Below are 57090 nucleotides of genomic sequence, written 5' to 3' on the forward strand. Positions count from 1 at the left end.
GTCTGCTCACCGCGGCACCGGAGATCGGCGCCGACCTCACCGACCTGTTCAACTCCCTCACCGGCTATTCGCGGAAAGCGCAGTACCGCAACCTCCTCGTCGCGCCCTACGGCATCCGGCGGGGCATCATCGAACGGATCAACGGCGAAGTGGCGCGCGCACTTCGCGGCGAGGACGCGGGTATCCGATTGAAGGCCAACGCCTTGGTCGACGAGGACGTGATCGACGCGCTCTATCGCGCATCGCAGGCCGGTGTGCCCGTGCAGATCGTCGTCCGCGGAATCTGCACATTGAAACCGGGGGTGCCAGGACTGAGCGAGAACATCGACGTCCGGTCGATTCTCGGGCGCTTTCTCGAACATTCGCGAATCCTGCACTTCCGTGGAGCGGGCGAGTTCTGGATCGCCAGCGCAGACATGATGCACCGCAACCTCGACCGTAGGGTGGAGGCCGGGGTTCAGGTGAAAGATCCCCGGCTCACCGCGCAATTGGGCGACCTCTTCGATTCGGCGCTGGATCCGAAGACCCGGTGCTGGGTGCTGCACCCCGACGGCAGCTGGGTGGCGTCCCCCGCGCACGGCGAGGACGTCCGCGAACATCAGGAAGCCCTCATGCGAACTCGAGCCGGCAGCGGGTCCTGATCACGGGACGGCACCGGTGGCCGGTCCGCCCGCCGCCGCGCGATCGCCAGCAGCTTTTCACCGGCACTGAGGGAGATGCGCTGGTCCGCCGCGGGCGCCCGGCTGACACAAGACCGCCGCTGTCGTTGCTCCGCGACGTGCCACAGGTAGGCGAACTGTCGCCGTGGTTCCGTTACCGAAGCGTGTGTTCACCATGGTGAACGCTCCAGATTTCGATCCGACCTCGCGCCCTGCCCTTCGCCGCCTGCCGACTACCCCTCAGTGCTCTCGGCGCCGGTGGGTCCCATCCCGGTGGGGGCTGGGATCGACGGTCACCTCGTCGGTGTCGGCGAAGACCAGGCGTCCGTCGTCGAGGGCGATCGCCCACCGATGCGCCGGCGCCCACTCGTGCCCGGTGCCGCCAGGCTCGGTCAGGGCCGCATAGTCCTCGACGATCTGACCGGTGACGTCGGCCTCGGATTTTCTGCGGACAAGTACCCGGGTGCCGACCGTCAATTCGGGGTCGGGCCCCGGCCCGTCGTCGGCTGTGTCGCCCATCGTGCACCTCTTCGTTCAGCGAACCTCGTCAGAGCATATGCACGTAAACGCCTCCGGGCGACCCGGTCTGCGAAGTGCGCACGCAGCTGTAACTCACGCGTACCCTCACCTTGACTCTTCCGGCCGGTTGCCACGGGCGGGGTGCTGATTCACGATCGGTGCCGTGGGAGCCGGACCTTGTGTTTGCCCCCTCGACTGTCTCCCACCTCATGACTCAACCCACGCCGTCATCGGCGGCAGTGCCGCGGAGAAGCAGCGCGTGCGCCGGGAAGGTCGTGTCGACAGATCTGAGTACACACCCAGGCCCGTTCAGCGCAGCAACTCCGAAGCCAACAGCCCCGTCCGAAGCGCTTCATACTCGCCGTCGTCGAGAGCAAGTAGCGGGGACCTCACGGTTCTGTTCTGCAGGACAGCGAGCAACTGCAGCGCCCCTTTGACCGTCGTCGCACCGTAATTGGGGACACCCATTACCGCACGCAGAGCCGGCTGCAGGCGGGCATTGATCTCCCGCGCGGTTTCGACGTCCCCCGAGAAGAAGGCCTCGATCATGGCGCGGATCTCGTCGCCCGCCACGTGACCGAGAACGGAGACGACCCCGCATGCCCCGTACGCGAGGAAACCCAGGGTGAGGCTGTCGTCTCCCGAGTACACCGCGTAGCCCAATTCGCGCAGCATGATCGCTTGTGTGGGATCTCCAGCTGCATCTTTCACCGCGACCACGGACGGCCAGTCCGCCATCGCCTCGAATGTCGAGGGTGCCAGTTTGGTGCCGGCCCGGCTGGGGATGTCGTAGAGCATGACAGGGGCATCGACGGCATCCACTACGTAGCGAAAGTGTTGCAGTATCCCGCCTTGACTCGGCTTGTTGTAGTACGGCGTTACCAGCAGCAGCCCGTCGGCACCCTGCTTGACAGCCTGGCGCGCCAATTCCAGCGTGTGGCGGGTGTCGTTGGTGCCCACCCCGGCAACGATCTTGGCGCGGTCACCTACCGCGTCCTTGACCGCTCGCAGTATCCGACCATCTTCGACAGTGGTCGTCGTGGCGGCCTCACCGGTTGTCCCAGAGACGACGAGTCCGTCGTGTCCGTGGTCGACCAGGTGAAGGGCGATCCGAGCAGTCGCGTCCTCATCGATCTCGCCCTCCACGGTGAACGCTGTAGCCATGGCGGTGAGTACGCGCCCGAACGGGGCGACAGGCGCTGACGGGAGTGTCATTGCCCCAGTGTATGCGCCATCAACCGGCGACAGCGTTGACGGAACCGGTTATTCACCGACTGGCAACCCACCAGGGTCGCGCGGCCGACGACGGCTGCCCCGCACGCACGATCGGATCGAAACGACGAAGCCCCGCGCGACACTGCCGCGCCGTCATACCTCGATCCGGGAACCTACCGTCACGGTCCGGTCACCCGGGAGACCGAAGTACTCGGCGGCGTCGGCCGTGATGTACGAAGTCGCGATGAACAGATGCTTGCGCCACGGCGCCATCGTCGGTGCCGAACCCTTCTTCAGTTCGATCTTCGACAGGAAGTAGGACGCGTCCTCGATCGCGATCGGCCCCTCGGTTTGCGTGGGGTCGAGCAGGCGCAGTGCGGCCGGGACGTTCGGTGTTTCCATGTACCCGAAGTTCGCGGTCATGTGGAGGATCCCGTCTTCGGCATAGCCGAGAGTGTCGACCTCCGTCCGCTCGGTCTCTGGTACGCGGGGCACCGGCAGCGTGCCGATCGACATGATCACCACGTGTTGGTGCAGCACGTGATTGTGTTCGACATTCGCTCGCATCGCCAGTGGCGCAGTCTGTTTGCCACGGTTGAGGAACACCGCAGTGCCGGGGACCCGCTGCAACGGCGGCCGGTGGTCGTGCAACTCGTCGATGAACTCGCGCAGCGGCCCCTCCGCGTGCTCCCTCGCACGGGTGACGATCACCCGACCACGCTGCCACGTGGTCATCACGGTGAACGCCGTGATGCCGATCAGCAGCGGAAGCCACGCCCCGTGCACCAGTTTGGTCAGATTGGCCGCCAGGAACAGCACATCGACCAGCAGCAACAGCCCAGCACCGGGCACGACCAGCCACAGCGGAGTGCGCCATCTGGTGCGCGCGATGTAGAAGAACAGCAGCGTGGTGATCGTGATGGTCCCGGTCACCGCCATGCCGAACGCGTACGCCAGCGCTGCCGAGCTGCGGAAGGCGAATACCAGCGTCAGCACCGACACCATCAGCACCCAGTTGATCCACGGCACATAGATCTGGCCGATCGTCGCCTCCGAGGTGTGCGCCACGCGCAATCTCGGCAGATAGCCGAGCTGGGCGGCCTGCGCGGCGACCGAGTAGGCGCCGGTGATCACCGCTTGGGAGGCGATCACCGTGGCCGCGGTAGCCAGCAGCACCATCGGCACCCGCGCCCATTCGGGAGGGAGCAGGAAAAAGGGGCTGTGCACCGCGGTCTCGTCACCGAGAACCAGCGCACCCTGCCCGAAGTAGCTCAGGACGCACGCCGGCAGCACGAGCAGCAACCAGCCGCGGGTAATCGCCCGCCGTCCGAAGTGACCCATGTCCGCGTACAGCGCCTCCGCGCCGGTGACCGCCAGCACCACCGCGGCCAACGCGAAGAAGGCGATCTCGAAGTGGCCGATCATGAAGCCCAACGCATAGGTCGGTGACAACGCTTTGAGGATTTCCGGGTGCTGGGCGATCCCTCCCACGCCGCAGGCGCCGATGGAGGCGAACCAGAGGATCATCACCGGCCCGAAATACCGGCCGACCGTGGCCGTGCCTCGGCGCTGGACCGAGAAGAGCAGCACGATGATGACCGCAGTGATCGGCACGATCAACTCTTCCAATGTCGGCTCGACGACCTTGACCCCTTCCACCGCAGACAGCACCGAGATCGCGGGGGTGATCATGCTGTCGCCGAAGAACAGAGCGGCACCGAAGATCCCGAGGCCGGCCAGCAGAGCGGCAACCCGGCGCCCCTGCGTTCCACCCCAGCGCAGCAGCAGCGTGATCAGCGCCATGACTCCGCCCTCGCCGTCGTTGTCGGCGCGCATCACCAGCGTGACGTAGGTCAGCGTGACGACGATCATTACCGACCAGAAGATCAGCGACACGACGCCGTAGACGTTGTTCGTGCTGATCGGCACGGGATGCGGGTCGTCCGGGTTGAACACCGTCTGGATGGTGTAGATCGGGCTGGTGCCGATGTCTCCGAAGACGACGCCGAGTGCGCCGACGACAACGGCCGCTCGAACGGTGTCGCGGCCGCCGACTGCGCGAATCGGCGGCGGAGCTTCGGACTCTGTGGGCACGGCGGGCTCCTTGGTTCGGTCCGCACCCCATGGTCCTCCGTCCCGGCCCGTTTGTGGCTGTAACAGCGTCGCGGGCCCGACAAACGGTTCACGGCGTGTGCACAGCCCCGCCGTCCCGATGTCAGGGCAGCGTTGGTGGTTCTCACCGGGCAGTCGGCATACGCTGCGACTGCGTGCCGACTGTCGGCGACGGCGGCTCATCCGATCTCGGCGACGCCGTCGCCGATGCCGTCGAGGACGCGTGCATCCGGAACCGCTTTCCGCGGCCACGTCTTTCGGTGGATTCCGGACGATCGGTCACTGCGCGAGCTGCGGTGAATGTGTGCCGGGTGCACCACGTGGAGCGCACGCCCGGCGGCCCGGTTGTCGTCTGGACAGTGCTGTCGGCTCGGTCGTAGCCGTGACGACCGGTGAGCTGGTCGCGGCGGCCGTCGCGAATCGCCACCCTGTCGGACCGGCGGAAGAGTTCTCGATCATGCGGTGCGGCAGCATGATCGGGGCACCGGGCTGTTCCGGAGTGGTTCTGGCACAGGATGTCAGGCCTGGAGACGTGGTGGCAGTGGTCAGTCGCGACGGCAGCGATCTGGTCGGCTCGGCCGCTGCCGTCTCCGTCGCCCACGGCCGCATGCACGAGCTCGCAACCGGATAGTCCCGGTGATGTCGAGGGCAGGCGGCCGGATCTCGTCGGGAAGTTCAGGCTTTCGACCGGGCACCGCCGAGACCCGTGATCGAGTACTGGCCGTGACTACCAACCGCAGCACCTCATCACGCGCAATACTGAGGTATCCGACCCTTCCGAGGAGACGCGACATGAGCCTGTACGCAGTAGTGGACCCGGCCACCGGGAAGACGGTGCGCGAATACCCGACCGCCACCGACGAGGAGATGCAGGCGGCGCTGTCCGCTGCGCAGAAGGCGCACCGTGAGTGGTCGCGGCGCTCGACGATTCTCGAGCGCGCCGGACTGCTCACGAGAGTCGCCGAGTTACACACCGAACGCCGCGACGAACTGGCCAAGATCATCCAGCGGGAGATGGGCAAGCCACTCGATCAGTCGCTGGGGGAGGTGGACTTCAGCGCCGCGATCTACCAGTACTACGCCGACAACGCCGAGAAGTTCCTCGCCGACGAGCCCATCGACCTGGTCGAGGGCTCGGGTACCGCGCTGATCCGTCGACGCTCGATCGGTGTGCTGATCGGCATCATGCCGTGGAACTACCCCTACTACCAGGTGGCCCGGTTCGCGGGTCCGAATCTGGCACTGGGCAACACGATCGTGCTCAAACACGCACCGCAGTGTCCGGAATCGGCGGCGGCGCTGCACCAGATCTTCAGCGACGCCGGATACCCGGAGGGCGCCTACGTCAACGTCTACGCCACCAACGAGCAGATCGCCGACGCGATCGCCGACCCGCGGGTCCAGGGCGTGTCGCTGACCGGGTCCGAGCGTGCGGGTGCGGCGGTCGCCGAGATCGCGGGACGCAACCTCAAGAAGGTGGTGCTGGAACTCGGCGGTTCCGATCCGTTCATCGTGCTCAGTTCCGATGACCTCGACGCCACCGTGAAGGCAGCGGTGGAAGGTCGCTTCGAAAACACCGGGCAGGCCTGCAACGCAGCGAAGCGATTCATCATCGCCGAGGACCTGTACGACGACTTCGTCGGCAGATTCACTTCAGAGGTTCTCGCCACTGCCGACGGGCTCGCGCCACTGTCGTCGGTGGCCGCCGCCGACCGACTGGCCGAGCAGGTGCAGCAGGCGATCGCCGAGGGAGCCACCATTGTGTCCGAGGGTGAACGGCAGGGAGCCTTCTTCCCACCCGCCGTGCTGACGAACGTGTCACCGGATTCACGAACCTACCGGGAGGAACTCTTCGGGCCGGTTGCAACCGTGTACAAGGCGGGCTCCGAGGCCGAGGCCGTCGAACTGGCCAACGACACCCCGTTCGGTCTCGGCTCGTATGTCTTCACCACCGACCCCGATCAGGCGTCCCGCGTCGCCGACTCGCTGGACGCGGGCATGGTGTTCGTCAATGCCGTTGGCGCCGAGGGAGTCGAGCTGCCGTTCGGCGGCGTCAAACGCTCCGGTTTCGGTCGTGAACTCGGCAAATACGGGATCGACGAATTCGTGAACAAGAAACTCATCCGCGTCAGCTGAACCACGATTCCCGACTTTCGACACCTCAGGTCGGTGTGGGTATCGGCGGGTTCTCGCGGTGTGCGGGAACCCGCCCGACATCCGGACGAGTGCTCAGTCTGCGGCATCGCTGCGCGCCGTGCCCTGCGGTGCGACCGCGAAGCCGATGCGGATTGTTGCAGCATCCCACGGAACGGCGGGATCGAGGCCCGTCTTCAGCGACGGGCCGCGACAACGTCTTCGTCGAGAAATTCCTTCAGCCCGCCACTGAAGACATCGTTGTCGTCGCCGGCGACCATGTGACCCGCACCGGTGACGTCGATCAGTTTCGCGGTCGGGATCAGCTCGAGCAGCTCTTTCGCGCCCTCCTCACTGACCACATTCGATTGCTTGCCACGAACGAGCATCGTGGGAACGGTGATCGCGGCCGCGGCGTCCCGGGCGCGTTCGTATCGCACGATCGAGTCGGACTGGCGAGTGGGTTCGTCGCCGACGCGCAGGAACTCCGGATCCCAATGCCAGTACCAGCGGCCATCACGCAGCCGAAGGTTCTTACGCAGACCCTGCGGGTTGGGCTTGCGGACACGGTTCGGGGTATACGCCGCGATCGCCGCTGCCGCGTCGTCGAGGCTCGCGAAACCCTCGAGGCCACTGCGCATGAAGGCCATGATCTCCGCGGTACCGCTCGTTTCGACCTTCGGTGCGATATCGACCAAGACCAGGCCGCGAGCGAGATCGGGATTCTCACCCTGCCCGATCAACGACGTCATACCGCCCATCGAGGCACCGACGAGAACTGGCTTCTCCCCCAGCTCATTGATGACCGAGGTCAAGTCGGCGACCAACGCATCGATGCCGTAGTCCCCGTCCGGCGCCCACTGGCTGTCTCCATGCCCACGCGCATCCAGCGCAATGGCGGACCAGCCGTCCGCCGCGAGGCTGCGACCGGTGTTTCGCCAGGAATGCCGGGTCTGCCCGCCGCCGTGCAGCAACAGGACCAAGCCCTTTCTGTCGGCGCCTGATCCGTCACCCGGGGTCGGCGGGTCCCACCGGTCGGCGACAAGCGTGACGCCATCACCGGCGAATTCGGATTGTGGGACTACGGGATCCATGGGGTTCCTCACCAACATCGTCGAGTCGAGCATTCTCCTCCATGGTGCACCACGCGGTGAACACTAATTCACCCGGTGCGAGCGTTGCCTGCCGCCATAGCTGTATTGCGGTGGCCACGGCGGGCGAGCCGCAGGGCCTCAGGGCCGAGGGGGGTACTGCGGTTACCTGGAAAAGCAGGCACTCCCGCGAGCGCGCTCGCCCACCTTTACTGGTTGAGACGAGAACCTGCCGGGCGCATCCGGTCAGATCACCGCGCACGCCGAGGCCTCCCGCGAGCTCGGCGTCGATATCCACACCCGAGGAGTACCTCATGGAGTTCAGCGTCCCCGTCGCCACGGGCAAGGGACCGGCCCGACAATTCACCGGCGACGTCTGGTACGACGTCATCTACGCAGGCAGGGAACCCTCGCGGGCGCGGACCAACTTGGTCCGCTTCTCCCCCGGCGCCCGCACGTTCTGGCATCACCATGTCCTCGGGCAAACCCTGCACGTCGTCTCCGGTGTCGCGCTGGTCGGCACCCGCGACGGTGTCGTCTTCGCGGCCCACCCGGGCGAGACCGTGACCTGCCCTGCCGGTGAGGAGCACTGGCACGGCGCCGCCGAAGACCGGTTCATGGAACACCTCGCGATCTGGGAGGGCGACGGATCCGGCGCGCCGGAGACGACCTGGCTCGAGGAAGTCACCGACGAGCAGTACCGCGCACCGCGCACCGCGCACCCGCCGCTCCTGAACAATTCGACCGACACGACCAACGCGGCAGTCATGCCGCCAGTGACGAGTTCGGCTACGCCGCGCCTGGATCCGGCGACGGCTCCGATGCGACATGATCGGATCGTGGCGACATTCAACGACTACGACAAGTACGCGTCGGCGTACGACGCCGACATCGAGGACAACGTGTACAACGCGTTGTACGAGCGACCCACGACGCTGGCGCTGGTCGGCAACGTCGCTGGACGGAGGGTGCTGGATGCGGGCTGCGGCAGCGGTGTGCTGTCGCAGGCGCTCGTCTCCGCGGGCGCTGCGGTCACCGGCGTCGATGTCAGCACGAACCTGCTCGCGATCGCCCGAAGCCGCCTGGGACCCGACGTCCCGTTGATCCGGGCAGATCTCGAGCAGCAGTTGCCCATCCGGTCATCGACCTTCGACGTCGTCGTGGCGTCGCTGGTGATGCACTACCTCCACGACTGGTCGGGACCGTTGTCCGAGTTTCGACGGGTTCTCGCGCCGGGCGGACGCGTCGTCATCTCGACGCATCACCCGTTCGTGGACTTCAGGCCGTCCGGGCAGGGCGACTACCTCGACACGTTCGAGTTCACCGAGGAATGGGTAAAGTCCGGCGAAACCTTCCTCATGAGGTTCTGGCACCGGCCGTTGCACGCAATGTTCGACGCCTTCATCGCGGCAGGATTCACCGTCGAACGCGTCTCGGAGCCGCGCCCCGATACCGCTGTGCGCGATCGCTCCCCCGAACTCTTCGAGCAGCTCAGCGGTGAAGCGCCGTTCATCTTCTTCGCCCTGCGCGGCGGCAACCACCAGCCCGCGCCGGCCAGAGAGACGCTGTCAGGGAAGATGCATCAGCTTTCCGGCGAGGGTGAACAGGCGGCGGGCGAGCCGCATGACGGGCAGGCCAAGGGGAATCAGGAGGATCGTCACGCACAGTATCCCGCCGACGAGCCACACGACGGCCGCGACGATCCCCAGCACCGTGCCGACTACGGCCGTGACGATTCCCAGCACCACATCGAGCAGGCCCTTTAACAGACGCATGATGACCTCCTTGGTCCAGTCTGCGCGCATGCGGACCGGACCGCACCCGTCGAAAGTGGCCCGCATCAGAGATTCTCGGTTGCGTCAGACCACCCGCTCGAGTGCACGCACATCTGCATCAAGCTTCCTGTACAACCAGTACACGGCGACGAACGCGAGCCCGGAGGCCGCGCACAACCCCAGGACCGAATCGCGCACCAGAGGCAGCTCCGCGGGTTCGAGGGTGCTGAATCCGGCCAATACACCGACGAGCGGCACAGACGCCGTCACCGCCAGATAGACCGTCGTTCTCCGACGCAGCCCGTCGAGAACGTCGGCGTCGTGCGCCGTCGTGAGGCCGTGTCGCAGATAGATGGGATAGACGCAGCGGACGACATAGAACGTCGACAGAAAGAATGTGTAGGCAACGGAGATGGTGCCTGCCACCAGGACAGTCGTCGCCGCATGAACCAGCAGCCGCGACGGAAGCTCGGTGAACCAGCGAAGAAACATCACCCCCGCCACGGAGGCGCAGACGGCGAACACGAAGGTGTTCAGCGCACACAGATCGCCCCAGAACAGAGTTCGCGACCGCACCCGTGCGAGAACGGCCTCGCCGTACCGTCTGCCCCTACGCAGGCCGCGGGGAACCGCGAGCAGATCGCGGGACATGTAGGCATAGATGAGGACGGCCAGCGGCCAGGCGATGAGGTTGAAGACGACGGTGCTCGTGTAGAGCTTCGAGTACGTGGCATCGGACAGCCGCTCGTTGAGCAGTTCCTGCAGATGCACCGCCAGGTAGATCGTCGCCAGGCCGATCCCGACCAGCGAAGACGACCACAAGATGGGGGTGGGCCATCGCGACAGTCGTGCGCGCCAACTGTTCGGGGGCGGATAGACCAGGTCCCGGGACCTCTTCTCGAGGCACAAGTCGAACTGCTGGGCCAATTCCGAACCGCTCGGGTAGCGGTCGTCGCGGTCGGGCGACAGGCATTTCAGGAGTACCCGGCGCAGGGCCATGGGGCAATCAGGCGGAAGTTCCGACAGAAACTGCGCGTCCACGGGCCTGCGCCGCAGTTCGAGCATGCGAGCCAGCGACGTCTCCGACTCACCGGCTGTCGTTTCGTCCGCGAACGGTCGGCGTCCGGTGAGCAACTCCCACAGCATGACGGCGAGCGCGAACAGGTCGCTTCGGGTGTCGAGGTCGGCGGCGGTGGTGGGTGAGCCCGGGTGGCAGGCTTCGAGCTGTTCGGGCGACATGTAGGCCAGTGAGCCGCCGAAGTACGCCAGCGGGCTGGTGCCCTTGATGCGTTGGCTGGAGCTGACGTTGAAGTCGGCCAGCTTCGGAATCCCCTCGGCACTCAGCAACACGTTCGCCGGTTTGATGTCCCGATGCAGCACCCCTCGCTCGGACGCGTGCTGAAGCGCGTCCGCGAGGCGGCAGCCCAGCCAGGCGACGGTCTCCGGCCACGTCAAGGAGGCGATCCGTGTTCGAACAGCGGATTCGGTGGGCCGCACCTCACCCTTGGCGGCAAGGACGCCGTCGACGGCATCGAGCAGCAGTTGACCACTCCGGTGTTCCGCGGGTGTCGAGCGCAGTAGATGCACCACGTCGAGCAGTGTTCCCCCCGGTAGATACTGCATGTAGAGTAACTTCAGCTCGCCGTCGGCGATCAGTCGCTGGTCGTAGATGCGCACGATGTAGTCGTGATCCAACTGCGCGAGGGTCTGCGGCTCGATGCCGTGGTTGTGGGAAATCTTGACCGCGACGAGCCGCTGCATCGATTGTTGCCGCGCAAGATACACCTGGGCGAAGGCGCCGGACCCGATCCTCATCAGCAGGTCGAAGTCGTCGACACGGTCGCCGACGTCGATGTTGCCGAGAACAACCTGTGCCCGCGGTCGAGCGATCATCGTGCTGCAGTAGTCATCCGTGAACTCCTCGGCCCCGCGGCCGCCGGCCATGGTGGCAGCCTCGACGGCCATCGTCTCCGCATCGGCTTCGGGCGTACTGCGGCGACGGGCGTGAAATTCCTCGTAGACCAACTCGGCGGGAAACGGTCCGTCCTGCAGTTCCGGGAACTCCGCTCGGTACTCGGTCAGTCGTTTGGGGAAGTCGTAGCGAAGCCAGCGGTATTCGAGGTCGATCTTGATCAGTTCGATCAGTGTCGAACGTCGTTCTGCCGGTTCGCGGGGGAGAAATCCGGACAGGTCAGGCGGGGACCCGGACCCCCACGCGTCCGAGAACCGTGCCACGACGGTGGCAAGCGCTGTGCGGGTTCGTTCTGCGGATTCGACCAGGTCGGTCGGCTCGTACATCGGTAACTCGGAGTGCAGCCCCGGGCGATCACACGGCGGCTACGCGCGGTGCGGCGACGGGTCGTTGTTGCCCCACATTGTGTCCTTCCGCCGACTCTCCCCGCTCAAGGGTATCGCTCCGAGGCGAGCGCACGGGCGGCAAAGCGGCAGTGACCGCACAGTCGTGGCGGAGCCTGGCCGACAATTTGTCGGCACCTGCGCCGATGCGGCACCAACCCCACGCGGCGCGAGGCAGGATGGACCGGGAGGTTGGCGCATGCCGACGCGGTCTCGGCGGCTACCACCGACCGCGATCATGAGGGTGGTCGAATGAACGACACGGCATCTGTCGTGGGCCGACGGATACTGGGGCTGGCGTTCTTCCTCGTCCTCGCACTGTTCCTGGCAGCCTCCTTCGCACTGTTCGACAAGACGTTCACCACGGTCGTCGAGATCAACCTCGTCACCGACAGCGCCGGAAGCGCATTGGCACCCGACGCGGACGTGAAGGTCCGCGGCCTCATCGTCGGCGAGGTGCGCTCGGCGACCTCTGCGGAGGGCGAGGTCACGCTCGCTCTCGCGATCCAGCCGGACAAGGCACCGCTGATCCCGTCCAACGCGACGGCGCGGCTGCTGCCCAAGACACTGTTCGGTGAACGCTATGTGTCGCTGATCGTTCCGGAGGGCGACACGGCTCCGCCGATCCAGGCCGGTGACACGCTGCGTCAGGACAAGAGCGGCAACGCCGTCGAGGTCGGCGAGGTTCTGGACGGCCTGCTGCCGCTCCTGCAGGCGATTCCGCCGCAGGACCTGGCGAACACGCTCGGCGCGCTGTCCCAGGGACTCAGCGGCCGCGGCGCCGAACTCGGCCTGACGCTCGACCGACTCGAGGAGATCTTCGGCGGGCTGAACACCGAGCTTCCCGCCATCCAGGAGGATCTGCGCGGTCTGGCGGACTTCTCGCAGACGTATTCTGAGGCGGCGCCCGATCTGGTCAACGCCCTCGACAGCCTGCGGACCACCGGAAACACCGTGGTGGAGAAGCAAGGTGAGATCTCCACCCTGCTCGTGACACTCACCGGAACGAGTGCGTCCACCACGGACCTCGTGCACGCGAACGCCCGGAGCGTTGTGACGATCGCCGCGGATTCGAGGGAAGCGCTGCAGCTCCTCGGCCGCTACTCACCGAGCTTCGGCTGCACCCTGGCGGCCTTCGTGAGGGCGGCGCCGATCGCCCTCGAGTTGCTCGCGCTCGACGATCCGTATCCCGGCGGCCGAGGCACTGTGCAGTTCGTCAACCCGAAGGGCCGCTACGTGCCCAACCAGGACGAGCCGCGCCTGCTCGACAACCGCGGACCGGCTTGCTACGACAACGTCACCGCGCCGGGTGCGAAGTTCCCGCAATACCCGGGCGGGTCGTTCAACGACGGCTCCTACCAGGTGCCGTCGCGGAACCCGGGACCGTCGACCATCGACTTCGTCCCGGCGCCCGCCGGCGTCCCCGATCAGGTCCCCGGGTACGGAGCCCAGGTCACGCCCGCGAGCTACGCGGGTTCGAAGATGGAACAGGACACCCTGGACGTCGTCTACGGCGAGGCCGGGGGAATGGCACCGGACGACGTGCCGAGCTGGACGACACTCGTCGGCGCGCCGACCATGAGGGGAACCGAGGTGACCTTCGAATGACGACGTACCGGGGCCGCTGACGCTGCATCCCTGCAGGACGATCTCAGATCGCCATCGCCAGTGTGCCGACTCCCGGTCCGTCGAGGTCGTCCAGCGCCACCCTCCTGCCGGAGACGGCCAGGAGGAGGGACAGGGCGGTGCCGCTCACCTCCGGACCGTCGCCGATCGATACGTCGGCGTCCGCGGCCGTCAGCCGGACACGGGCAACCAGTTCCTTGGCGCCGCCGAACGACGCCGGGGTGCGCGTCTGCAGGCGGAGCGATCTGACGACGGCGTCCGCCGGGTAGGAGCGGGTGAGGCCCAGCGGTCGACGGATGTCCTCACCGTGGACGACCTCCTCGACGAGCCGGCTGTCGAGGGGCGCCGGGGGCGTCGACGTGCGCGACGCCACCCGGCGAAGCCGCTCCAACGTCTCCTGCGGCGAGGCCCCGCGTTCGCGTTCCACGCCGCGAGCGTTCTGGCGGTCGAAGTCGAACCGCGCCCGTGCGAGCCCGATCACGAAACCGAGGCGCGTCGTCCGAGCGGTGTCGACCAGGTGAGCGACCACGTCGTGGACGGTCCACTCCCCGCAGAGCGACGGCTCGTCCCACCGCTCGTCGTCGAGGTTCTCGAGGTCGTCGATCAGCGCGGCACGCTCCGCGTGCACCATCGACCAGACATCGTCCACGTTTTTCTCCTTCGGTCGGCCACATCGTCTGACGAGTAGGACTCCCGGATCCGGAGAAAATCATCGGTCCAGTCGCAAAGATCGCGACGGGACCGCCCATAGTCGAATTCTCCGAACAGACGCGCTATCCACCTGCCGATCGACGTACGAGAAATCGGTTGGCCGACCGACGTTCACGTGTCCGGTCAGGACCGGAAATCGTCACAGACTTCGGTACGGCCGTCGAACGTACGCGCGCACAAAGGGTTCGGTTCCGCTCCCCCGAACAGTGCGACTGCCAAACCCAAGAAACCGATGCCGCCGGACAGCACGGCACCGAGTAGCAATACGTCAGTCATCAAGCGCCCTCCCCCTTGTCTCTTGTCCCCCATTACAACAGGTCTGCCCGCGGACAGTAGCCCCGGCCCACCGGAGAGATTCACCGCGGCGAGTTCGTCTTCGGGAGAACGGCGAGTACGAGGGCCAGCATCGTCAGGACGAGGACCAGCACCGCCACGCCGGCCCAGTGTCCGCTCGCCCACGCGATACCTCCGACCCAGCCGAACAGGCTGGAGCCGGCGTAGTAGGAGACGTTGTACAGTGCCGTCGCCTGTGCACGGCCCGTCGTCGCGTGCGCGCCGACCATGCCGGACGCGACGGCGTGGCCGACGAACAGTCCGGCGGTCACCGCGGCCAGACCGAGGAGGATCAGAATCAGCGACCCGTCGAGACTGAGCACCGTCCCACCTGCCATGAACGTGCAGGCGAGCACGAGCACGGTTCGGTGGCCGAGCCTGCCGACAAGCCAGCCCGCGGCGCGGGAGCCCGCAGTACCTGCCAGATATGCGAGAAAGATGAGCGACACCACCGTCGGCGCCAGATGGTAGGGGGCCGCCTCGAGGCGGAACGGAAGGTAGTTGAAGACCGCCACCATGCCGCCGACGAGCAGCGCACCGATGCCGAACAGTGCCAGCAGCCGGACATCCCGCAGGTGAACGGCGAGACTGCCACTGGACGGGACGGTGGAGCGCTGCATCTGCCCGGCTGGTAACAGCACGATCAGGACGGCCATCAGAATGGCCAGGCCCACTCCGAGAAGCGCGAGCGCGGGACGCCACCCGAGGTGATCCGCCACCGGGACGACCAGAAGCCGGCCACCCAGCCCACCCAAAGATGTTGCGGCAACGTAGGAACCCGCCAACACTGCCGTCCGCGCCGGGGCCGCGACCTCGTGCAGCAGCGTCATCGCCAGTGCGGGTAGTCCTCCGAGTGCCACGCCCTGGACGAATCGTCCCGCCACCAGGGCCTCGAACGTGGGTAGCCAGGGAACGGCCACGGCGAGCAGCCCGGCGATTGCCGCCGCATACCGCATCGCGGTGGGGCGTCCCACTCGATCCGAGAATCGGGCCCACGGCAGCACCGACAACGCCAGCCCGAGGGTGGCCGCAGAGACCAGGAGCGACGCCTGCGCGGCACTGACGGCCGCGTCGTGCCCGATGTGCGTCAGAAGCCCTTGCGGCGCATACAGCAACGCGAAGGTCGCCAGGCCAGCACACCACAGGGCCGCCGAGAGTCGCCGGTCCCGACTCGACTCCGTCGGTACAACTCGAGAGGCGACCGGCTCGTCGGTGTCGTTCTCGGTGAAATGCGTGGCGGACATGCAGTCGACGGTAGGACGACACAACCGATGAATCCAATGCACTCTGGGCACACAACTCATACAGTTGAGTCATGAATAGTGAGGCGGTCAAGGCGCTGCTGCCGCACCTTCCCGTCCTCGTCGCCCTCGGCGAGGTCGAACACGTGACCGTTGCCGCCGCGATGCTCGGAATGCCCCAGCCCACGGTCAGCCGGATAGTCCGCCGACTGGAGAAGCAACTGGGCACACCGCTCCTGGAACCGGACGGGCGTGGCGTCCGGTTGACGGATGCAGGCCGGACACTGGTGCCGTACGCGCAACGCGCACTCGAGGCGGTGGTGGACGGCCTCGACGCCGTCCGGTCCCAGGACCGAAGGACGCGAGCAACCGTGCGCATCGCCTTTCAGACTTCGCTCGGCGAGCACCTCGTGCCCGAGTTGATTCGGATCGTCCGCGCGGAGGATCCGGCGATCCGGTTCGTCCTCAGCCAGGGCGCGCGGCGCACGTGCCTGAACACCCTCGTCAACGGGGAAGCCGATATCGCCCTCGTCTCTCGTCTCAACCCTCCGCCGGACGGACTGACGGTCACGCCGCTGTTCGAACAGCCACTCGTCGTCCTGGTGCCCGCCGAGCACCCACAGGCCGCCTCGACATCGACGACGATCCGCGACCTCGCATCCGAACCGATCATCACGCTCAAGCCGGGCTACGGCCTCCGCGGATCCGTCGACGACTTGTTCGCGCGAGCCGGCGCCCTCCCCACGATCGCGTTCGAAGGCGAGGACCTGCGGACCGTGTCCGGCCTGGTGGCCTCCGGCTTGGGCGTCGGCATCATGCCTGCCGCCGAGACTCCCCCACCGGGCTGCGCGCAGATACGCCTCGACGATCCCCGGGCGACCCGAGACATCGGCGCCGCGCTGCAGCCCGGCGCCCCGCGAGCCGCGGTCACCACGGTGCTCACCGCCCTCGTCGCGCTCACTTCGACGGGGAACGGTCACGACGAGCAACCGAATCCGAGGGAGTCGCCGTGAATCGCGAACATCTCCAACTGGAGTACGGACTGCGGTTCGACTGGGGTCTGCCGGGGGCGAAAGCCGTCGGGGCCGCCGCCGACGTCGCGATCGTGGTGGACGTCCTCTCGTTCACCACCACCCTGACCGTGGCGGTCGATGCCGGCATCGACGTGCTGCCGTACCGATGGAACGACGAGTCCGCCGAACGCTACGCCAGTGAGTCGGACGCGGTTCTCGCCGTCAGGCGCAGCCGCGTGGCGCACGGTCAGATCAGTTTGTCGCCGAACACGATTCGACGCACCACCGCGCCGCGTCGCCTGGTCCTCCCCTCACCGAACGGATCGAGCATCTGCTTCGAACTCGGCGCCGGATCCGGGGTGTGCGTCGGAGCCTCGCTACGGAACGCGACCGCGGTCGCCGGCTGGATCGCCCGGCACTACACGCCGAGGTCGGTGGTGTCGGTGATCGCCGCCGGTGAGAAGTGGCCGGGCGGCGAACTCCGGCCGGCGATCGAAGACCTGTGGGGTGCCGGCGCCGTGATGTGCGCACTGACCGCGACCGGCTGGGACGCCGAGGTGTCGCCGGAAGCCCTGATGGCCATCGCCGCCGAAGTCGACCGGAGCACCGCCGTCCCCGTCCTCGAGAGCCGGGTCTTCCGAGGACGCGCAGTCGGTTGACCGCCGGAGCGACTGCCTCGTCTCGGCGGGGATCGAATCCGTCTCGGTAAACAGCGGTCGTACCGGTGATGATCAGGCGGGAATGGGCAACATTCCGCGTTCCGCGAAGAGAGTGACGAAGCGGTGCCGCCTCGATCTGGAGGCCGACGGCCGAGGTCGACCACTGGGGTACGACGAGACACTCGTCCTGACCGGACACGTCAACCGTTGACGGTGACCGTCACGTTGCCGACCTTGTGGCCCAGGTCGACGTATCGGTGCGCGTCGACGATCCGATCCAGCGGGAAGTTGCGGTCGACGACTATGCGGAATCCGTCGGATTCGATCAGTTCCTTCACATAGGCAAGTGCTCCCCGCTTCTCAACGGACATTCCCGGACGAACGGTGCGCCCGCCGCGCAGCGCAGTCCACGCACCGAGCGGCCAATTGATCAGGCCGGTCGTGGGGACGTAACAGCCGCGCGGGGTGAGCGCCCGTCGGCATCGCGCGAAGGAGGTCGCGGTGACGGTGTCGAATATGACGTCGTAGGTCTCGTGGTGGGCGGTGAAGTCTTCCGTGTGGTAGTCGACGACGTGGTCGGCGCCCAGGTCGGTGACCAGATCGGCGTTACGGGAGCTGCACACCGCGGTGACCTCGGCGCCGAGGTGTTTGGCAAGTTGCACCGCGGCGGTACCGATGCTCCCGGAGGCGCCGTTGACCAAAACGTGCCTGCCGCTGCGGACGTGTGCCTTGTCGCGAAGGAAGTACAGCGCCGTCGAGGGTCCGTCGACTGCGGCGGCCGCCTCCTCGAAGCCGATACCGGCGGGCTTCCGTTCGAGCGACGCGGACTCGGGCAGGCAGACGTATTCGGCGCACGCACCCAGATGGAATCCGGCGAATCCGAAAACCTGGTCGCCGGCGGAGAATCGGCGCACGTCCGCGCCCGCCGCTTCGATCTCTCCGGCAAACTCGAGCCCGGGAATCCGCCGATTCTTCCGCGGCCGAGTGACGCCGAGGACGAGACGTCCCCAGCGGGGCGACCCCCTGCGCATGAGGGTCTCGGCCCTCGTCACCGTCGTCGCGTGCACTCGCACCAGCACCTCGTCCGGCTTCGGCGTGGGTCGCGCAACCTCACGGACGCTGAGGACTTCCGGCGGCCCGAACTCGGAGTACGTGACTGCCTTCACCGGTAGCTCCTCCTCCCGCGTACTCTCCGAGATCGTCGCCGCGATTGATCCCATCATCGCTCAATCCGACGCCGAACGGACGGGATGTGGAAGTAGGGTGACATTGTGAAGGCGCCCATTGCCGACCTTGCGGACTTCGCCGCGCTCGAACCGTTCTTTCGGATCATCGAGCAAGGTGTGGACGGACTGGTCGAGCCCGGTCACTTCTTCGACCTCCTCGCAGAAGACATCACCGTCGACTACGTGATCACCGTTCCCGGGTACCCCCGGCATGTCGAGGGCCGTTCCGCGGTCGCCGAGCTTTACCGCCCCTACGGCACCACCATCGTTCTCGACCGCTGCTTCGACCTGGCCGTCCACCACGACCCGACCACAGGAATCGTGGTGCTCGAGTACGCGTCCGAGGGCCACGTGGTGGGAACGGGACAGCGATACTCCAACCGGTACATCTCCGTGCTCACACTCCGTGACGGCGAGATCACGCACTGGCGGGACTACCTCGACCCGATCGCTGTGTTCGACGCCGTGGGTTGGCCACCACGTTGACCGTCCACCCGCGAGCGGGGCAACCGATCGTCATCGCGACTGACATCCATCTGCCGAACGCAATGTGTACCAAGCCGAATGCCACGGCGCTCGCAGCGGCCATCCGAGCACCCTCGCCGAAAACCGTTGCATACCTGCGGAACACGAACCCTCGGAAAATCAGCTCCTGGGGATACACACTGAGCAAGGGGTACAACACCATCACGAGCGCCCAGATCAGCGGGTCCTCGCGAGGAAATGCGAACAGTAGCCTGAGACCGAAGAACAGCAGCGCGTACTCGCCTGCGAGACATGCCTTCCGAAACCGCCGGTACGTCACCGGGCCATGAGTTCGGTCTGCACCTCACCGCTCGGCGTCGTCGATGGAGCGACGGTGCGACAGCGCCGGCAGAATCCAGAATCCGAAGAACATCAACAGCGCCACCGCGGCAGCGATGATCCCGGCGGCCATGTCGACCACGAAGCTGAAGATCAGCAGAACCACGCCGACGAGGGCGACACCCAGGACGGCGATGCCGCCGATCGCAAGTCGTTGTCCGGTCGCCACGAGGGTGGGCAAGGCATGCTGACGGAACAGCAGTCGGTGAACGCCGACCGGCGCGACCAACATCATCGTCGCGGTGACCGAGAGTGCGACGGTCACGAGGTAGATCACCTCCTGCGCATCCGACAGTTCCTCGAACCGCTGTTGGAACGGCAGGGTCAGCAAGAAGCCGGTCAAGAGTTGGACACCCGTCTGCACGACGCGCAGTTCCTGCAGCAGGTTGCTCCAATTGCGGTCGAGTCGCTGGATCTCGGTTTCGTCGCGGACCCGGCGGTTCCATGCGGCGTCGCGTCGGCCCTCGGTGCTGTCCATGTCCAGTTGGTACCCGATTTCCGGGCCGATGGAACCCGCAGATAGGCATGTCGATTCCGACATACGCAGGTATACGGCCCCACCTGGGGCGGAAACGCCGGCATGCGCCGGCGGGCACAGTTGAGTCGCGGGCCCGATCCGCGGTCGTAGACTGAAGGCACATCGCGGAGATGATGCCCATGACGACTGTGCCCGAATCCAACTCGATCACCGAACGTGATGGGGTCGGCGTCGATCATGCGATGGATGGACGGCAAACGCTGTCGGTGGCGGAAGGCATCGTGATCGCACTACGCCGTTGCAGCCACACCGATGCCTTCGAAGAATTGCTCAGCGTCGCGCACCGTCATCACCTCAGTGTGCTGACCGTCGCCCATGCTCTGGTAGATCTCGCGATGGACGCCTGTCCCCCTCTGGGATCCCCCGAACGGCACGCTGACGCCACCGCATCACTGGCCGAGTGGGAGTCACGCCTCGCGTATCGGCCAGGGTCCTCTCGGTGATGCCGGACGCCCTCTCGCACGCCCGTTCCGTGCTGCGCGAATCTGCACGATCCGTTCGACCCCGACGCCTATGCTGACCCGCACACGCACGCTCTCGTCGAGGGAGGCCCTGGGATGTTCGTCCTGCTCCGGCACGCCCATGCGATAGGAAAGCAGAACTGGGGCGGGCCCGACGCCGACCGGCCCCTCAGCGCCCTGGGACGTGACCAGGCCACCGGCCTCGTCGACACCCTCGCCGGAGTCGAGCTGCGCATTCTGTACTGCAGCCCGACGACCCGCTGCCTCGACACCCTCGCCCCCTTGGCCGCTGCCCACCGCCTGCCCATCCACGAACATGCGCTGCTCGCCCCGGATGCGGCTCCCGACGCACTGTGTGCCGCGCTGGACACCAGCGAACTCGCCGGCACCCTCTGGTGTACCCACGGCGAAGTCCTCACCGGGCTGGCCGCGTGCACGCGCGATGACGGAACACGCATGTACCCCATCGGGCAGACTGCGAAGGGCGGAGCCTGGCTGCTGAATGCACACGCCCCACTGCGCTATATCGACCCCGTGCCACCGCAGTAGAGCCAGGTCGTGGTTTCGGAACTCAGGCGATGCGCCCAGTGTTCGAGCGGGTCGACTCACGTCGACCACGGGCTCCGGCGGAATGGGAGGATCGTCTCGCGCCGCGTCGTGCGCTCATCGGTTGTCGCTGCCTGACCGGACCCCGCTGGGCTGTGGTGGCGAGCTGCTCGCGGATCAGACGGAGCGTGATCTCGGGCCGCTCGAACTGGGGTACGTGCCCGCAGGCGTGCAGCGTCACCGACCGGGCGGTGGGAACGGCGCTCGTGACGTGCCGGGCGAATCGGGCCGGAACGAGTGTGTCGCGGTCGCCCCACAGGAACAGCGCGGGCACCTCGAGGCCGGCGATCCGGTCCCAGAGGCCTGTCTCCCCGAAGGGCTCGTCGAGATACAGGCCGAGCAGCGCCGACCACAGCGCCCGGCGGCGGGAGGCATGCCGCAACGACAGCTCCCATTCGTCAGCTGCGGCCTCGTACCAGTGCCGCGGCACCACGCCCGGATCCGCCAGCAGGGCCCGCAGCCCGGCACGGGCCCCCGCGTGGAGGAGCCGCGGCGGCACGGCGAGCGGAAGTTGCGCCACATCCAGCGGAAGCAACCGGGCCAGTGAGGTCAGTCGGCGCCGGCGACGGAAAGCCATCGCCGGGCACACCAGCACCAACCCGGTAACGGCATCCGGGTCGCGCAGCGCGAGTTCGAGAGCGACGCGGCCGCCGAGAGAATGTCCGATCAGCGCGGCGCCGCGGGCGTCGACCGCATCGAGGAAGGCCCGTAACCAGCGATGCAACTGTTCGGGGGTGTAACGCCAGGCCGGGGCAGCCGAGGATCCGAACCCAGGAAGATCGGGGCAGATCACCCGATGGTCCGATGCCAGGTCTGCCAGCACCGGCAGCATGGAGGAGTTGTTGGCGCCGAGACCGTGCAGCAGCACCACCGGCCGTTTGTCCGGGTCACCCGCTTCGAGGTATCCCGTGCGCACCCCGTATGCGCTGGTCTCTCGGGCACGTGCCCGTGTCGGCAATTCGACGTCGGGCGCGAAGGTACCGCCGATCGCGAGGACCGTTGTCATGCTGCCGCGGATCTCGAGTGCTCCGGACAGGAACGCGTCGGCCACGCTGATGCGGCCGGCGAGCAGGTCGCCGAGAGTGGCCGCGTCGGTGCGGACGGTGCTTGTCGGGTGCGCAACCCCGCCGCGTCGGTACGTGACGGTGCCTTCGTCGATGCGGACGGTCCATTTGCCGTGGTCGGTGATGTCGAGGTTCATCGTGACCCGCCGGTGGCCGAGCGCGCTGCGGGTGACATCGCGTGGCAGATGCTCGGCGAGACAGATTTCCGGATCACAGCTCACGGGTGAGCGTGCCATGGTCATGACCACTCCTTACCGCTCCGATACCCACCGGTCCAGGTCGGATCGCTGAGGATGCACTCCCTCGTGAGGAGTGCATCGGTGCGTTGCTCCTCGGGAACGATGATTGCCGTTCCGTCCTAGTTTCAACACCGACGAGGCACCGACTAATCCGCCTGATCCCGTATCTCGGTTCCGGGGCCTGCCGGCTGCAGCACCCGCGACATGCGTCCGACCGCGAACACGATTGCCACGACCGCGGTGACTCGACCATCACTGTCGGCCACAGCCCCTCGGTCCTGTTCACCGAAATGCCGGCCACCGCTCCCCCATCGAATCCGGTGTGCCCGCGGGCATCATCCACGAGCTCCTCGACACGACCCAGCGCCGTCAACGACAACACTGACGAACGCAACGGTGACACCGCCGATTTCATCGCGTGAGAATGTCCGCCGCCACCTTCGCAGCGTCACACCCGATCCGGGGCGGCGATCATCCTCGGGCGGGTCCGGGGCCGTCGGGGTACCGGGCGGTCAGACGGGCCAACAACCGACACGCCACCGACACTTCGTTGTCGAGCCCGCCGACCGGCGTCAACCCGCCCTCGTCCCGGACACGGCCGGCAACGTCTGTGCTCAGCAGGTGAACCTGGGGAAACCCCTTCCTCACAGCGGCCGACGGGACGACAATTTCTGGTATGGACGTCACCGAGCGGCAGCACATCGACGTGGTGCGCGCACACCTGATCCAGCGATATCAATACCTCGACCCCGGCCGGGTCGAGAATGCGGTCGAGACCGCCCATCATCGATTCGACAGCTGCCGGATCCGGGACTTCGTACCCCTGCTCGTCGAACGCGCCGCGGTGAAGGCACTCGACACATCCCTGACAATCGCGCCGTCCAGCGCGTACCCGAGAATGCACGAGTCGTCCTAGTCGTCACACTGCCCCGACGGCGAAAACCCGCGCGCATCCCACATTCCGCGAACCTGCGTGCCTGCGTGGAATCAGTGCCGTCCGGTGTCTGTGGTCTCGACGGAAACCACGATCCTCGTAGACGCGGTGTGCTCTGCTGGGACCACACAAGGCCGGGAGGTGGGACGTGCGAGCTGGGATCGGCGGGCTGGCGCCGATGAGCCCGACCGAGGCGATGTTCTTGCTGTTCGAATCCCCGTCGCACCCGATGCACGTGGCCACACTGACCCTGTTCGATCCCCCGAAAGACACCGCATCCGGTGCCCACGCCGCCGACATGGTCGAACGCCTGCACGCGAACACCGAGGCCTCCGAGCTGTTCCGCAAATGGCCCATCCGCCCCCTGCGCGGGTATCCGTGGTGGCGGTCGGAAAGAGTCGTCGATCTCGGCTACCACGTGCGGCACAGCGCCGTTCCCGGCGACGGCACCATGGCCGAGCTGCTGCGGCTGGTCTCGCAGATGCACTCGATCCCGCTCGATCCGCAGCACCCCATGTGGGAGATGCACGTCATCGAGGGCCTGACCGACGGGCGCACCGCCGTGTACACGAAATTTCACCTGTCCTTGACCGACGGCGCCTCCGGGATGCGGCTGCTGCACCGTACGCTCTCGGTCGATCCGGACAGCCGGGACTGCCCAGCGCCTTGGAGGCCGTCCGTCGCGGCCCCTGCTCCACATCAGTCACTGGACCCACGCGGAGTACTGTGGTCCGGCCTGGTCATCACGCGGGAGATGGCCGCCGCCGTCCCTACTCTGGTCCGCGCCGGCTACCACGGCCTGACCGAGGAAACCCTCACGCTGCCCCTGCAGTCCCCGCCGACGATCTTCAACGCCCCAACCGGCCGCGCCCGTAAAGTCGCCGCCCGATCCTGGCCGCTGAAACGGCTGCGCCGGCTCGCCGCCCGCACCGGCGCACCGTTGGACGTAGTGGTGTTGACGATGTGCGCGGGAGCGCTGCGCACGTATCTCCTCGACCAATACGCCCTTCCCGACGCACCTTTGACCGCGATGCTCCCCGTCCCGCTCGACCTCGGCGAGGGCCCCACCATCAGGCCGGGCGGCGACCGTGGGATCGGGGCAATGGTGGTGTCCCTGGCCACCGACGAAGGCGACCCACTCGCCCGCCTGAACCGGATCGCCGACTCCGTAGCGCACACCAGTGGAGTTGTCGCCGCCCTGAGCCGCACCCAATTTCAACTGATCAGTGCCCTGACATTGAGTCCGATCATGCTCGACCCGGTCCGCCGGGTCCTCGACGACATCCCGCCACCGTTCAACGTGATGATCTCCTACACCCCGGGACCGACCCGACCGCGGTATTGGAACGGTGCCCATCTCGACGCCGTCTACCCGATCCCGACCCTCGCGCGTGGCCAGGCGCTGAGCATCACACTGACCAGTCGATCCGGGCAGTTGCACGTCGCGGTGGTCGGCGACCGCACCGCGGTCCCCCACCTGCATCGGATCATCGGCCACCTCGACGCCGCACTGACCGACCTCGACACCGCGGTCGGTGCGGCCTCCCCGTGACGCCGACGGCGCATCACGCGAATGGTCCCCCACACAGGGTCATCGGCGGTGTTCGGACTCCGGTGCGATGGGGTTGCCCTGCCAGCGGGTCGAGTCGGGCACTCGATCCCCGCGCATCACGAATGACGTCGCCGTCGATCCAGTACCCGGACAGATCCGTCTCGGGTTCGATCGAGCAGCCCTCGCCGAGTTTGATCATTCCGGTGACGGGCGGCAGGGTGTGCAGGTCCACCCGCCGCCCGATCTTCGCGCCGAGTGCGCGCGCGAAATACACCATCCAGGTGGCGCCGGACAGGTTCGCCGCCCCACTCGCCTCGATCAGCCGCTCGGCCACCCAGATACGGAGGTGTACGGAACCCCCGCGCCGGTAGGTTCCCGGGGCGATCTTCCGCACAAGCAACCGGGCCGGTAGAGAAACGGTGCAACGAACACCGTGGAAACCGGGGCTGTGCCGGCTACGTGGGTGGGGCGGCGTATTTCTTCGGCAGGCCCAGCGCCTTCAGGACGAGGCGTTGCAAGCTTCGGCGTTCCTTCGCCGACAGGTTGCCGTAGAGCTGATCGGATGCCTTCTCCACCAACTCGTCGCTGCGCTCCCGGACCTGCCGGCCTGCCGACGTCAACGACAGCACGTGCTTGCGCCTGTCCTCGGCGTTCTTGGTGCGGGCCACGAACCCGCGCTTCTCGAGGTCGTCGAGCAGTCGCACCATGTCGCTGCGATCGACGCCCAGTACTTCGGCGACCTGCTTCTGGGACAGCTCACCGGGCTCCTCGAGACAGCAGAGAATCCAGTGCGTACGCAGATTCAGTCCCTCGGCCGCCAGCACACCCTCGAGGTCCTCGCGTCCCACCCGATGCAGCTGCGCCACCACGAACGTGGGGTTTCGCAGCAGGCGCTCCGGGGGCGTCGTGGATGACGACATGAACCCCACCGTAGCAGTAATGGGGATTTGAGATGATGGATAATCCCCACTAATTCCGAACGTGCTCCGCTGGTCGGATCGACCGGCGGATCCTCAATCCCGATAAATCGGCGTAGGCGGGCCGGTGACCGGACCGAGGACGGTCAACCACCGGTCGTGGAGCTTCATCCACGTTCCGTCCACGCGCAGCCGATCGAGGGTGCCGTTCACCAAGCGCACCAGATCGGTGTTGGTCTTGTTGATGCCGATGCCGTACGGCTGCGTTTCCAGCGATGATCCGACGATCTCGAGGGTCGGATCCTGAGCGGCCAGACCCGCGAGGATGGCGTCGTCCGTGCTGACGGCGTCCGCCTGCCGCTGCTGGAGAACCATCAGACAGTCGGCCCAATCCGGAACCGCGACGATCGTGGCCTGCGGCTGGACCCGTCGGATCGTCGCGAGCGAGGTGGTGTCCGTGGCGGCGCACACCCTCCTGCCTGCCAGGTCCGCAGACCCCGCGATCCCCGACCCGTCGGTCACCAGCACACGCTGGTACGCCTCGAGATAGACGGTGGAGAACGCCACCCGCTCGGCGCGCTGACACGTGATCGTCATGGTTTGCGCGACGATGTCCACCTGGTTCTTCTCGAGCGCGTCTAGGCGGCCGCCCGGGGTGAGGAGTCGGAACTCGACCTTCGCCGGGTCGCCGAGGAGATCGCGGGCGACCTCTCGCGCCACGTCCACATCGAATCCCTCGAGGGTATCGGTGGTCGGGTCGCGAAAACTGAACAAGTTGGTGTCCTGATCGACGCCGACGATCAGCCGGTCCCGCGCCACGATGTCGGCAACCAGCCTCCGCGGTGGCACCGCACCCGCCGGAACAGGGGGTCCCGGACGCAGGCTCGCCAACGCCCCGCACGTCGACGGCGGAACAGGCGCCGGAGGGACGAGACCCGACGGCGGGATGATCTGTGTTCCGTTCGGCAGAGACAGTTCCGAATAGTCGCCCGTGACGGCGGGAGCGTCGGGCGCGGGTGACCCACAACCGGCGAGCACCGCGACGGCGGTGACGAGCACGCCGACGAGGCCACGCATGCGAAGTCTTCGGCGCCCGTGTGCATGCTCGACGCGGGGATTCGTCAGCATCCACTCACCTCGCCGGGACATCAGTGGTACTCGTTCAGTCTGGGCCAGATGCCTCCGCCGACCGAGAACCCGGCGAGCACGCCGAGCACGACCGCACCGACGCCCAACAGCGATGTCGAGCGATACGCCTCGGCCGTGGCCTCACGTTCCTCGTTCCTCAATTGGTTGATCGCGGACTGCAACGCCTCGTCGAGCGCGAGAAACCGGGCAGCCGGCGCAGGTGCCCCCGGATCGATCGCCATGGCGGCGGCCGCCGGGTAATCCCCGTTCACGAGTTTCTGCTGCAGCGATTCGTGGGTGCTCCGCCAGCCCTCGAGCGCCGCGGCGGCGTCGGCGATCGTGGCGTCGGCGGCCTCGCCGGGTGAGTTCCGGTGTTGTTCGAGTATCTCGGACAGCACCGTCGAATGCCGCGAGAAGTCGACCTCGGATTGGGGGTCCGAACCGCGTTGCAGCACCCCGAGCATCTCGTCCGCCCGGGCCTGTTGCGCCAGAATCCGGGCCGTAGCGATCGCGCTGAGTGGTTGCGCCCCATCTGTTCTCGCGCGCTCACTCGCCGACGTCGATATCCCGAACGCTGCCACCGACCACGTCAGGAGGCTCGCCATGAGGAGTGTGGCCACGATCAGACCGGGGTTGAACAGCCGCCGGCTCTTGCGGGTCAGGTACACGTGCGCGAGCACGAGCGCGACGAGAGCGGAGGTCGTCACAGCGAACGCGGCCACCGGCAGTCGGGTTGTCCGCATCTGTGTGGCGGCCACCGACTTCCACTGCTCGGTGCAGAGGCGGTGCGCCAGCGGCAGGATGGCGCTCTGCATCATCGACGACGCGTTGCGCAGATACGTGATTCCGATCGGGTTTCCCGAGCGATCATTGGCGCGGGCGGTGGAGACCAGACTGGTGTATTCGGCGAAACGCCGCGACACTTCCGACAGCAGGCCCAGAGCTTCCGTGTCTGCCGGATCGACGCCGTTCGAGGCGATCACCAACGCGTTGGAGGCATCACCGACAGCCTGGTTGTAATCCTCACGTACCGCCACCGGTTCGACCCCGCCGAAGATGAAAGACGTTGTCGCGGCGGCGTCCGCGATCGACAGCGAGCTGTAGAGGCTCTGTGCCGCGTCGGCGAGAGGCTCCGAGTGGGTCCGCAAGGCGGTGATTTCCTGTTGACGCGCCCCGTTGATCGACGACGTGACCGTTCCTGCAGCGAGGGCGGCGGCGACGAGGACCAGGGCGATCACCGACAGGCGCCCGGGGGTCGATGCGACGAAGCCCCGCCAGGAGGGCCGGCGCCGTTCGGGCTCGATGAGCAGCGACTCGTCCAGCGCGTGCGGGTCGTCGGCTACGGTGTCTCCACGCAGGAACACCAGTCCTCCTCGCTGGTCAGCGCTCGGTCAGTGCGACTCGTCGATCGCCGCCTCGTCCGGGATGGCCCAGCCACCGGCCACGAGGTGGGCGTGAACCCGGTCGACATCGGCGTCGAGCGGCTTCTCGTCGGTGACCTCGGCAATCATCACCTGGATGTCCGGCTTGCCGATCGGGAGATCGCCCTGCTCGACCAGAGTTGCGGTGATCTCGCGGACCTCCTCGTCGGACAGCCGCCGGCGAAGCAGGGCTATGAGGGGGATGTAGTCCGTCTCGGGCACACCCAGTGGATAGCCGGCGCGCAGCCATTCGATGACGTTGGTCAACAGGGGCGGCAGTGCCTTCACAAGAGGAGGTTTCTCCTCGATCGGCGCAGCCAGCGGCCAGCCTCCCGCGGCGAGGCGAGATGCCACCCGCTTGACGTCGTCGTCGCCGGGATGCTCATGGGCCAGGCGGGCGATGGCCTCTTCGATCTCGGCGCGGTCGATCTTGCCGTCCTCGAGGGCATGCCCGTCCGGGGCCGACAACTCGTCGACGATCTCACTCACCTCGGTCTCGGTGAGCCTGCGGTGCAGGACGGCGAACAGCGCGACGTAGTCCTCGCGGGGCACCCCGTGTGGGTAGCCCTCGCGCACCCAGCGCAGGACCTTCGCCGGAACTGAAGTGATCGGTTGTCGTGGCACTGCACGCGTCCTTTCCGGGTTCAGAAAATGGTGATCCCGAAATCGTGGGCGAGGAAGTCCTTCATGATGAAAAGTATTCCGGCGACGATCGCGACAAGGACCACCGCGAAGCACGCCAGACCGGCGATCAGAGCGGCCGGTGTCCGTGTGGCACCGTTTCCGTCCGCGGATGTCGTGACCCCCAGTGACAGGAACCGGATGCCGAGCGCGAAGATGGCGGGCAGTCCGGCGCCGAAGAGCAGGCCGATGAGAACGACCTGCCAGAGCGAGTCCACGGTGTCCATGCACAGATTCACCTTGCCTGCCTCTCAGACCTGCGCCGAATGCGAGCTGGGCGTCTTCTCGGACGGCGGGGTCAGACCGCCGTCCCACTCCTCGTTGACGTTCGAGGTGTCGATCGGGTTCCGCCGCGAGCGCAGATACAGGGCGCCTGCGGCCGCCAGGAGCAGCGCGAACACCACGAGAACACCTGGCAGCCCACCGATGGCATCGGCGATCACCCAGCACACCGCTCCGACCACAGCGGCGGAGGGAAGGGTGAACAGCCACGCGACCGCCATGCGTCCGGCGACGCCCCACCGGACCTCCGCGCCGGACTTGCCGATTCCCGTTCCGAGGATGGATCCGGTCGCCGTCTGCGTGGTCGACAGCGGCAGGCCGAAGTGACTGGAGGTGAGGATGATGGCGGCCGAGGAGGACTCGGCGGCCATGCCCTGGGGCGACGTGATCTCGACGAGACCTTTGCCGAGCGTCCGGATGATCCGCCAACCGCCGAGGTAGGTTCCCAGCGCGATCGCGAGGGCGCAGGAGAATTTCACCCAGAACGGCATCGCGGTGTCGGCGGTGATGCTGCCGTGCGCCACCAGCGCCAGAAAGATGATGCCCATGGTCTTCTGGGCGTCGTTGGTGCCGTGGGCGAGTGAGACCAGCGACGCCGACCCGATCTGCCCCCAGCGGAATCCTTCCTCCTTGGCATTTTCCTCGACACCGGCGGTGATGCGGTAGATCAGCCAGGTGCCGATGGCAGCGACCAGAGCTGCGACGACGGGTGCGAGGACGGCGGGGATGACGATCTTGCTCATCACGCCCGACCACTCGACACCGCTCATCCCCAGGGCCGCGATGGTCGCGCCGATCAGCCCGCCGAAGAGGGCGTGCGACGAACTCGACGGAATGCCGAGCAGCCAGGTCACGAGGTTCCACAAAATGCCGCCGACGAGGCCCGCGAACACGATGATCAGCAACGCCTGCCCGCCGGTGTCGGTGAGGTTGACGATTCCCTTGGCAACGGTCGCCGCCACCTCGACCGACAGGAACGCGCCGACCAGGTTGAGAATCGCGGACAGTGTCACCGCGACACGGGGTTTGAGCGCCCCGGTTGCGATCGAGGTGGCCATGGCGTTGGCGGTGTCGTGGAAGCCGTTGGTGAAATCGAAACCGAGGGCCGTGACGACGACGATGAGAAGAACGAGAAATTCTGCGTTCACTGTTCCAGTCTCGTCGGGGCGTACCCGGCACACCAGACTCCCCCTGCGTGTTCATGGTGTGTTCAACTCCGGGTAATCGCAATGAGACCGACACGCGGGCGCACTTCTCGATCTGTTCGGCGGGGACGGCTTCGCGATTCCTATCGTGTGAATGATGCTGTCGATCTGCTGCTCGACAGGCGTCTCCGCAACGCTTCAGCGAAATCGCCACATTTGCAGGAACTCTCGGTCGCTGCGGTGCGCGAGGGAAGCGCTCCCGAGACCCTGTCGCCACCAGTACATTCCATCAGGACAGACCGTCAGTCGATTCGTCCCGCATAGAGTGACGACCATGATCGACACCTGGGATGCCGACGCTCCCGGAATACTCCGCCTGCCGTCCGGGCGCCTCGTCCGCGGCCGGGGGTTGCGACGACCGCTCCCCGACGGCCCCCTGCCCGATTTCGCCGTGTACCTGCTGGGGCGCACACCGCCGCCGGTGCAGTGGGACTCACGGTGGGTCCGGTGGCCCGATTTCGCGCTGCCCCGGGACCGCCGCGACACTGTGGATGCGCTGGGCGAGGTGTGGCGCCGCGCCGCGTCCGAGCGAGTGGAGGTGGCATGCGGGGGCGGCCGCGGCAGGACGGGCACCGCCCTCGCCTGCATCGCCGTCCTCGACGGGGTGCCTGCGCAGGATGCCGTCGCGTTCGTCCGGCAGCACTATCACCGGCACGCGGTCGAGACACCGTGGCAGCGGCGGTATGTCGGACGGTTCACCACCGCATCCTGACACGACCCACCGGCACGACCGAGAACGCCGACGGCCCCGCACGAGATTCGTGCGGGGCCGCCGGCGTGGTGACCGGGAGAAGACTACTTCTCGGCAGCCGCCTCTTCGCTCTGCTCGGCCGGAGCCGCAGCGCCGTCTTCCTCGACGGGGATCAGCGAGATCTTGCCGCGGTTGTCGATGTCGGCGATCTCGACGCGCAACTTCGAGCCGACACTCACGACGTCTTCGACCTTGGCGATGCGCTTGCCGCTGCCCAGCTTCGAGATGTGCACCAGTCCGTCGCGGCCGGGGAGGAGCGACACGAACGCACCGAAGGCGGTGGTCTTGACGACCGTGCCCAGGAAGCGCTCGCCGACCTTCGGCAGCTGCGGGTTGGCAATGGCGTTGATCAGGTCGATCGCGGCCTGCGCGGACGGGCCGTCCGTCGCACCGACGAACACGGTGCCGTCATCTTCGATGGAGATGTTGGCGCCGGTCTGCTCGGTGATGGAGTTGATCATCTTGCCCTTGGGGCCGATGACCTCACCGATCTTGTCGACGGGGACCTTGATCGCCGTGACGCGCGGGGCGAACGGGCTCATCTCGTCCGGGGTATCGATGGCCTCGGCCATGACCTCGAGGATCGTCGCCCGCGCGTCCTTGGCCTGCGCCAGCGCGCCGGCGAGGACCTTGGACGGGATGCCGTCGAGCTTCGTGTCCAGCTGCAGCGCCGTGACGAAGTCCTTCGTGCCCGCGACCTTGAAGTCCATGTCGCCGAACGCATCCTCGGCACCGAGGATGTCGGTGAGCGCGACGTAACGGGTCTCACCGTCGACCTGGTCGGAGACGAGGCCCATGGCGATACCGGCGACCGGAGCCTTCAACGGCACACCGGCGTTGAGCAGTGCGAGCGTCGACGCGCACACGGAGCCCATCGAGGTGGAGCCGTTGGAGCTGAGGGCCTCCGACACCTGACGGATGGCGTACGGGAATTCCTCGACGCTGGGCAGCACGGGCATGAGTGCCCGCTCCGCCAGCGCGCCGTGACCGATCTCGCGGCGCTTCGGCGAACCGACGCGTCCCGTCTCACCGGTGGAGTACGGCGGGAAGTTGTAGTGGTGCATGTACCGCTTGGTCGTCTCGGGTCCGAGCGAATCGACCTGCTGCGCCATCTTCACCATGTCGAGGGTGGTGACACCCAGGATCTGGGTCTCGCCGCGCTCGAACAGAGCGGAGCCGTGGGCACGCGGAACGATGGCGACCTCGGCCGACAGCGAACGGATGTCCGTGATGCCGCGGCCGTCGATGCGGAACTGGTCGCGCAGGATGCGCTGACGGACCAGCTTCTTCGTCAGCGAGCGGAATGCCGCGCCGAGTTCCTTCTCGCGTCCCTCGAAGTTCGGGGCGACCTGCTCGAGGACCTCCACCTTGACCTCGTCGGTCTTGTCGTCGCGCTCCTGCTTGCCTGCGATGGTCAGTGCCGCGCTGAGCTTCTCCGCTGCGGCGGCCTCGACGGCGGCGAACACGTCGTCCTGGTACGCCGGGAAGACGGGGAAGTCACCGGTGGGCTTTGCCGCCTTGACCGCGAGCTGCTGCTGCGCGGTGCACAGGCGCGCGATGAACGGCTTGGCGGCTTCGAGGCCCTCGGCCACGATCGTCTCGGTGGGAGCCTGTGCGCCACCGTCGATCAGGGAGATCACGTTGTCGGTGGCCTCGGCCTCGACCATCATGATCGCGACGTCGGCGTCGTCACCGCTGCCGGAGACGATGCGACCGGCGACGACCATGTCGAAGACGGCGTTCTCGAGCTGCTCGACGGTGGGGAATGCGACCCACTGACCGGCCTTGTTCTCGTCCGACGTGATGAGCGCGACACGCACACCACCGACGGGGCCGGAGAACGGCAGTCCGGCGATCTGGGTGGAGGCGGACGCGGCGTTGATCGCGACCACGTCGTACAGGTCCTGCGGGTTCAGGCTCATCACCGTGACCACGACCTGGATCTCGTTGCGCAGACCGTCGACGAACGACGGACGCAGCGGCCGGTCGATCAGGCGGCAGGTCAGGATCGCGTCCGTGGAGGGGCGGCCCTCACGACGGAAGAACGAGCCGGGGATGCGGCCCGCGGCGTACATGCGCTCCTCGACGTCCACCGTGAGGGGGAAGAAGTCGAAGTGCTCCTTGGGGTGCTTGCTGGCGCTCGTCGCGGACAGCAGCATCGTCTCGTCGTCCAGGTAGGCGACGACGGCGCCGGCGGCCTGCTGCGCGAGTCGACCGGTCTCGAAACGAATGGTGCGGGTTCCGAAGGACCCGTTGTCGATCACGGCGGTGGATTCGAACACGCCCTCATCGACCTCTACTGCGGAATTCTCTGTCATCTCTTCTTTTCACTTCCCTCTCGTCTTCGCCGTACCCGCGGGGGCGTTCTCACCCTCCTGGCGAGAACTGCGCACCTGAGGGACATCCCCCTCTCGAGTTCTCGGGATGTCACTGTGCGGAGGCGGCCGTCGATCGAAGTCCGCCGGACCGTGTCCGGAAGACCACTACCGAAGACCGACACCACATTCTCGGGTGCATACGGTAGTGCTGCCCTCGGCAGCTAACACCGATAGCCAGCGAGGCCCAGTCTAAGCAAGGCCCCGCCGGCTACCGGAGTGATTTGCGATCGAAATGATCGCGATGTTGCGAAACTCAGCGACGCAGGCCGAGACGCTCGATCAGCGAGCGGTAACGCTCGATGTCGACCTTCTGGACGTACTTGAGCAGACGACGACGGCGTCCGACCAGCAGCAGGAGGCCGCGGCGGGAGTGGTGGTCGTGCTTGTGCATCTTGAGGTGTTCGGTGAGGTCGACGATGCGCTTGGTGAGCATGGCCACCTGCGCCTCCGGCGAACCGGTGTCGGTCTCGTGCAGGCCGTACTCGCTCAGAACCTGCTTCTTCTCTTCGGTGGTCAATGCCACTGGTTCACTCCTGGTGATGACGTTCGCGTGCAAGGATCGAAACTCGGCGCGGCCGCCGCGAACCGCAGCGCACGCCAGCGGTCTACTTTACCAGCTGAAATACGGGTGCTTTACCGCACGTCCTCCGATGCCGCGAGGATCGCGCGTGCACGCTCGGCGTCTTTGCCCATCGCGACGATCAGGTCGTCGACGGAATCGAACTTCTCCATCCCGCGGAGTCGCTCGACGAGGTCGACGGCCACGTGCTGGCCGTACAGGTCGGCTTCCCGGTCGAGGACGAAGGCCTCCACGGTGCGCGTCCGCCCGGAGAACGTCGGATTGGTACCCACCGACACGGCAGCCATGTACCGCTCACCGGACGTGACGGTGCCCAGGTCGACTCCGTGCCCGAGCACGGTGAACCAGGCGGCGTACACGCCGTCCGCGGGAATCGCGGCGTACATCGGCGGCGCGACGTTCGCGGTCGGGTAGCCGAGCTGGCGTCCGCGACCGTCGCCGTGGACGACGACGCCCTCGACACGGTGCGGGCGGCCGAGGGCCTCCGTCGCGGCGGCCATGTCGCCGGCGTCCACACAGGAGCGGATGTAGGTGGACGAGAACGTGACCGCATGCTCTGCGAGCAACGTCACACCGTCGACCGCGAAACCGAACCGATCGCCGATCTGCCGCAGCAGGTCGACGTTGCCCGCGGCCTTCTTGCCGAACGTGAAGTTCTCACCGACGACGACGTCCGCCACGTGCAGGCGCTCCACGAGGATCTCGTGGGCGTACCGCTCCGGCGTCAGCTTCATGAATTCGGCGGTGAACGGCATGACGCAGAACACGTCGATGCCCAGCTCCTCCGCGAGCTCCGCCCTGCGGGCCAGCGTCGTCAGCTGGGCGGGATGACTGCCCGGACGAACCACTTCCATCGGATGAGGATCGAAAGTCATGAGCACGCTGGGTATTCCACGCGTGCGGGCAGCCGCCACCGCTCGACTGATCAATTGGGCGTGACCTCGGTGCACGCCATCGAATACGCCGATCGTGAGAACACAACGACCCCAATCGGCAGGAACCTCGTCGAGACCACGCCATCTCAGCACGAGTGGCAGCCTACGGTGCCGCGCGCCGATGTTCATCTTCGGACCGGCTGTCCGGCGGTCCGGCGTGGCGGGGAAACGTCACGACCTCGCGGTTCGCGGTCGACGGTGACGTCCCCCGGGGACGGATCAGGTGTGTCGATGTGTCTCGCCGGTAAGACTTGCCTAAGCTCGTTGGCGTGGCCGTGAACAAGAATGACCAGAGCGTGACCGAGGACTCGACCTCCGAGACCGGGGCGCTCTCGGCAGTGGCGCAGGACTACCTGAAGGTCATCTGGACCGTTCAGGAGTGGTCGCAGGAGCGGGTCTCCACGAAACTGCTCTCCGAGAAGATCGGGGTGTCCGCGTCCACCGTCTCGGAGGCCATCCGGAAACTGTCCGATCAGGGTCTCGTCGACCACGCTCGCTACGGGTCGATCGCCCTGACCGAGGCGGGGCGCGTGGCGGCCGTCGGAATGGTCCGCAGGCACCGCCTCATCGAGACGTACCTGGTGCACGAACTCGGCTACGGCTGGGACGAGGTGCACGACGAGGCGGAGGTGCTCGAGCACGCCGTCTCGGACCTGATGATCTCCCGGATGGACGCCAAGCTCGGCCATCCCGAACGCGATCCGCACGGCGATCCGATTCCCGCGGTCGACGGGTCGGTGCCCACTCCCCCGGCGCGTCAGCTCAGCGACTTCGTCAACGGCGAGAGCGGCCGCATCGCCCGCATCTCGGACTCCGACCCGGCCATGCTGCGATACTTCGACTCGGTGGGTGTGGCACTGGACGTGACGGTGACGGTGCTGGAGCGACGCGACTACGCCGGCACCGTGTCGGTCCGGATCGGCGTCCAGGAGGACACCGTCGAGCTCGGAAACCCCGCAGCCCAGGCCATCTGGCTGGTGTGAGCCGCTATCTCAGGGTCGCGGGACGGACCACCATCACCGAACTCGCCCGCTTTCCCCGCTCCTGGAGCAGCGCGATGGTGTGCCCACTCGGATCGATCGCGGCGTAGACGCCCTTGATTCCGATCGGCTCGAGCCAGCGGCCCTGACTGATCGCTTCGGCCTCGTCGGCGTCGATCTGCCGGTGCGGGAACGCAGTCTGCGCGGCGGCGTCGATGTCGAGACTGACGCCCGGCTCCTCGGCCAGCCGTTCCAGCGTGCGCGCGTGCTCGAGGGTGAACGGTCCCACCCGGGTCCGCCGCAGCGACGTGAGATGCCCGCCGACACCGATCAACGCGATCCCCAGATCACGTGCGAGCGCCCGCACATAGGTTCCGGACGAACATTCCACCTCGACGTCGAGGTCGACGAACGTGCCCTCGGTGCGCCTCTCGATCACCTCGAACCGGGACACCGTGACCGACCGGGGCGCGAGTTCGAACTCCTCACCCGCGCGGATCAGCGCGTGCGCCCGCCTGCCGTCCACCTTGATGGCGCTGACGCTCGACGGGATCTGCTGGATGTCCCCGGTGAGGGTGCGCACCTGCGCCGCGATCTCCTCGTCCCTCACGCCGGACGCATCGGCCGACGCGACGACGTCACCCTCGGCGTCGTCGGTGGTGGTGGCCTGCCCCAACCGGATCGTGGCCGTGTACGCCTTGGTGGTCAGCGCGAGGAGCCCCAGCAGCTTCGTCGCCCGCTCCACACCGAGCACCAGCACCCCGGTGGCCATCGGGTCCAGAGTGCCCGCGTGGCCGACCTTCCGGGTGCCGAGCAGCTTGCGGCACCGGGCCACCACGTCGTGGCTGGTGACGCCCGCGTCCTTGTCGACGATGAGCAGTCCGGCGCCGACGAGACCGGAAGAGGGCTTTTCACGTGCAGACACGAGGCCCGATTCTGCCAGCCGCCGTCACGGCATCGAAATCAGTGCACCGCAATGGCGGTGATGATGAGTCCGTCGGACACCATCCACCGTCCGTCGAACGATGCCAGCGGTGGTCCGTCGACGGTCTCCCCGGAGATGAGGAGATCCGAATGGAACGTGCCGGTGCCGTCGCCGGACGCCTCGAACGTGATGTGTGCGTCCTCGAACCCGAGCCACCGGGCGGTGAGCGGGAACCACGCCTTGTACGTGGCCTCCTTGGCGCAGAACAGCAGTCTGTCCCGGTGCACCGGACCGCCGGTCGCCGAGCGCCACTGCCCGGAGTCCGCCGCACCCGACAGCCACTCGCGCTCGGCGGGAAGGCTCACCGCGTCCAGCACCCCGTCGGGCAGCGCGTCGTGCGGTTCGGCGTCGATACCGACGGACCGCACCTGCATCGCGTAGCCGAGCGCCGCGCCGCGGTAACCGTCGCAGTGGGTGAGGCTTCCGACCACGCCGCGCGGCCACACCGGGGAACCCTTGTCGCCCCGCAGAACAGGGGCCTGGTCCACACCCAGCTTCGTCATCGCCAGGCGGGCACAGTGGCGTGCGGTGGTGAATTCGCGTCGACGCTTCTCCACCGCCCGCCCGATCAGCGCCTCCTCCTGCGGGTGCGGACGCAGCCCCGCCGGGTCCTCGAACAGTTCCGAGGACACCACGCCGGCCGGCAGAATTCTCTCGATCACAGGGCCCCCCTCGCCCGCATCTTCTCCACTTCGGCTTCCTGTTCGGGAGTGACCTTGAAGTGGCCGCCCCACTTGTTCAGCGTGCCCGGCGGATACTCCGGTACCGGGAGGATCTGCCGCAGCAGGTTGTCCGGGAGTCCCCGCCGTTGCCACTCCCGCGGGTAGCCCAGCGACACCTCCTCGAACCGCACCCCGTCGTAGTAGGTGGTGCGCGGAATGTGCAGATGCCCGTACACGGCGCAGACGGCGTTGTACCGGGTGTGCCAGTCCGCGGTCAGTTCGGTGCCGCACCACAGCGAGAACTCCGGGTACCACAGCACCTGCGTGGGCTGACGCACCAGCGGGAAGTGGTTGATCAGGACGGTGCGGGTGCCGGCGGGGAGGGCGTCCAGCCGGGCCTTCGTCGTCTCGACACGGTTGCGGCACCAGGCGTCCCGGGTTCCGTACGGTTCGCTCGACAGCAGGAACTCATCCGTGGCCACCACGTTCTTCTCCCGCGCGATCGCGAGGCCTTCCTCCTTGGTGGTGGCGCCGTCGGGCAGGAACGTGTAGTCGTACAGCAGGAACATCGGGACCAGCGTGACCGGGCCGTCCTCCGCCTCCCACACCGGGAACGGGTCCTCGGGGGTGATGACCCCGATCTCGCGGCACATGGTGACGAGGTAGTCGTAGCGGGCGGCGCCGTGGATCTGCACCGGGTCCTTCGCCGTCGTCCACAGTTCGTGGTTGCCGGGAACCCAGATGACCTGCGCGAAACGACTGCGCAGAAGTTTCAGCGCCCACCGGATGTCGTCGGTCTTCTCCGACACGTCCCCGGCGACGATCAGCCAGTCCTCGGGCGAGTCCGGGTAGATGTCCTCGGCGATCGGGCGGTTTCCCCGGTGCCCCACATGGGTGTCGCTCACCGCCATCAGTTTGGGTGCCATGTCAACCACCTTTCCGATCGTGCTCCGCCGCCGGATCGCAGTCCGATCCGTGCCGTGCCTGCAGGTCGGCCCCGACCACTGCCCAGCGGCCCGATCCGACCCGCCACACGACCGCAAGCATCCGAAGAATCAAGAACACCGTGAGTCCCGTCCAGATTCCCGCCAGGCCCCAGTCGTTCAGCATCGACAGCCAGATCAGTGGCAGGAACCCGGCCAGCGCGCAGGCCAGGGTGGCGTTCCGGAGGAAGGCGACGTCCCCGGCCCCGAGCAGCACTCCGTCGAGCGCAAACACGACGCCGGCCACCGGCATGATCGCGACGAAGAACCACCACGCCACCGCCATCTCGTCGAGCACGGCCCGGTCGGAGGTGAACAGTTCGGGGATCACGCCGTGACCGAGGGCGAAGATCAGGGCGAGTCCGGCCGCGAAGATCGTGGACCACCGGGTGATGCGCCACGACAGTCGCGTGGCGCCTGCAGCGTGCCCGGCACCGAGTGCGGCACCGACGAGCGCCTGCGCGGCGATCGCCAGGGAGTCGAGGGTGAGGGCCACGAGGTTCCACAGCTGCAGCACCACCTGGTGGGCGGCGACCGCGGCCGCGCCGAACCGGGACGCGACGGCGGCGGCCGAGAGGAAGCACGCCTGGAACGCCAGACTCCGCAGGATCAGGTCGCGGCCGAGAACCATCTGGGCGCGCATGACGTGCCACCGCGGGCGCAACGGCACCCGCTCCACCACCAGCGCCCCGACGAACAGACTCGCGGACACGGCCTGCCCGGTCACGTTCGCGACCGCCGAACCCTCGAGTTCCAGCCGCGGCGCGCCCCACAATCCGTGCACCAGCACCGGGCAGGCCACGGCCGATACGACCAGACCGGCGATCACGAAACGCAGGGGCCGCACCGTGTTCTGCACACCGCGCATCCAGCCGTTGCCCGCCATCGCGATGAGGATCAGCGGGGCGCCGAACACCGCGATCCGCAACCAGCTCCCGGCGGCCGCCGCGATGTCGGAGCCGCCCGCTATCGCCGACGTGACCGGGCGTCCGAGCAGGTGGACCAGCGCGATCACCAGCGCGCCGATACCCAGTGCCAGCCAGGTGGCCTGGACACCCTCCCGGACCGCGCCGCGCTCGTCGCCGGCCCCGTGCATGCGGGACGCGCGCGCCGTCGTGCCGTAGGACAGGAACGTCAGCTGGGTGCTGACCTGGGCGAGAATGAGGCCACCGACGGCAAGACCGGCGAGCGCCAGCGCACCCAGACGGCCGACGACAGCGATGTCGAAGAGCAGATAGATCGGTTCGGCCGCGAGGACACCGAGCGCCGGCAACGCCAGCCCGAACACCGTCCGGGCGGTCGCGTCGCCCGTGACTTCCGAAACCTCAGCCAACGATTTCGGACCTCAGCCGAGCGATTCGACGAGCGAGTTCACGATCTCGTCCGCAGAGTTCACGGCCGTGTAGCCGGCGGCGAACCGGTGACCGCCGCCGCCGAGGTACCCGGCGACGACCGAGACGTCCACGTCGGATTTCGACCGCAGCGACACCGACCACGTGCCGTCCACCGCCTCCTTGAGGACGGCCGCGACCTCCGCCTCGGACGTCGTCCGGACGATGTCGATGACGCTCTCGATCTCTTCCGAGCGCAGATCCCCGACGTAGGCCTGCCGGATGACGGCGTAGACGAGTCCCCGCCCGCCCGCCGCCTCGGGGACGAGCGTCGCCGATCCGAGCACCGACGACAGCATCGGCAGCCAGCCGAACGGGTGGGTGTCGAGCAGGCGACGGGCGATGCGCGCCCCGTCGATGCCGGTGGCGAGGAGCCGCTCCGCGAGGGTGTGGGTGCCGGGCTGCACCCAGCGGAACGAACCGGTATCGGTCACGAGACCCGCGTACAGGCAGTGCGCGAGGTCGGCGTCGATGTCCACACCCCACACGTCGAACATCTGCGCCACGACAGCGGTCGTCGACTCCGCCGACTCGTCGATCAGGTTCATGCGACCGAACCGGGTGTTGGACCGGTGGTGATCGATGACCAGGGTCTCCCCCGCGTTCGCGAGCCGGTCGGCGAGCTTCCCGAGGCGTCCGGCGCTCCCGCAGTCGACGGTCACGAGCAGATCGACGTTGCGGCGCACCTGGTCCGCGGGCACCAGCAGGTGGGTGCCCGGCAGTTCCCGCATCGACTCCGGCAGTTCGTCGGGCGCACCGAACGCGACCTGCACCGGAATCCCTTTGCGCTCGAGCACCAATGCCAGGGCGAGTCCACTGCCGATCGTGTCGGCATCGGGTTGGACGTGACACAGAATCGTCACCGACGTCGCGTTCTCGAGAACGGCGACCGCTTGCGGCAGAAACACCTCGTGACGATCGAGATCAGACAGGGACGTCTCCTGAGTGTGGGTCATGTCGGTTCGTGTCAGTCCGCCTGGCGGGAACGGGACGGCTCGTCGACTTCGGCGTCGTCCGCGTCCTCGACTCGGGGTTCCTTGTACGGGTCGGGGTCGCCGGCCGGGGACGCGCCGGCCGCGACCCGCGCGACCTCGTCGTCGGCGGCGCGGGCGCGGGCGAGGAGTTCCTCCATGTGCCGCGCCGTGTCGGGGACCGTGTCCGCGACGAACGTCAGCGTCGGCGTGAACCGGACTCCGGTGCCTGCACCCACCTTCGAGCGCAGAACACCCTTCGCCTTCTCCAGTCCCGCAGCCGCGGACACGAGATCCGGTTCGGACTCGAGGTCGGCGCCCATCACGGTGTAGTAGACAGTGGCGTCGTGTAGGTCGGCCGTCACCTTGGTATCGGTGATCGTGACGAACGCCAGGCGAGGGTCCTTGATTTCGTGGTCGATCGCCGTCGCGACGATCGTGCCGATGCGCTTGGCGAGTTTGCGTGCCCGGGCGGGATCCACCATGACAATCAGACTCCTCTCCCTGGCCGCTGGATAAATTGTGAAGTTGCGGTGTAGCTGTAGTTCATTCTGCACGCCGGGCCGCGCATGCGGCGGGGCGGGCACGGCGCTCCGAATCAGTCCTCGGGGCCGAAAATCCTCCGCCGGACCGCAAGGAGTTGCAGTTCCGGCATCCCGGCGACGTGCCGTTCGCACGTGTCGAGCACCTCGTGTACGTGGTCGACCGCCGAACTCGCCATCGTGACGCCGAGCATCGACCGGCGGTACCGATCCTGTTCCCCGGTCTCCGCCGCCGAGACGCCGTAACGTCGCAGCTCCGCCAGAACCGGTTTGACCATTGCACGTTTCTCTTTCAGAGATCGCACGTCACCGAGCAAGATGTCGAGCTCGAGCGCACCGACGTACAAACTTTCCTCCTTCGGGGAGACGTGCGCTCCCCCGGCCGATCGACTCGGCCGGAGAAGCGCACGCCGGATGACGCTGCTACGTCACCCCAAACGGATGGCGACTAGTCGCGCGGCTTTTCCCGAAGCTCATAGGCCTCGATGACGTCACCGACCTTGATGTCGGAGTAGGTGAGCGTCAAACCGCACTCGTAACCCTCGCGTACCTCGACAGCGTCCTCCTTCTCCCGCTTCAGCGAGGAGATGGTGACGGTCTCGGCGACAACCGTGTTGTCACGCAGCAGCCGGGCCTTCGCATTGCGACGGATGGTACCCGAGGTGACGAGGCAACCGGCGATGTTGCCGACCTTGGACGAACGGAACATCGCGCGGATCTCCGCCTTGCCCAGCTCGACCTCTTCGTAGATCGGCTTGAGCATGCCCTTGAGAGCCTTCTCGACCTCGTCGATGGCCTGGTAGATCACCGAGTAGTACCGGATGTCGACGCCCTCGCGGTTCGCCAACTCGGTCGCCTTGCCCTCGGCGCGCACGTTGAACCCGATGATGATCGCGTTCGACGCAGCGGCCAGGTTGACGTTGGTCTCGGTGACGCCACCGACACCGCGGTCGATGACCCGCAACTGCACCTCGTCGTCGATCTCGATGCCGTGCAGCGCCTCTTCCAAGGCCTCCACGGTTCCCGAGTTGTCGCCCTTGAGGATGAGGTTGAGCTGCGACGTCTCCTTGAGAGCCGAATCCAGGTCCTCGAGGCTGATGCGCTTGCGACTCTTCGCGGCCAGGGCGTTGCGCTTCCGCGCATTGCGCCGGTCGGCGATCTGACGGGCGATGCGGTCCTCGTCGACCACGAGCAGGTTGTCGCCTGCACCGGGGACCGACGTGAAGCCGACCACCTGGACGGGACGCGAGGGCAGGGCCTCGAGCACGTCGTCGCCGTGCTCGTCGACCATGCGGCGCACACGTCCGTATGCGTCGCCGGCCACGATCGAGTCGCCGACCCGCAGCGTTCCGCGCTGGATGAGCACGGTCGCGACGGGGCCGCGTCCACGGTCGAGGTGCGCCTCGATGGCGACACCCTGAGCGTCCATGTCCGGGTTGGCCCGCAGGTCGAGGGCGGCGTCCGCCGTCAACAGCACAGCTTCGAGCAGCGCGTCGATGTTGGTGCCCTGCTTCGCCGAGATGTCGACGAACATGGTGTCTCCGCCGTATTCCTCGGTGACCAGTCCGTACTCGGTGAGCTGCTGCCGGATCTTGTCCGGGTTCGCGCCTTCCTTGTCGATCTTGTTCACCGCGACCACGATCGGCACGTCGGCCGCCTGGGCGTGGTTGATCGCTTCCACCGTCTGCGGCATGACGCCGTCGTCGGCGGCGACGACCAGGATCGCGAGGTCGGTGGCCTTGGCACCACGGGCACGCATGGCCGTGAAGGCCTCGTGACCGGGGGTGTCGATGAACGTCACGAGACGCTCGTTGCCGTCGAGCTCGGTCAGCACCTGGTACGCACCGATGTGCTGCGTGATGCCGCCGGCCTCGCCCTCACGGACGTTGGCCTTGCGGATCGTGTCGAGCAGTCGGGTCTTACCGTGGTCGACGTGGCCCATGACGGTGACCACCGGCGGCCGGGACTCGAGGTCCTCCTCGCCGCCTTCGTCCTCGCCGTAGGTGAGGTCGAAGCTGTCGAGCAGCTCGCGGTCCTCGTCCTCCGGGCTGACGACCTGGACGACGTAGTTCATCTCGCCGCCGAGCAGTTCGAGCGTCTCGTCGTTGACCGACTGGGTCGCCGTCACCATCTCGCCGAGGTTGAACAGTGCCTGCACCAACGCTGCGGGGTTCGCGTCGATCTTCTCCGCGAAGTCCGACAGGGAAGCACCGCGGGCGAGGCGAATGGTCTCGCCGTTGCCACGGGGCAACCGCACGCCGCCGACGGCGGGCGCCTGCATGGAATCGTATTCCTGGCGCTTCTGCCGCTTCGACTTGCGACCACGGCGCGGGGCGCCACCGGGACGACCGAACGCACCTGCTGCCGCACCGCGCTGACCGGGGCGTCCACCGCCACCGGGACGACCGCGGAAACCACCTGCGGGTGCTCCGCCACCGGGCGCGCCTGCGCCGGCACCGGGTGCTCCGCCGCCGCGGTATCCACCGCCGCCGCCACCGGGACGACCGCCGGGGGCTCCGCCGGGACGGCCGGGACGACCGCCGGGAGCGGGACGTGCCGAACGAGCGGGCATCGCGCCCGGGTTGGGGCGAGGAGGCATCGAGCCGGGGCTGGGACGGGGACCGCCCTGCCCCGGTGCCGGACGGGGACCGCCCTGGCCGGGAGCCGGACGGGGACCGCCCTGGCCGGGAGCCGGACGGGGACCGCCCTGCCCCGGTGCCGGACGGGGTCCACCCTGGCCGGGAGCCGGACGGGGTGCACCCGGGCGCGGCGCGCCGGGAGCCGGACGGGGTGCCGGACGCTCGGCCGGAGCCGAGGAGTACGGGTTGTTACCGACGCGCGGGGGCTTCGGGCCGGGACGGGGTCCGCCGGGCTTGGCGCCCGTGGACGGAGCCGCGGGAGCACTGGCCGCCGCCGGGGCGGCCGGGGCTGCGGGTGCTGCCGGAGCCAGGGCAGCCGGGGTGGGGCGACCGGGCTTGGGAGCATTGCTCGCCGGTGCGGCCGGGGTGACTGCGCTCGCTGCGGGTGCGGCCGGTGCCGGGGCCTGAGCCTCGGGAGTGGGCGCGGGTGCTGCTGCAGCGGGTGCGGCCGGAGCCGGGGCTGCCGGCTTGGGGCCGGGACGGGGTCCGCCCGGCTTGGCCGAGGTCACGGGGGCGCTCGGCACGGGCGCGCCGGGCTTGGCAGCCGGACGGGCTGCGGAATCGGCCGACTTCGCCGACGGGAAGGACTCCCGCAGACGCCTGGCGACGGGCGCCTCCACCGTGGAGGACGCCGACTTCACGAACTCGCCCTGCTCCTTGAGCGTTGCGAGTAGTTCTTTACTTGTGACACCGAGTTCTTTAGCCAACTCGTGCACGCGGGCCTTGCCTGCCACTGCTCTCCTCACTGATGAGGTCGAGCAGGAGGCTCCCCTGAGAGGGGCCCGCACGACCTCGGGTTATCTCCGATGGACGATCATCGCTGGTGCTTCACGGTGTGCTCATGAGTGCTTGTGCCTGTTCTGTTCGAGAGGTACTGCTCTGGGTGGGTGCCCTGCGCGTACCCAGTGGTCGACTTCTGACGTGTCGACACTTCCGGACACTCGCAGCGCTCTGCCGAATGCTCGGCGTCGTTCCGCGAGACTCAGGCAAACCTCGACGGGGTGCAGCCACGCACCTCGACCGGGAAGCCTGCGCCTCGGGTCCGGGGCGAGAACATGACCTTGCGGCCCGCTCTCACTAACCACAACCCTGAGCAGATCGACAGCCAGCGCGCGCTCCCTACATCCTATGCATGTTCGGACCGGTGAACCGGTAGGAACGCGCGCGGAATCGGGATGCTCATGCTGAACCATTGACCACTCTACCGCCGACTTGCCCCGATCTCCGCATTCCCGGCTCAACGACTGGTCGCGGCGGGTCCGCCTGCCGACTCGGGAGCGGGTGCGGCGTCACTGCGGATGTCGATTCGCCACCCGGTCAAGCGCGCAGCAAGACGGGCATTTTGCCCTTCCTTGCCGATGGCGAGGGACAGCTGGAAGTCGGGGACGACGACACGCGCGGCCCGGGCCTCCGGATCCACCACAGTGACGGAGACCACTTTCGACGGTGACAGCGCGTTGCCGACGAACCGGGCCGGGTCGTCGTCGAAGTCGATGATGTCGATCTTCTCGCCGGCGAGCTCACTCATCACGTTGCGCACCCGCTGACCCATCGGCCCGATGCATGCGCCCTTCGCATTCAGCCCCTGCACCCGCGACTGGACGGCGATCTTCGACCGGTGTCCTGCCTCGCGGGCGACGGCGATGATCTCGACCGAGCCGTCCGCGATCTCCGGAACCTCGAGCGCGAACAGTTTGCGCACGAGGTTCGGGTGGGTGCGCGACAACGTGATCTGCGGCCCGCGCTGTCCGCGGGCGACACCGACGACGTAACACTTGAGCCGCTCGCCGTGTTCGTAGTTCTCCCCGGGCACCTGCTCGGCGGGCGGGATCAGGCCCTCGGCGCCGCTGGCCTCGCTCCCGATCCGCACCACGACCATGCCGCGCGAATTCGCCCGGGTGTCGCGCTGGATCACGCCGCCGACGATCTCACCCTCGTGGGTGGAGTACTCGCCGAAGCTCCGCTCGTGCTCGGCGTCGCGCAGCCGCTGGAGAATGACCTGGCGCGCGGTGGTCGCCGCGATCCGGCCGAAACCTTCCGGGGTGTCGTCCCACTCCTCGCCGACCATGTTGCCGTCGGAGTCGACGTCGTGCGCCATCACCCGCACGATGCCGCTCTTGGTGTCGACGTCGATCCGGGCGTGCTGCTGATGTCCCTCGGTGTGCCGGTAGGCGGTGAGCAGCGCCGTCTGGATGGTCGAGATGACGGTCTCGATCGAGATGCCCTTGTCGGCTTCGATGGCGCGTAGCGCCGCAATGTCGATATTCACTTGTCCAGCCCCTCTACTACTTCTTCATCTTCCGACGCGTCTGCGTCCGCAGGTGCCACGCGACCCTCGGGTATTCCGCCGGCGAGTTCCAGCTCCCTCGGGTCGGGTTTCGAGAATTCCACCTGCACAACAGCTTTCTGAATGTCCGGGAGCGCGATGCGCCGAACGTCCGGACCGGTGCGCGAGCCGATCACCACCGCGACCGAGTCGCCGTCGAGCGCCCCGATCCGGCCCACGACGGTCTCGTGCGCGAGGTCGATCCGGGCCTTGCGGCCGCGGGCCCGCTGCCAGTGCCGCTCGTGCGTGAGCGGCCGGTCGATGCCGGGGGACGTGACCTCGAGCGTGTACGGGGACTCCCCGAAATCGGATACCGAGTCGAACACCTCGGAGATCTCGTGGCTGAGGTTCGCGACCGCGTCGAGTTCGAGCCCGGCGTCGCTGTCCACCATGATCCGGACTGCGCTGTGCCTGCCCGCGAGGGTGACCGCAACGTCCTCCAGGTCGTAGCCCTGGCCTTGGACCAGATCGGAGATGAGCTCCGTCACCCTCTCCTTGGATGGAACCGGCATCGGGGAAGCTCCTCGTTTCAGTTGTCGCTCGTCGTGTGTCGTGGTCTGCAGGTCACCGTGCCGCACAGGGCAGCACCTCGAACCCGTCGGGACGGGTTCGAGCATCTAAGAGTAACGCCGATTCGGGGCGCCCGTGACCAGCCCCGGTGCTCGATTCCCGGGATCGCGGCCCGACCTGGCACCATGGACCGGTGCTCATGCCCACCGTCTCCCGGCCCCCGACATCCGGTCCGGCCGTGTCCCGGCGCACCGCTCTCCGGTTCGCAGCAGCCTCCGCGTTCGGCGTCGCGAGCGTCCCCGTGCTCGCGGGATGCGCAGACGGCGAGGACGCCGACACCGAGGTCGATTCACTGGTCGCTCAGTCGCGTCTGGCGCGTCGCGACGCCGCGGGCGCGGCGGCGACCATCGCACTACTGCCCGACCGCGGCGCAGCACTCGAACTCGTCCGCGCCCAGCGCACCGCGCACGCCGACGCGTTGGACGCCGAAATCGCCAGGGCCGCGGGAACTTACCCGGACGGCACCGCGCCGACCACGTCCGCTCCCGCGTCGGCGACACCGACCGCACCCGCGCCTCCGCCCGGTCTCGAGCAATTGCGGGCCGACCTGGCCGAGTCGCAGCGCAGTGCAGCCGACTCGGCACGCGCGCTGACCGCGTACCGCGCGGGACTGTGTGCGTCGATCAGCGCCGCGTGCGGAACGTACCTGGCGGTGGTGCTGCCGTGACGACACCCACCGAAGCCGAGAGCAAGAGCCTCGGCGACGCGCTGGCCGCCGAACATTCCGCGGTGTTCGCCTACGGGGTGGTCGCCGCCTTCTCGAATCCCACGCGGGCGGCGCAGGTGGCCACCGCCGCCGCGGCCCACCGGGCCCGCCGGGACGAACTCCTGGACACGCTGACCGCGGCGGGTCTGACGGCCCCGGCCGCCGAAGCGGGCTACACGCTGCCGTTCCCGGTCACCGACCCGATCACCGCCGCGCAACTCGCGGCCCAGGTCGAGGCGGACACCGCGGTCGCCTGGCGGGCGGTCGTCGAACACGGCGAGACGGCGGACACCCGGACGCTCGGCGTGACCGCGCTGACCGACGCCGCCGTCCGGGAGGCCACCTGGCGGGTGGCACTCGGAACCGATCCGGTGGTCGACCCGTTTCCCGGCCAGCCCTGACACGGAGGTTCCCGCCCACCGGGATCGTGCCCCCACCCGGCGCGCTCCCGGCTTAGCGTGTCTCCCGACACACTGAACGGCAACGGGAGGACGGCGGCGTGGACGAACGCTCGGTGGAGCAGCGTGTGGCGGACCTGGAGCGGGTGACCGCGATCAAGGCCCTCAAGTACCGCTACTGGCGAGCGTGCGACGGCAAGGATCCGGACGCGTTCCGTGCCTGCTTCGTCGCGTCCGGGGCTTCCGTCGACTTCGGCCCCCTCGGCCGGTTCGACGACGCCGACCGGCTCACGGACGTCTTCCGCAGGATCGCGCTCCACGAGGTGGACGGCGAGCACGTGATCCTGGACATGCATCACGGCTTCCATCCGGACATCGTGCTGCACGGCGACACCGAGGCGACCGGTACGTGGACGCTGCAGTTCCGCCAGGTCGATCTGCTGAAGCGGACGGAGACCGTGTCCGCCGGCGAGTACGACGACGCCTACCGCTTCGAGGACGGCGAATGGCGAATGTCGCGATGCCACTTCACCACTCGATGGTCGATCACCCGCCCGCTCACCGAGGACACGGTGGTCGTCCAGTGAGCGCCGGGGTAGCACTGGTCACCGGGGGAAGCCGCGGCGTCGGTAAGGGCGTCGCGACCGCGCTGGGAGCCGCCGGGTGGACCGTCTACGTCACCGGACGCGGCCCGGTGGCCGCGGACAGCCCGTTGTCGGCGTCCGCGCGGGCGACCACCGACGGCGGGGGCACCGGCATCGCGGTGGCGTGCGATCACCGCGTCGACGAGGAGGTCCACGCCCTGTTCGCCCGGATCTCGGACGAGCAGTCAGGCCGACTCGACCTGCTGGTCAACAACGTGTGGGCGGCCCCCGCGGGATTCGGCGGGTTCAGCACACCGTTCTGGGAACGGCCCCTCGGCGACTGGGACTCGCTGATCGGCGTCGGACTGCGCGCCCATTACGTCGCGTCCGTGGAGGCAGCACGGTTGATGGTGCCCCGGCGGTCCGGGTTGATCGCGAACATCTCGTCGTTCGGGACCCGGGGACATCTCCACTCGGTCCTCTACGGCATGTCCAAGGCCGGGTTGGACAAAATGGCCAGCGACATGGCGGCGGAGCTGGCTCCGCACGGCGTCCGTGCGGTCTCGCTGTGGCCGGGCATCGTGCGCACGGAGATGATCGTCGCCAGCGGGATGGAGACCATTGCCGGCTTTCCCGTGGCGGACGCCGAGTCTCCCGAGTTCGTCGGCGAGGTGATCTGCGCCCTCACCGCGGACCCCACCCTGCCGGACCGCAGCGGCCACACGTTCGTGACGGCGGAGCTGGCCGTCGAATACGGCATCACCGACACGCAGGGCCGCACCCCGCCGTCGCACCGGGAACCGTTCGGCGGCGGTCCGCTGTTCTGAGCCGTGGCCGTCAGTTCACGTCGCGGCGGCGGACGAGCCAGATCGTGCCTGCCGCGAACGCGGCGACGTAGCCGGCCAGGACGAGCACCGACGTGCCGCCGTCGAGGATGTTCAGGACTCCCGGGGTGGTGTCGCCGCCGAAGTCGCGCAGTGAGCCGGCCAGCGAGCCCGCGGCGGTGCCGGGGAGGAAGTCCGTCACCACCGACACGGGGTCGAGGACGGCGGCGACTCCGCGGAGCAGGTTTTCGACCACCAGCACCCACACGAGCCCGAGACCGACGGACAACGCGGGCCCCCGCGCGAGGGCGCCGACGACGACACCCGCCGCGGTCCACATGGCGAGGATGAGCATCCCGGAGGCGAGCGCCGTCAGCGTCGCAGACGCGGCAGGCAGATTCGCCGGCTCCGATTCGGCCGCGGCGATGACGGTGGCCACCCCGACGTCGACGGCCGCGACGGTGACAACGAGTCCGATTACCACGGTCAGCAGCGCGAGGAGTGTTCCGGCGAGTGCAGCCGATCGCGAAGGGCCCTGGGTGAACACGGTCTTCCACGTCCCCCACCCGTAGCCGCTGCCGATGGTGAGCGCGCCGAGGATGAGCATCAGCGCACCCCCGAACATGGCCATGCCCTGGGTGAACACTTGGGGCACCGCCGAGGGCAGCATCTGCGCGAGCAGCACGTCCGGGGGCGCCGACGACGCCATGTCGGTAGTGCCGCCGGTCTCGAGGGTGATGTAGTTGAACAGATAGACGAAGACCAGGTTCAGCACGATCCACGCGGCGAGCAGCACCCACATCGACGGCCACTTCCGCAGTCGGAGAAGCTCTGCTCGCGTGCTGGCGATCACTGCATTCATGACATTCTCCTCGGTTCGTTGCTCGCCGTGCGGTCGCCGGGACTGCTGTCCGACGTCATCGCGAAGAAGACGTCCTCGAGCGACCGCTCCCGCCGGGACAACTCGTGCAGGTCGATTCCCGCGTCGACGAGAACACGGGCCACCTTCGGGGCCAGTTCCGGCGACACGGCGACGGCGAACGCGTCACCCACCGTGTCGACGACGTCGCGCCCCAGCAGTTCCGCGAGCACCCTCTCGGCCCGCTCCCGCGGATCGGCGCGTACCAGCAGGCTGGTGCCGCCGCGCAGTTCGGCGACGGTGGACTGCGCGATCAACTCCCCGCGTGAGATCACGCCGACGCGATCGCAGATCTCCTGCACCTCGCTGAGCATGTGGCTGGACAGCATCACGGAATGCCCGGAATCGGCGAGTTCGACTATCAGTTCCCGCATCTCGGCCATCCCCGCCGGGTCGAGACCGTTGGTGGGTTCGTCGAGGATCAGCAGGTCGGGTTCGCCGAGGAGTGCGGCCGCGACACCGAGGCGCTGCTTCATCCCGAGCGAGTAGGTGCGGAACCGGTCGTGCCCGCGATCGCACAGGCCCACCCGGTGCAGCGCGGATTCCACCGCATCGTCCGGCAGCCGGCGGTATCTGCTCAGCACCCGCAGGTTGTCGCGCCCGGACAGGTAGGGGAAGAAGCCGGGGCCTTCGATCAGCACACCGGTACGCGCCGCCACCGCGCCGCCACCGGGTGCGCACCCGAAGAGCGTCGCGGTCCCGGAGGTCGGCCGGACGAGGCCACTGAGCATGCGCAGTGTGGTGGTCTTGCCTGCGCCGTTCGGTCCGAGGAACCCGTACACCTCGCCCGCCCGCACGGTCAGGCTGACGGCGTCGACCGCCGTGTGTTCGCCGTAGCGTTTGGTCAACCTGTCGGTGACCACGATGTCGGAAGTCATGGCTCCAGCCTCGGCCCCGCGGACGGCGCGCACATCCGCCTGCGCGCGTCTTCTCGCGTACGTGTCGCGGACGATGACAGCGTCGCCGGATCGGGTCTACGTTCGGGTGGTGCACACCGGCCGGAGGGACACGTCGATCGCACCGCGGGACGTCCTGATCGCCCTGGGCGTCGCAATCGTGCAGGTCGTCGGCAGTGTGGGCGCCAACCACAACCAGTCGTGGGCGACGCCGCTGGACGCGGCGGGCTTCGCGTTGCTGGTGTGCGGTCCGCTCGCGCTGCTCTTCCGGCGACGGTCGCCGGTCACGGTCCTGCTCGTCGTCCTCGCCGTCACGGTCCTGTACGTCGTCCGGGGTTACGGGTACGGCCCGGTGTTCCTGTCGCTCGTGGTCGCGTTCCTCGGCGCGGCGACGGCCGGGTCGCGCTGGCGCACGTATCCGATCCTCGCGGTCGGTTACGTGCTGATCGTCTTCGCCGTGCCCGCCGTCTCGGCCGCCGAGGCTCCGTCGCTCCTCGCCCTCACCGGCATCGCGGCCTGGCTGCTGGTGCTCCTCGCCGCCGCCGAGATCATCCGTCAGCGCCGCGGGACGCTCGACGCCCGCAGGCAACGCGCCGAGGCGGCGCAACGCAGCACCCTGGACGAGCAGCGCCGCCGGGCCAGCGAGGAGCGGCTCGCGATCGCCCGCGAGCTGCACGATGTTCTGGCACACAGTCTTTCGCTCATCAACGTGCAGGCGTCGGTCGCACTCGAGCTGTGGGACAGCAGACCCGAACAGTCGCAGGAGGCACTGTCCGCGATCAAGGTCGCCAGCCGCGACGCGATCGGCGACGTCCACGCGCTGCTGGCGTCGCTGCGCGGCGACGACAGCCCGCCCACCGCGCCCACCGCCGGGATCGGGGACCTGGACGGTGTGGTCGAGCGTGCCCGCGCCGCGGGTCTCGCGGTGACGACGGTCGTCGAGGGTGTTCCGCGGCCGTTGCCCGCTGTGGTCGACGTCGCTGCCGCGCGCATCGTGCAGGAGTCGCTGACGAATGTGGCCCGCCACTCCGGCGGCTCGTCGGCCGACGTCACGGTGACGTACTCGCCCACGTCCGTCCGCGTCCGGATCGACGACGACGGACGGGGCCCGGACGGCGCGTCGGCCGGTGGCGGCGGCAACGGCATCCCCGGCATGCGGGAACGCGCCCTCGCCCTCGGCGGTGAGCTGATCGCCGGGAGCGGGCCGGGCGGCGGCTTCCGGGTGCAGGCGACGCTCCCCCTCGGGCACGACATGGTTGACCGGACATGACGATTCGCGTACTCGTCGCCGACGATCAGGCCCTCGTGCGGGCGGGTTTCGCCGCCCTGCTCGACGCCCAGCCGGACATCGCCGTGGCCGGTCAAGCCGAGAACGGCGAGCAAGCGGTGAGCTTGACCCGGACGCTGGTTCCCGACGTCGTCCTCATGGACATCCGGATGCCGGTGCTCGACGGACTGGAGGCGACCCGGCGTATCGCCGCCGATCCCGTACTGTCCGGCGTGCGGGTGGTGGTGCTCACCACCTTCGAACTGGACGAGTACGTCTTCGAGGCGATGCGCGCGGGGGCGACGGGTTTCCTGGTCAAGCACACCGAACCCGCCGAACTGGTGCGGGCGGTCCGTGTGGTGGCCGACGGGGATGCCCTGCTGTCGCCGTCTGTGACGCGGAAACTGGTCGCGGAGTTCGCGACCCACGCCAGACGGCCGCCGCACTCCGGCCGCCTCGACGACCTCACCGATCGTGAACGCGAGGTGATGATCCTGATCGCCGAGGGCCTCACCAACGCCGAGATCGGCTCGCGACTGTTCCTGAGCCCGGCCACCGCCCGCACGCACGTCAGCCGGATTCTGCTGAAACTCGGCGCCAGGGACCGCACACAACTGGTGGTCATGGCGTACGAGTGGGGCCTGGTCCGGCCGGGCTGGCAGGACTGACACCCGGTCCGGCCCCGTCACGTCGACGCCAGGACCGCCTTCGACCGTCCCGGCATGAGGGCGGCGGCGACGACCGCGACCGCCACGGATCCGGCTCCCATGTACAGCGCCGGCGCGAGGGCGTCGATGTACCCGGTCGGCGTGAGGCTGCCGCCCGCACCGAGGAACACCGCGGTCAGCAGCGCGATCCCCAGCGCGACTCCGATCTCCCGGAGCGTCGCGTTGGTCGAACTGGCCGTGCCGTGGTCGGCCTCGGGCATGTCGGCGAGGACGGCGGTCGCGTTGGGGGCGAACGTCAGACCCATTCCCGCGCCGGCCATCACGAACGCCGGAACCATGCTGCCGTAGGTGGCGCCGGGAACGATGAGCGACGCCATCCAGAGCAGTGACAGTCCCTGCAGCACGAGTCCGGTGACGAGGAGCGTCCGGACGCCCAGCCGAGGCGCGAGCAACCCCGCGATCGGCGCCACCACCATGGGTGCCGCCGTCCACGGCAGCGTCCTCAGGCCGGCCTCGAACGGGGAATACCCCATGACGATCTGGAGGTACTGCGACAGGAGGAAGACGGCACCCATCATTCCCAGCGTGAACGTCAGCCCGATCACGTTGGCCAGGGAGAACTGACGGGACCGGAACAACCGCAGCGGCATCACGGGAAACGGTGTGCGCAACTCGCGCACCACGAACGCCGCGAGCAGCACCACCGCTGCGACGAGGGCCCCGAGAACCGTGGCACTGGTCCAGCCGTCGTCGTTGCCGTGCACGATGCCCCAGACTCCGAGGAACACCGCGGCCCCGGCCAGCACGACGCCGAGCGGATCCAGCGGTTGCCGCTTCCCCGTCGACTCGCCGAGCGCGTAGAGCGCCAACGGGATCGCGACCGCGGCGACGGGAACGTTGATCCAGAACACGGCCTGCCACGACACCCCGTCGACGACGGCGCCACCGATCACCGGGCCGAGAGCGATTCCGAGCCCCGAGACGCCGCCCCAGATCCCGATGGCGAGGGCCCTCTTGGCGAGCGGCACGGCCCCGGCGAGCAGGGTCAGCGAGAGCGGCATGATCGCGGCCGCGCCGACACCCTGGACGGCCCGCGCCGCGATCAACATCTCGGAGGTGGTCGAGAGCGCCGAGGCGATCGATGCCAGCGCGAAGAGCACTATGCCCCAGAGGAATACACGCCGGCGTCCGAGCCGGTCGCCCAGCGCCGACAGCGTCAGCATCAAGGTCGCGAAGGCCAGCGTGTAGGCGTTCAGGAACCACTGCAACTGCCCCACCGACGCACTCAGGTCGCGTTGGATCACCGGCAGGGCGCTGGTCATCACAAGGTTGTCGAGGGTGGCCATGAACATCGGGATCGAGGCGGCGGCGATCGCCAGCCACACCGGCACCGTCCGGCCGCGGCGATGCCCCGGGGGCGGCGCCGCCGATTCGTGGTCGAGGCGTTCGGAGAGTGTCGTCATGACGGGACCTCGCATCCGAGTCGTGGGTAGAGGAAACCAGAGTTGTAAGCATCAGATGATTACTTATTTCGGAGACTAGTAATCAACTGATAACATGTCAACATGGCCTCGCCCGTGAAACAGACCCGCATGAGCGCGACGGAACGGCGTGAACTCGTACTGGCCGCCGCCTCCCGCGCGTTCGCCAGGGACGGCTATCACGGCACCAGCACCGACGCCGTCGCACGCGAGGCCGGGGTGTCGCAGCCGTACGTGGTCCGGATGTTCGGTTCGAAATCGCGGCTGTTCGCCGATGTCTTCGACCGCGCGATGTCCCGGATTCTCGACACCTTCGAACCCTGGTTCGACGGTGTCGCCGCCGACCCCGAGAATGACGAATCATGGCTCCCGATGGGCGTCGCGTACACCGAACTGCTCGAGGACCGCGACCTCCTGCTCGTGATGATGCATGGCTTCACGTCCGGCGCGAATCCGGAGATCGGCGCACTGGCGCGCGACTGGATGTCCCGGCTCTACACACAGATCCGCACGCGCACCGGCTGCAGCCCCGAACGGGCCCGCACCTTCATCGCCAACGGAATGCTGCTCAACACCCTGCTCGCCATGCAGGTACCCGAACATGCCGGGCAGGATCCGGCGCTCGAGGAACTCGCCGTGTGCGCATTCGGCAACACCCTGGACGCCGCAAGCTCCGAGAACTGATCCGTGATCGGCGATTTCCGCTCTTGATCTTGCTCATCGGACACACGGCGGGGCACGATGGAAGCGTGCGGAAGGGGTGTAGCCGTGGACCGAGCCGTTGAGTCTCGACTGAGCTATTCCGACAGGGAGGGTCACCACCACACCGTGGACCTCTCCCCCACTTCCGCGCGCGTCACGATCGGACGGTCGCCCGGCTCCGATCTACTCCTCACGGAGGACGACGAGGTCTCGCGACTCCACGCCGTGCTCGAATGCGTCGGATCGCACTGGACCATCCTCGACGACGGACTCTCCCGTAACGGCACGTTCGTCAACGGCGAGCGGCTCGCGGGCCGTCGACGGCTCCGGCAGGGCGACAGCATCCGCATCGGCGGAACCAAGATCCGATACCTGGAATTCGGCGGCGCTCTCGACGAGGCCACCCGGATGGGGACCGACATGCCCGACGTCCGGTCCCTGACCGACACCCAGCGGGCGGTCCTCACGGCGCTGTGCCGGCCGTACAAGCACGGCGCCGCGTTCGCGAATCCCGCGTCGAACCAACAGATCGCGCAGGAGTTGTTCCTCAGCGTCGACGCGATCAAGACGCATCTGCGCGCATTGTTCGCGAAATTCGGCGTCGGCGATCTCCCGCAGAATCAGAAGCGGGTCAGCCTGGCCGAACGGGCCATGCGCAGCGGCATCATCAACGAGCGCGATCTCTGATCAGCACGCGGCCATCAGCTCGCGGTCGCGCGCGGCCGGCTCACCGTGGGCGATCCGCTCGACGAGGCCGATGATGGCGAGCGCGACGTCGGCCGCGCGTTCGAGGATCACCGAGTGACCCGCGCCGTCGACGCTCACGAGTTCCGAAGCGGGGAGCTTCGAGGCCATCGCGACGGAATGCTGGAACGGGGTGAGCATGTCCACCGAGCCGCACAGGATCAGCGACGGAATGTGTGCGAGCGCCGTCAGGGAGTGCCGCTCGTCGAACCCGAGCAGGGATTCGAGGAAGCTCGACATGGTGACGACGGACGTCGTGTTGACCATGGCCGAGACCAGGGCCGCGAGCCGCGGATCGACGGCCCGGTTGCGGGCGCTCGCCGCGCGGGCGATCGCCGTGCAGACGGTGCGACCCACTTTCTTGGATCCGTGCACGACCCGCGGTGCCCGACGCACCGCGGAGCGGAACAGCGACACTGCCGGGCTCCGCAGGTGGCGACCGAGACCGGCCTCGGCGAGATCGCACGCCGCGGTCGAAATCAGGGCCATGCCCACGACCCGCGAACCGATGGTGTCCGGGTTCTGCCGCGTGTAGGACAGCGCCGTCATCCCGCCCATCGAGTGCCCGACGAGGACGACCGGACCGTGCGGTGCGACGGCGTCGAGGACGGAGCCGAGGTCGCGGCCGAGTTGATCGATCGTGTAGGT

The 57090-nt window shown here is 67.8% G+C and carries 56 protein-coding genes and 5 pseudogenes (1 of these 61 only partly in view); 23 read left to right on the forward strand and 38 right to left on the reverse strand.

The genetic code is table 11. From position 1 onward, the window contains the following. Positions 1-641 (forward strand): annotated as a pseudogene (locus P3H15_RS35315) (RNA degradosome polyphosphate kinase); the annotation flags it as partial. Positions 642-899: 258 nt separating this feature from the next. On the opposite strand, the gene P3H15_RS35320 reads toward P3H15_RS35315, so the two are convergent. The 3 genes from P3H15_RS35320 to P3H15_RS35330 form a co-directional block, all read right to left on the reverse strand. Then, complete coding sequence (locus tag P3H15_RS35320) at positions 900-1178, reverse strand: hypothetical protein (protein ID WP_276141509.1); 279 nt, start codon at positions 1176-1178, stop codon at positions 900-902. Between the two features lie 309 nt (positions 1179-1487). After that, positions 1488-2393 carry a 4-hydroxy-tetrahydrodipicolinate synthase gene (dapA, locus tag P3H15_RS35325; protein WP_276141510.1) on the reverse strand — a complete coding sequence of 302 codons (906 nt, stop codon included), beginning with the start codon at positions 2391-2393 and terminating at the stop codon, positions 1488-1490. 153 nt (positions 2394-2546) lie between these two features. Then, a complete protein-coding gene (locus tag P3H15_RS35330; protein WP_276141511.1) occupies positions 2547-4487 on the reverse strand; it encodes a potassium transporter Kup in 1941 nt (646 codons plus the stop codon). A 400-nt stretch (positions 4488-4887) separates the two neighbouring features. Between P3H15_RS35330 and P3H15_RS35335 the strand changes: the two genes are divergently transcribed. Together P3H15_RS35335 and P3H15_RS35340 are read left to right on the forward strand one after the other, a co-directional pair. Continuing rightward, complete coding sequence (locus tag P3H15_RS35335) at positions 4888-5136, forward strand: hypothetical protein (protein ID WP_276141512.1); 249 nt, start codon at positions 4888-4890, stop codon at positions 5134-5136. Positions 5137-5297: 161 nt separating this feature from the next. Further along, positions 5298-6641, forward strand: coding sequence for an NAD-dependent succinate-semialdehyde dehydrogenase (locus P3H15_RS35340; RefSeq protein ID WP_276141513.1), 1344 nt, complete (start codon positions 5298-5300; stop codon positions 6639-6641). Between the two features lie 194 nt (positions 6642-6835). Here P3H15_RS35340 and P3H15_RS35345 read toward each other — a convergent pair whose 3' ends face one another. Next, positions 6836-7732 carry an alpha/beta fold hydrolase gene (locus P3H15_RS35345; protein ID WP_276141514.1) on the reverse strand — a complete coding sequence of 299 codons (897 nt, stop codon included), beginning with the start codon at positions 7730-7732 and terminating at the stop codon, positions 6836-6838. 311 nt (positions 7733-8043) lie between these two features. Here P3H15_RS35345 and P3H15_RS35350 point away from each other — a divergent pair. After that, positions 8044-8445, forward strand: a pseudogene (locus P3H15_RS35350) (cupin domain-containing protein); the annotation flags it as partial. A gap of 267 nt (positions 8446-8712) precedes the next feature. Further along, a pseudogene (locus P3H15_RS55550) lies at positions 8713-8961 on the forward strand (class I SAM-dependent methyltransferase); the annotation flags it as partial. A 336-nt stretch (positions 8962-9297) separates the two neighbouring features. Here P3H15_RS55550 and P3H15_RS35360 read toward each other — a convergent pair. Both P3H15_RS35360 and P3H15_RS35365 read right to left on the reverse strand, forming a co-directional pair. Further along, positions 9298-9504, reverse strand: coding sequence for a hypothetical protein (locus P3H15_RS35360; RefSeq protein ID WP_072938005.1), 207 nt, complete (start codon positions 9502-9504; stop codon positions 9298-9300). 84 nt (positions 9505-9588) lie between these two features. Further along, positions 9589-11802 (reverse strand): serine/threonine-protein kinase, encoded by a 2214-nt coding sequence (locus tag P3H15_RS35365; protein ID WP_276141515.1) that lies wholly within the window; start codon positions 11800-11802, stop codon positions 9589-9591. A 309-nt stretch (positions 11803-12111) separates the two neighbouring features. On the opposite strand from P3H15_RS35365, the gene P3H15_RS35370 reads away from it, so the two are divergent. Then, the gene (locus tag P3H15_RS35370; RefSeq protein ID WP_276141516.1) at positions 12112-13467 is read left to right on the forward strand and encodes an MCE family protein; all 1356 of its coding nucleotides are present in this window, start codon (positions 12112-12114) and stop codon (positions 13465-13467) included. A gap of 43 nt (positions 13468-13510) precedes the next feature. Here P3H15_RS35370 and P3H15_RS35375 read toward each other — a convergent pair whose 3' ends face one another. Both P3H15_RS35375 and P3H15_RS35380 read right to left on the reverse strand, forming a co-directional pair. Further along, positions 13511-14134, reverse strand: a complete 624-nt coding sequence (locus tag P3H15_RS35375) for a maleylpyruvate isomerase family mycothiol-dependent enzyme (RefSeq protein ID WP_276141517.1) — start codon at positions 14132-14134, stop codon at positions 13511-13513. A 418-nt stretch (positions 14135-14552) separates the two neighbouring features. After that, the gene (locus tag P3H15_RS35380) at positions 14553-15833 is read right to left on the reverse strand and encodes an MFS transporter (RefSeq protein WP_346348814.1); all 1281 of its coding nucleotides are present in this window, start codon (positions 15831-15833) and stop codon (positions 14553-14555) included. 11 nt (positions 15834-15844) lie between these two features. Between P3H15_RS35380 and P3H15_RS35385 the strand changes: the two genes are divergently transcribed. Both P3H15_RS35385 and P3H15_RS35390 read left to right on the forward strand, forming a co-directional pair. Next, positions 15845-16783 carry a LysR family transcriptional regulator gene (locus tag P3H15_RS35385; protein ID WP_276141519.1) on the forward strand — a complete coding sequence of 313 codons (939 nt, stop codon included), beginning with the start codon at positions 15845-15847 and terminating at the stop codon, positions 16781-16783. Next, positions 16780-17442 carry a 2-phosphosulfolactate phosphatase gene (locus tag P3H15_RS35390; RefSeq protein WP_276141520.1) on the forward strand — a complete coding sequence of 221 codons (663 nt, stop codon included), beginning with the start codon at positions 16780-16782 and terminating at the stop codon, positions 17440-17442. Before P3H15_RS35385 ends, P3H15_RS35390 begins: the two co-directional genes overlap by 4 nt. A gap of 200 nt (positions 17443-17642) precedes the next feature. On the opposite strand, the gene P3H15_RS35395 is transcribed toward P3H15_RS35390, so the two are convergent. Next, complete coding sequence (locus tag P3H15_RS35395) at positions 17643-18608, reverse strand: NAD(P)-dependent alcohol dehydrogenase (RefSeq protein WP_276141521.1); 966 nt, start codon at positions 18606-18608, stop codon at positions 17643-17645. Positions 18609-18713: 105 nt separating this feature from the next. On the opposite strand from P3H15_RS35395, the gene P3H15_RS35400 reads away from it, so the two are divergent. Next, entirely contained in the window at positions 18714-19154 is a 441-nt protein-coding gene (locus P3H15_RS35400; protein WP_276141522.1) for a nuclear transport factor 2 family protein, read from the forward strand. On the opposite strand, the gene P3H15_RS35405 is transcribed toward P3H15_RS35400, so the two are convergent. Together P3H15_RS35405 and P3H15_RS35410 are read right to left on the reverse strand one after the other, a co-directional pair. Then, positions 19087-19356: a CPBP family glutamic-type intramembrane protease gene (locus P3H15_RS35405; protein WP_276141554.1), complete on the reverse strand. Its 270-nt coding sequence runs from the start codon at positions 19354-19356 to the stop codon at positions 19087-19089. The two genes, P3H15_RS35400 and P3H15_RS35405, sit on opposite strands and share 68 nt — an antisense overlap. 141 nt (positions 19357-19497) lie before the next feature. Then, on the reverse strand, positions 19498-20010 hold the full coding sequence (locus P3H15_RS35410; RefSeq protein WP_276141523.1) for a DUF6328 family protein: 513 nt from the start codon (positions 20008-20010) through the stop codon (positions 19498-19500). Positions 20011-20189: 179 nt separating this feature from the next. On the opposite strand from P3H15_RS35410, the gene P3H15_RS35415 reads away from it, so the two are divergent. Both P3H15_RS35415 and P3H15_RS35420 read left to right on the forward strand, forming a co-directional pair. After that, positions 20190-20513: an ANTAR domain-containing protein gene (locus P3H15_RS35415; RefSeq protein ID WP_276141524.1), complete on the forward strand. Its 324-nt coding sequence runs from the start codon at positions 20190-20192 to the stop codon at positions 20511-20513. Positions 20514-20627: 114 nt separating this feature from the next. Continuing rightward, the gene (locus P3H15_RS35420; protein ID WP_276141525.1) at positions 20628-21080 is read left to right on the forward strand and encodes a histidine phosphatase family protein; all 453 of its coding nucleotides are present in this window, start codon (positions 20628-20630) and stop codon (positions 21078-21080) included. Between the two features lie 22 nt (positions 21081-21102). Here P3H15_RS35420 and P3H15_RS35425 read toward each other — a convergent pair whose 3' ends face one another. Continuing rightward, on the reverse strand, positions 21103-22443 hold the full coding sequence (locus P3H15_RS35425; protein WP_276141526.1) for an alpha/beta fold hydrolase: 1341 nt from the start codon (positions 22441-22443) through the stop codon (positions 21103-21105). 673 nt (positions 22444-23116) lie between these two features. On the opposite strand from P3H15_RS35425, the gene P3H15_RS35430 reads away from it, so the two are divergent. Next, positions 23117-23356, forward strand: coding sequence for a three-helix bundle dimerization domain-containing protein (locus tag P3H15_RS35430; protein WP_276141527.1), 240 nt, complete (start codon positions 23117-23119; stop codon positions 23354-23356). 196 nt (positions 23357-23552) lie between these two features. Then, positions 23553-24926: a wax ester/triacylglycerol synthase family O-acyltransferase gene (locus tag P3H15_RS35435; RefSeq protein WP_276141555.1), complete on the forward strand. Its 1374-nt coding sequence runs from the start codon at positions 23553-23555 to the stop codon at positions 24924-24926. Between the two features lie 121 nt (positions 24927-25047). Here P3H15_RS35435 and P3H15_RS35440 read toward each other — a convergent pair. From P3H15_RS35440 to P3H15_RS35475, 8 genes and pseudogenes are all read right to left on the reverse strand, one after another. After that, a pseudogene (locus P3H15_RS35440) lies at positions 25048-25332 on the reverse strand (hypothetical protein); the annotation flags it as partial. Positions 25333-25381: 49 nt separating this feature from the next. After that, the gene (locus tag P3H15_RS35445) at positions 25382-25846 is read right to left on the reverse strand and encodes a MarR family winged helix-turn-helix transcriptional regulator (RefSeq protein ID WP_276141528.1); all 465 of its coding nucleotides are present in this window, start codon (positions 25844-25846) and stop codon (positions 25382-25384) included. Between the two features lie 93 nt (positions 25847-25939). Beyond that, the gene (locus P3H15_RS35450) at positions 25940-26920 is read right to left on the reverse strand and encodes a glutamate ABC transporter substrate-binding protein (RefSeq protein ID WP_276141556.1); all 981 of its coding nucleotides are present in this window, start codon (positions 26918-26920) and stop codon (positions 25940-25942) included. 71 nt (positions 26921-26991) lie between these two features. Beyond that, the gene (locus P3H15_RS35455; RefSeq protein ID WP_276141529.1) at positions 26992-28335 is read right to left on the reverse strand and encodes a hypothetical protein; all 1344 of its coding nucleotides are present in this window, start codon (positions 28333-28335) and stop codon (positions 26992-26994) included. Between the two features lie 27 nt (positions 28336-28362). Further along, on the reverse strand, positions 28363-28680 hold the full coding sequence (locus tag P3H15_RS35460; RefSeq protein WP_276141558.1) for a DUF3349 domain-containing protein: 318 nt from the start codon (positions 28678-28680) through the stop codon (positions 28363-28365). A gap of 39 nt (positions 28681-28719) precedes the next feature. Further along, positions 28720-29130, reverse strand: a pseudogene (locus P3H15_RS35465) (DUF3349 domain-containing protein); the annotation flags it as partial. Beyond that, the gene (locus P3H15_RS35470; protein ID WP_276141530.1) at positions 29037-29300 is read right to left on the reverse strand and encodes a hypothetical protein; all 264 of its coding nucleotides are present in this window, start codon (positions 29298-29300) and stop codon (positions 29037-29039) included. The gene P3H15_RS35470 and the pseudogene P3H15_RS35465, both read right to left, overlap by 94 nt. 24 nt (positions 29301-29324) lie before the next feature. Next, a complete protein-coding gene (locus P3H15_RS35475; protein WP_276141531.1) occupies positions 29325-30503 on the reverse strand; it encodes an inorganic phosphate transporter in 1179 nt (392 codons plus the stop codon). Positions 30504-30834: 331 nt separating this feature from the next. On the opposite strand from P3H15_RS35475, the gene P3H15_RS35480 reads away from it, so the two are divergent. Continuing rightward, positions 30835-31272 (forward strand): protein-tyrosine phosphatase family protein, encoded by a 438-nt coding sequence (locus P3H15_RS35480; RefSeq protein WP_276141532.1) that lies wholly within the window; start codon positions 30835-30837, stop codon positions 31270-31272. A gap of 83 nt (positions 31273-31355) precedes the next feature. Here P3H15_RS35480 and P3H15_RS35485 read toward each other — a convergent pair whose 3' ends face one another. The 3 genes from P3H15_RS35485 to P3H15_RS35495 all read right to left on the reverse strand — a co-directional run bounded on the left by P3H15_RS35485 (position 31356) and on the right by P3H15_RS35495 (position 35297). Continuing rightward, positions 31356-33629: a polyribonucleotide nucleotidyltransferase gene (locus tag P3H15_RS35485; RefSeq protein WP_276141533.1), complete on the reverse strand. Its 2274-nt coding sequence runs from the start codon at positions 33627-33629 to the stop codon at positions 31356-31358. A gap of 313 nt (positions 33630-33942) precedes the next feature. Further along, positions 33943-34212, reverse strand: coding sequence for a 30S ribosomal protein S15 (gene rpsO, locus P3H15_RS35490; RefSeq protein ID WP_005240682.1), 270 nt, complete (start codon positions 34210-34212; stop codon positions 33943-33945). 110 nt (positions 34213-34322) lie between these two features. Beyond that, positions 34323-35297, reverse strand: a complete 975-nt coding sequence (locus P3H15_RS35495) for a bifunctional riboflavin kinase/FAD synthetase (protein WP_025432373.1) — start codon at positions 35295-35297, stop codon at positions 34323-34325. 176 nt (positions 35298-35473) lie between these two features. Here P3H15_RS35495 and P3H15_RS35500 point away from each other — a divergent pair, with 176 nt between their 5' ends. Continuing rightward, entirely contained in the window at positions 35474-36187 is a 714-nt protein-coding gene (locus tag P3H15_RS35500) for a metal-dependent transcriptional regulator (RefSeq protein ID WP_143051390.1), read from the forward strand. A 4-nt stretch (positions 36188-36191) separates the two neighbouring features. Here the strand turns inward: P3H15_RS35500 and truB are convergent, their stop codons facing one another. From truB to rimP, 11 genes are all read right to left on the reverse strand, one after another. Continuing rightward, on the reverse strand, positions 36192-37109 hold the full coding sequence (gene truB / locus P3H15_RS35505) for a tRNA pseudouridine(55) synthase TruB (RefSeq protein WP_276141534.1): 918 nt from the start codon (positions 37107-37109) through the stop codon (positions 36192-36194). A gap of 38 nt (positions 37110-37147) precedes the next feature. Beyond that, the gene (npt, locus tag P3H15_RS35510) at positions 37148-37831 is read right to left on the reverse strand and encodes a 4'-phosphopantetheinyl transferase Npt (protein ID WP_276141535.1); all 684 of its coding nucleotides are present in this window, start codon (positions 37829-37831) and stop codon (positions 37148-37150) included. Continuing rightward, positions 37828-38757: a metallophosphoesterase gene (locus tag P3H15_RS35515; RefSeq protein ID WP_276141536.1), complete on the reverse strand. Its 930-nt coding sequence runs from the start codon at positions 38755-38757 to the stop codon at positions 37828-37830. Before P3H15_RS35515 ends, npt begins: the two co-directional genes overlap by 4 nt. Position 38758: 1 nt before the next feature. Further along, complete coding sequence (locus P3H15_RS35520; RefSeq protein WP_276141537.1) at positions 38759-40147, reverse strand: MATE family efflux transporter; 1389 nt, start codon at positions 40145-40147, stop codon at positions 38759-38761. Positions 40148-40159: 12 nt separating this feature from the next. Beyond that, positions 40160-41161 carry a bifunctional oligoribonuclease/PAP phosphatase NrnA gene (locus tag P3H15_RS35525; protein WP_276141538.1) on the reverse strand — a complete coding sequence of 334 codons (1002 nt, stop codon included), beginning with the start codon at positions 41159-41161 and terminating at the stop codon, positions 40160-40162. Between the two features lie 11 nt (positions 41162-41172). Beyond that, a complete protein-coding gene (gene rbfA, locus P3H15_RS35530) occupies positions 41173-41661 on the reverse strand; it encodes a 30S ribosome-binding factor RbfA (RefSeq protein ID WP_015890370.1) in 489 nt (162 codons plus the stop codon). Between the two features lie 113 nt (positions 41662-41774). Further along, complete coding sequence (locus P3H15_RS35535; protein ID WP_015890369.1) at positions 41775-42065, reverse strand: DUF503 domain-containing protein; 291 nt, start codon at positions 42063-42065, stop codon at positions 41775-41777. 101 nt (positions 42066-42166) lie between these two features. After that, positions 42167-45091, reverse strand: coding sequence for a translation initiation factor IF-2 (gene infB / locus P3H15_RS35540; RefSeq protein WP_276141539.1), 2925 nt, complete (start codon positions 45089-45091; stop codon positions 42167-42169). Positions 45092-45196: 105 nt separating this feature from the next. Continuing rightward, entirely contained in the window at positions 45197-45550 is a 354-nt protein-coding gene (locus P3H15_RS35545) for a YlxR family protein (protein WP_072937877.1), read from the reverse strand. A 44-nt stretch (positions 45551-45594) separates the two neighbouring features. Further along, on the reverse strand, positions 45595-46626 hold the full coding sequence (gene nusA / locus P3H15_RS35550) for a transcription termination factor NusA (protein WP_072937876.1): 1032 nt from the start codon (positions 46624-46626) through the stop codon (positions 45595-45597). Then, positions 46623-47195, reverse strand: a complete 573-nt coding sequence (rimP, locus tag P3H15_RS35555) for a ribosome maturation factor RimP (protein ID WP_276141540.1) — start codon at positions 47193-47195, stop codon at positions 46623-46625. The genes nusA and rimP overlap by 4 nt, the downstream gene beginning before the upstream one ends. Positions 47196-47392: 197 nt before the next feature. Between rimP and P3H15_RS35560 the strand changes: the two genes are divergently transcribed. The 4 genes from P3H15_RS35560 (at position 47393) to P3H15_RS35575 (ending at position 49768) form a co-directional block, all read left to right on the forward strand. Then, positions 47393-47920 carry a hypothetical protein gene (locus P3H15_RS35560; protein WP_276141559.1) on the forward strand — a complete coding sequence of 176 codons (528 nt, stop codon included), beginning with the start codon at positions 47393-47395 and terminating at the stop codon, positions 47918-47920. Further along, entirely contained in the window at positions 47917-48360 is a 444-nt protein-coding gene (locus P3H15_RS35565; RefSeq protein WP_276141541.1) for a ferritin-like domain-containing protein, read from the forward strand. The genes P3H15_RS35560 and P3H15_RS35565 overlap by 4 nt, the downstream gene beginning before the upstream one ends. A 98-nt stretch (positions 48361-48458) precedes the next feature. Beyond that, complete coding sequence (locus tag P3H15_RS35570) at positions 48459-48944, forward strand: nuclear transport factor 2 family protein (RefSeq protein ID WP_276141542.1); 486 nt, start codon at positions 48459-48461, stop codon at positions 48942-48944. Then, entirely contained in the window at positions 48941-49768 is an 828-nt protein-coding gene (locus P3H15_RS35575; protein WP_276141543.1) for an SDR family NAD(P)-dependent oxidoreductase, read from the forward strand. The genes P3H15_RS35570 and P3H15_RS35575 overlap by 4 nt, the downstream gene beginning before the upstream one ends. 10 nt (positions 49769-49778) lie before the next feature. Here P3H15_RS35575 and P3H15_RS35580 read toward each other — a convergent pair whose 3' ends face one another. Next, on the reverse strand, positions 49779-50627 hold the full coding sequence (locus tag P3H15_RS35580; RefSeq protein WP_276141544.1) for an ABC transporter permease subunit: 849 nt from the start codon (positions 50625-50627) through the stop codon (positions 49779-49781). Next, positions 50624-51562 carry an ABC transporter ATP-binding protein gene (locus tag P3H15_RS35585; protein ID WP_276141545.1) on the reverse strand — a complete coding sequence of 313 codons (939 nt, stop codon included), beginning with the start codon at positions 51560-51562 and terminating at the stop codon, positions 50624-50626. Before P3H15_RS35585 ends, P3H15_RS35580 begins: the two co-directional genes overlap by 4 nt. Here P3H15_RS35585 and P3H15_RS35590 point away from each other — a divergent pair. Beyond that, positions 51561-52850, forward strand: coding sequence for a sensor histidine kinase (locus P3H15_RS35590; RefSeq protein WP_276141546.1), 1290 nt, complete (start codon positions 51561-51563; stop codon positions 52848-52850). The two genes, P3H15_RS35585 and P3H15_RS35590, sit on opposite strands and share 2 nt — an antisense overlap. Next, positions 52847-53515, forward strand: coding sequence for a response regulator transcription factor (locus P3H15_RS35595; protein WP_276141547.1), 669 nt, complete (start codon positions 52847-52849; stop codon positions 53513-53515). Before P3H15_RS35590 ends, P3H15_RS35595 begins: the two co-directional genes overlap by 4 nt. Before the next feature lie 17 nt (positions 53516-53532). Here the strand turns inward: P3H15_RS35595 and P3H15_RS35600 are convergent, their stop codons facing one another. Further along, a complete protein-coding gene (locus P3H15_RS35600; protein ID WP_276141548.1) occupies positions 53533-54978 on the reverse strand; it encodes an MFS transporter in 1446 nt (481 codons plus the stop codon). A gap of 102 nt (positions 54979-55080) precedes the next feature. Between P3H15_RS35600 and P3H15_RS35605 the strand changes: the two genes are divergently transcribed. Both P3H15_RS35605 and P3H15_RS35610 read left to right on the forward strand, forming a co-directional pair. Further along, entirely contained in the window at positions 55081-55680 is a 600-nt protein-coding gene (locus P3H15_RS35605) for a TetR/AcrR family transcriptional regulator (RefSeq protein WP_276141549.1), read from the forward strand. 57 nt (positions 55681-55737) lie between these two features. Further along, entirely contained in the window at positions 55738-56385 is a 648-nt protein-coding gene (locus P3H15_RS35610; RefSeq protein ID WP_072937866.1) for an FHA domain-containing protein, read from the forward strand. Here the strand turns inward: P3H15_RS35610 and P3H15_RS35615 are convergent, their stop codons facing one another. Continuing rightward, positions 56386-57090: the 3' portion of an alpha/beta fold hydrolase gene (locus P3H15_RS35615; protein WP_276141550.1), read on the reverse strand. The gene runs 258 nt beyond the window's last position; the window shows 705 of its 963 coding nt (coding positions 259-963); its start codon lies beyond the right edge, outside the window — the gene reads right to left on this strand; it ends in the stop codon at positions 56386-56388.

This window comes from Rhodococcus sp. T2V, from assembly GCF_029269925.1.
GTDB classification, from domain to species: domain Bacteria; phylum Actinomycetota; class Actinomycetes; order Mycobacteriales; family Mycobacteriaceae; genus Rhodococcus_F; species Rhodococcus_F koreensis.

Bases quoted from the DNA above. Each gene is read 5' to 3' on its own strand.
- P3H15_RS35320 (WP_276141509.1), bottom strand. From the start codon at position 1,178: ATGGGCGACACAGCCGACGACGGGCCGGGGCCCGACCCCGAATTGACG.
- dapA (WP_276141510.1), bottom strand. From the start codon at position 2,393: ATGACACTCCCGTCAGCGCCTGTCGCCCCGTTCGGGCGCGTACTCACC.
- P3H15_RS35340 (WP_276141513.1), top strand. From the start codon at position 5,298: ATGAGCCTGTACGCAGTAGTGGACCCGGCCACCGGGAAGACGGTGCGC.
- P3H15_RS35345 (WP_276141514.1), bottom strand. From the start codon at position 7,732: ATGGATCCCGTAGTCCCACAATCCGAATTCGCCGGTGATGGCGTCACG.
- P3H15_RS35360 (WP_072938005.1), bottom strand. From the start codon at position 9,504: ATGCGTCTGTTAAAGGGCCTGCTCGATGTGGTGCTGGGAATCGTCACG.
- P3H15_RS35365 (WP_276141515.1), bottom strand. From the start codon at position 11,802: ATGTACGAGCCGACCGACCTGGTCGAATCCGCAGAACGAACCCGCACA.
- P3H15_RS35370 (WP_276141516.1), top strand. From the start codon at position 12,112: ATGAACGACACGGCATCTGTCGTGGGCCGACGGATACTGGGGCTGGCG.
- P3H15_RS35380 (WP_346348814.1), bottom strand. From the start codon at position 15,833: ATGAGTTGTGTGCCCAGAGTGCATTGGATTCATCGGTTGTGTCGTCCT.
- P3H15_RS35385 (WP_276141519.1), top strand. From the start codon at position 15,845: ATGAATAGTGAGGCGGTCAAGGCGCTGCTGCCGCACCTTCCCGTCCTC.
- P3H15_RS35405 (WP_276141554.1), bottom strand. From the start codon at position 19,356: ATGGTGTTGTACCCCTTGCTCAGTGTGTATCCCCAGGAGCTGATTTTC.
- P3H15_RS35410 (WP_276141523.1), bottom strand. From the start codon at position 20,010: ATGGACAGCACCGAGGGCCGACGCGACGCCGCATGGAACCGCCGGGTC.
- P3H15_RS35415 (WP_276141524.1), top strand. From the start codon at position 20,190: ATGACGACTGTGCCCGAATCCAACTCGATCACCGAACGTGATGGGGTC.
- P3H15_RS35420 (WP_276141525.1), top strand. From the start codon at position 20,628: ATGTTCGTCCTGCTCCGGCACGCCCATGCGATAGGAAAGCAGAACTGG.
- P3H15_RS35425 (WP_276141526.1), bottom strand. From the start codon at position 22,443: ATGACCATGGCACGCTCACCCGTGAGCTGTGATCCGGAAATCTGTCTC.
- P3H15_RS35430 (WP_276141527.1), top strand. From the start codon at position 23,117: ATGGACGTCACCGAGCGGCAGCACATCGACGTGGTGCGCGCACACCTG.
- P3H15_RS35435 (WP_276141555.1), top strand. From the start codon at position 23,553: ATGAGCCCGACCGAGGCGATGTTCTTGCTGTTCGAATCCCCGTCGCAC.
- P3H15_RS35445 (WP_276141528.1), bottom strand. From the start codon at position 25,846: ATGTCGTCATCCACGACGCCCCCGGAGCGCCTGCTGCGAAACCCCACG.
- P3H15_RS35450 (WP_276141556.1), bottom strand. From the start codon at position 26,920: ATGCGTGGCCTCGTCGGCGTGCTCGTCACCGCCGTCGCGGTGCTCGCC.
- P3H15_RS35470 (WP_276141530.1), bottom strand. From the start codon at position 29,300: ATGGACACCGTGGACTCGCTCTGGCAGGTCGTTCTCATCGGCCTGCTC.
- P3H15_RS35480 (WP_276141532.1), top strand. From the start codon at position 30,835: ATGATCGACACCTGGGATGCCGACGCTCCCGGAATACTCCGCCTGCCG.
- P3H15_RS35485 (WP_276141533.1), bottom strand. From the start codon at position 33,629: ATGACAGAGAATTCCGCAGTAGAGGTCGATGAGGGCGTGTTCGAATCC.
- P3H15_RS35515 (WP_276141536.1), bottom strand. From the start codon at position 38,757: ATGGCACCCAAACTGATGGCGGTGAGCGACACCCATGTGGGGCACCGG.
- P3H15_RS35525 (WP_276141538.1), bottom strand. From the start codon at position 41,161: ATGACCCACACTCAGGAGACGTCCCTGTCTGATCTCGATCGTCACGAG.
- rbfA (WP_015890370.1), bottom strand. From the start codon at position 41,661: ATGGTGGATCCCGCCCGGGCACGCAAACTCGCCAAGCGCATCGGCACG.
- P3H15_RS35545 (WP_072937877.1), bottom strand. From the start codon at position 45,550: ATGGTTCAGCATGAGCATCCCGATTCCGCGCGCGTTCCTACCGGTTCA.
- rimP (WP_276141540.1), bottom strand. From the start codon at position 47,195: ATGCCGGTTCCATCCAAGGAGAGGGTGACGGAGCTCATCTCCGATCTG.
- P3H15_RS35560 (WP_276141559.1), top strand. From the start codon at position 47,393: ATGCCCACCGTCTCCCGGCCCCCGACATCCGGTCCGGCCGTGTCCCGG.
- P3H15_RS35580 (WP_276141544.1), bottom strand. From the start codon at position 50,627: ATGAATGCAGTGATCGCCAGCACGCGAGCAGAGCTTCTCCGACTGCGG.
- P3H15_RS35590 (WP_276141546.1), top strand. From the start codon at position 51,561: ATGGCTCCAGCCTCGGCCCCGCGGACGGCGCGCACATCCGCCTGCGCG.
- P3H15_RS35585 (WP_276141545.1), bottom strand. From the start codon at position 51,562: ATGACTTCCGACATCGTGGTCACCGACAGGTTGACCAAACGCTACGGC.
- P3H15_RS35595 (WP_276141547.1), top strand. From the start codon at position 52,847: ATGACGATTCGCGTACTCGTCGCCGACGATCAGGCCCTCGTGCGGGCG.
- P3H15_RS35600 (WP_276141548.1), bottom strand. From the start codon at position 54,978: ATGACGACACTCTCCGAACGCCTCGACCACGAATCGGCGGCGCCGCCC.
- P3H15_RS35605 (WP_276141549.1), top strand. From the start codon at position 55,081: ATGGCCTCGCCCGTGAAACAGACCCGCATGAGCGCGACGGAACGGCGT.
- P3H15_RS35610 (WP_072937866.1), top strand. From the start codon at position 55,738: ATGGAAGCGTGCGGAAGGGGTGTAGCCGTGGACCGAGCCGTTGAGTCT.